Origin of the sequence: Kocuria sp. KRD140 (genome assembly GCF_017168375.1) — a bacterium.
GTDB lineage: Bacteria > Actinomycetota > Actinomycetes > Actinomycetales > Micrococcaceae > Kocuria > Kocuria marina.
This window is the reverse complement of the sequence record NZ_JABFAW010000009.1, coordinates 537,828-582,853: the sequence shown is the minus strand read 5'-3', so window position 1 is coordinate 582,853 and position 45,026 is coordinate 537,828. Positions and strand designations below refer to the sequence as shown.

The 45,026-nt window shown below is 70.3% G+C and carries 36 protein-coding genes, 1 tRNA gene and 3 pseudogenes; 20 read left to right on the top strand and 20 right to left on the bottom strand.

Going from position 1 to position 45,026, the window contains the following annotated elements; all coding sequences use genetic code 11:
• The first annotated feature begins 73 nt into the window (after positions 1-73).
• Positions 74-1,771 carry a GH25 family lysozyme gene (locus J1M36_RS11355; protein ID WP_206479672.1) on the top strand — a complete coding sequence of 566 codons (1,698 nt, stop codon included), beginning with the start codon at positions 74-76 and terminating at the stop codon, positions 1,769-1,771.
• A gap of 127 nt (positions 1,772-1,898) precedes the next feature.
• Here the strand turns inward: J1M36_RS11355 and J1M36_RS11350 are convergent, their stop codons facing one another.
• The 4 genes from J1M36_RS11350 to J1M36_RS11335 all read right to left on the bottom strand — a co-directional run bounded on the left by J1M36_RS11350 (position 1,899) and on the right by J1M36_RS11335 (position 5,354).
• Complete coding sequence (locus tag J1M36_RS11350; protein WP_206479671.1) at positions 1,899-2,879, bottom strand: ribose-phosphate diphosphokinase; 981 nt, start codon at positions 2,877-2,879, stop codon at positions 1,899-1,901.
• 58 nt (positions 2,880-2,937) lie between these two features.
• Positions 2,938-4,455 (bottom strand): bifunctional UDP-N-acetylglucosamine diphosphorylase/glucosamine-1-phosphate N-acetyltransferase GlmU, encoded by a 1,518-nt coding sequence (glmU, locus tag J1M36_RS11345; protein WP_241247073.1) that lies wholly within the window; start codon positions 4,453-4,455, stop codon positions 2,938-2,940.
• Positions 4,456-4,477: 22 nt separating this feature from the next.
• Positions 4,478-4,549 (bottom strand) — tRNA-Gln (locus J1M36_RS11340).
• 73 nt (positions 4,550-4,622) lie between these two features.
• A complete protein-coding gene (locus tag J1M36_RS11335) occupies positions 4,623-5,354 on the bottom strand; it encodes a hypothetical protein (RefSeq protein ID WP_206479670.1) in 732 nt (243 codons plus the stop codon).
• Positions 5,355-5,430: 76 nt separating this feature from the next.
• Between J1M36_RS11335 and J1M36_RS11330 the strand changes: the two genes are divergently transcribed.
• A complete protein-coding gene (locus J1M36_RS11330) occupies positions 5,431-7,380 on the top strand; it encodes an ABC-F family ATP-binding cassette domain-containing protein (protein WP_206479668.1) in 1,950 nt (649 codons plus the stop codon).
• A 16-nt stretch (positions 7,381-7,396) separates the two neighbouring features.
• On the opposite strand, the gene J1M36_RS11325 is transcribed toward J1M36_RS11330, so the two are convergent.
• On the bottom strand, positions 7,397-8,035 hold the full coding sequence (locus J1M36_RS11325) for an HD domain-containing protein (RefSeq protein WP_085106954.1): 639 nt from the start codon (positions 8,033-8,035) through the stop codon (positions 7,397-7,399).
• Positions 8,036-8,192: 157 nt separating this feature from the next.
• On the opposite strand from J1M36_RS11325, the gene J1M36_RS11320 reads away from it, so the two are divergent.
• Complete coding sequence (locus J1M36_RS11320) at positions 8,193-9,224, top strand: GlxA family transcriptional regulator (RefSeq protein ID WP_064847158.1); 1,032 nt, start codon at positions 8,193-8,195, stop codon at positions 9,222-9,224.
• Here the strand turns inward: J1M36_RS11320 and J1M36_RS11315 are convergent.
• The 5 genes from J1M36_RS11315 to J1M36_RS11295 all read right to left on the bottom strand — a co-directional run bounded on the left by J1M36_RS11315 (position 9,164) and on the right by J1M36_RS11295 (position 14,441).
• Positions 9,164-9,457 (bottom strand): antibiotic biosynthesis monooxygenase, encoded by a 294-nt coding sequence (locus J1M36_RS11315; protein ID WP_085106956.1) that lies wholly within the window; start codon positions 9,455-9,457, stop codon positions 9,164-9,166. The two genes, J1M36_RS11320 and J1M36_RS11315, sit on opposite strands and share 61 nt — an antisense overlap.
• Before the next feature lie 90 nt (positions 9,458-9,547).
• Positions 9,548-10,987, bottom strand: coding sequence for an RNB domain-containing ribonuclease (locus J1M36_RS11310; protein WP_206479666.1), 1,440 nt, complete (start codon positions 10,985-10,987; stop codon positions 9,548-9,550).
• Positions 10,988-11,106: 119 nt separating this feature from the next.
• Complete coding sequence (locus tag J1M36_RS11305; RefSeq protein ID WP_206479657.1) at positions 11,107-12,129, bottom strand: 4-(cytidine 5'-diphospho)-2-C-methyl-D-erythritol kinase; 1,023 nt, start codon at positions 12,127-12,129, stop codon at positions 11,107-11,109.
• Entirely contained in the window at positions 12,126-13,184 is a 1,059-nt protein-coding gene (gene rsmA / locus J1M36_RS11300; RefSeq protein WP_206479647.1) for a 16S rRNA (adenine(1518)-N(6)/adenine(1519)-N(6))-dimethyltransferase RsmA, read from the bottom strand. Before rsmA ends, J1M36_RS11305 begins: the two co-directional genes overlap by 4 nt.
• Positions 13,185-13,280: 96 nt before the next feature.
• Complete coding sequence (locus tag J1M36_RS11295) at positions 13,281-14,441, bottom strand: TatD family hydrolase (protein WP_082943279.1); 1,161 nt, start codon at positions 14,439-14,441, stop codon at positions 13,281-13,283.
• A 170-nt stretch (positions 14,442-14,611) separates the two neighbouring features.
• Here J1M36_RS11295 and J1M36_RS11290 point away from each other — a divergent pair, with 170 nt between their 5' ends.
• Genes J1M36_RS11290 through J1M36_RS11275 form a run of 3 tightly spaced genes read left to right on the top strand, consistent with a single transcriptional unit; the run spans position 14,612 to position 19,646 of the window.
• The gene (locus tag J1M36_RS11290) at positions 14,612-15,562 is read left to right on the top strand and encodes a MoxR family ATPase (RefSeq protein ID WP_098053364.1); all 951 of its coding nucleotides are present in this window, start codon (positions 14,612-14,614) and stop codon (positions 15,560-15,562) included.
• Positions 15,559-17,145, top strand: coding sequence for a DUF58 domain-containing protein (locus J1M36_RS11280; protein ID WP_241181041.1), 1,587 nt, complete (start codon positions 15,559-15,561; stop codon positions 17,143-17,145). Before J1M36_RS11290 ends, J1M36_RS11280 begins: the two co-directional genes overlap by 4 nt.
• Positions 17,142-19,646 carry a transglutaminaseTgpA domain-containing protein gene (locus J1M36_RS11275; RefSeq protein ID WP_241247071.1) on the top strand — a complete coding sequence of 835 codons (2,505 nt, stop codon included), beginning with the start codon at positions 17,142-17,144 and terminating at the stop codon, positions 19,644-19,646. The genes J1M36_RS11280 and J1M36_RS11275 overlap by 4 nt, the downstream gene beginning before the upstream one ends.
• A gap of 151 nt (positions 19,647-19,797) precedes the next feature.
• Here the strand turns inward: J1M36_RS11275 and rsmI are convergent, their stop codons facing one another.
• Positions 19,798-20,688, bottom strand: coding sequence for a 16S rRNA (cytidine(1402)-2'-O)-methyltransferase (gene rsmI, locus J1M36_RS11270; RefSeq protein WP_206479644.1), 891 nt, complete (start codon positions 20,686-20,688; stop codon positions 19,798-19,800).
• Between the two features lie 81 nt (positions 20,689-20,769).
• On the opposite strand from rsmI, the gene J1M36_RS11265 reads away from it, so the two are divergent.
• A complete protein-coding gene (locus J1M36_RS11265; RefSeq protein ID WP_206479634.1) occupies positions 20,770-22,395 on the top strand; it encodes a dolichyl-phosphate-mannose--protein mannosyltransferase in 1,626 nt (541 codons plus the stop codon).
• On the opposite strand, the gene J1M36_RS11260 is transcribed toward J1M36_RS11265, so the two are convergent.
• From J1M36_RS11260 to J1M36_RS12920, 4 genes are all read right to left on the bottom strand, one after another.
• Entirely contained in the window at positions 22,379-23,098 is a 720-nt protein-coding gene (locus tag J1M36_RS11260; protein WP_206479627.1) for a TIGR01906 family membrane protein, read from the bottom strand. The two genes, J1M36_RS11265 and J1M36_RS11260, sit on opposite strands and share 17 nt — an antisense overlap.
• Before the next feature lie 9 nt (positions 23,099-23,107).
• Complete coding sequence (locus J1M36_RS11255; protein WP_206399537.1) at positions 23,108-24,397, bottom strand: Ig-like domain-containing protein; 1,290 nt, start codon at positions 24,395-24,397, stop codon at positions 23,108-23,110.
• Positions 24,398-24,473: 76 nt separating this feature from the next.
• Positions 24,474-25,133, bottom strand: a complete 660-nt coding sequence (locus tag J1M36_RS11250) for a DUF3499 family protein (protein ID WP_318281405.1) — start codon at positions 25,131-25,133, stop codon at positions 24,474-24,476.
• A gap of 5 nt (positions 25,134-25,138) precedes the next feature.
• Positions 25,139-25,708, bottom strand: coding sequence for a WhiB family transcriptional regulator (locus J1M36_RS12920; RefSeq protein WP_064846188.1), 570 nt, complete (start codon positions 25,706-25,708; stop codon positions 25,139-25,141).
• 233 nt (positions 25,709-25,941) lie between these two features.
• Between J1M36_RS12920 and J1M36_RS11240 the strand changes: the two genes are divergently transcribed.
• A complete protein-coding gene (locus J1M36_RS11240; protein ID WP_064846187.1) occupies positions 25,942-26,646 on the top strand; it encodes a TIGR03089 family protein in 705 nt (234 codons plus the stop codon).
• A 98-nt stretch (positions 26,647-26,744) separates the two neighbouring features.
• On the opposite strand, the gene J1M36_RS11235 is transcribed toward J1M36_RS11240, so the two are convergent.
• Positions 26,745-27,377, bottom strand: coding sequence for a GtrA family protein (locus J1M36_RS11235; protein WP_064846186.1), 633 nt, complete (start codon positions 27,375-27,377; stop codon positions 26,745-26,747).
• 190 nt (positions 27,378-27,567) lie between these two features.
• Between J1M36_RS11235 and J1M36_RS13050 the strand changes: the two are divergent.
• From J1M36_RS13050 to J1M36_RS11215, 5 genes and pseudogenes are all read left to right on the top strand, one after another.
• Positions 27,568-28,737 (top strand): annotated as a pseudogene (locus J1M36_RS13050) (5-(carboxyamino)imidazole ribonucleotide synthase); the annotation flags it as partial.
• A gap of 12 nt (positions 28,738-28,749) precedes the next feature.
• Positions 28,750-29,346 (top strand): 5-(carboxyamino)imidazole ribonucleotide mutase, encoded by a 597-nt coding sequence (purE, locus tag J1M36_RS13045; protein ID WP_318541281.1) that lies wholly within the window; start codon positions 28,750-28,752, stop codon positions 29,344-29,346.
• 157 nt (positions 29,347-29,503) lie between these two features.
• Positions 29,504-31,216, top strand: a complete 1,713-nt coding sequence (locus J1M36_RS11225; RefSeq protein ID WP_206479624.1) for an LCP family protein — start codon at positions 29,504-29,506, stop codon at positions 31,214-31,216.
• Positions 31,217-31,256: 40 nt separating this feature from the next.
• Positions 31,257-32,249, top strand: a complete 993-nt coding sequence (locus J1M36_RS11220) for a peptidoglycan bridge formation glycyltransferase FemA/FemB family protein (RefSeq protein ID WP_064846184.1) — start codon at positions 31,257-31,259, stop codon at positions 32,247-32,249.
• Positions 32,246-33,001, top strand: coding sequence for an SDR family oxidoreductase (locus J1M36_RS11215; protein WP_193519750.1), 756 nt, complete (start codon positions 32,246-32,248; stop codon positions 32,999-33,001). Before J1M36_RS11220 ends, J1M36_RS11215 begins: the two co-directional genes overlap by 4 nt.
• A 165-nt stretch (positions 33,002-33,166) precedes the next feature.
• Here the strand turns inward: J1M36_RS11215 and J1M36_RS11210 are convergent, their stop codons facing one another.
• Positions 33,167-34,681, bottom strand: a complete 1,515-nt coding sequence (locus J1M36_RS11210) for a hypothetical protein (RefSeq protein WP_206399535.1) — start codon at positions 34,679-34,681, stop codon at positions 33,167-33,169.
• Between the two features lie 114 nt (positions 34,682-34,795).
• Complete coding sequence (gene glpX / locus J1M36_RS11205) at positions 34,796-35,806, bottom strand: class II fructose-bisphosphatase (protein WP_064846181.1); 1,011 nt, start codon at positions 35,804-35,806, stop codon at positions 34,796-34,798.
• 140 nt (positions 35,807-35,946) lie between these two features.
• Here glpX and J1M36_RS11200 point away from each other — a divergent pair, with 140 nt between their 5' ends.
• From J1M36_RS11200 to J1M36_RS13040, 6 genes and pseudogenes are all read left to right on the top strand, one after another.
• Positions 35,947-36,624, top strand: a complete 678-nt coding sequence (locus J1M36_RS11200) for a DUF4245 domain-containing protein (protein ID WP_064846180.1) — start codon at positions 35,947-35,949, stop codon at positions 36,622-36,624.
• 123 nt (positions 36,625-36,747) lie between these two features.
• Entirely contained in the window at positions 36,748-37,398 is a 651-nt protein-coding gene (locus tag J1M36_RS11195) for a carbonic anhydrase (RefSeq protein WP_082943280.1), read from the top strand.
• 148 nt (positions 37,399-37,546) lie between these two features.
• Positions 37,547-38,953, top strand: a complete 1,407-nt coding sequence (locus J1M36_RS11190; protein ID WP_064846178.1) for a class II fumarate hydratase — start codon at positions 37,547-37,549, stop codon at positions 38,951-38,953.
• 640 nt (positions 38,954-39,593) lie between these two features.
• Positions 39,594-41,336, top strand: coding sequence for a pyruvate dehydrogenase (locus J1M36_RS11185; protein WP_085106974.1), 1,743 nt, complete (start codon positions 39,594-39,596; stop codon positions 41,334-41,336).
• Positions 41,337-41,698: 362 nt separating this feature from the next.
• Positions 41,699-42,475: a sugar-binding domain-containing protein gene (locus J1M36_RS13165; protein ID WP_206479928.1), complete on the top strand. Its 777-nt coding sequence runs from the start codon at positions 41,699-41,701 to the stop codon at positions 42,473-42,475.
• Positions 42,476-42,636: 161 nt separating this feature from the next.
• A pseudogene (locus J1M36_RS13040) lies at positions 42,637-43,368 on the top strand (FGGY family carbohydrate kinase).
• A gap of 121 nt (positions 43,369-43,489) precedes the next feature.
• Here the strand turns inward: J1M36_RS13040 and J1M36_RS11170 are convergent.
• Positions 43,490-43,957, bottom strand: a complete 468-nt coding sequence (locus J1M36_RS11170) for an NUDIX domain-containing protein (protein WP_206399532.1) — start codon at positions 43,955-43,957, stop codon at positions 43,490-43,492.
• Between the two features lie 41 nt (positions 43,958-43,998).
• Positions 43,999-44,538, bottom strand: a complete 540-nt coding sequence (locus J1M36_RS11165; RefSeq protein WP_131333296.1) for an A24 family peptidase — start codon at positions 44,536-44,538, stop codon at positions 43,999-44,001.
• Between the two features lie 79 nt (positions 44,539-44,617).
• Here J1M36_RS11165 and J1M36_RS11160 point away from each other — a divergent pair.
• Positions 44,618-45,026: pseudogene (locus J1M36_RS11160) on the top strand (hypothetical protein); the annotation flags it as partial.

Here is a 45,026-nt window from a genome sequence, read left to right as displayed (position 1 = left end):
AGGGCGTCCCCCTGGCCGCTCGCCTTCCCCCCCACGAGTGGCTCCCCCCCCACACGCAGTAAAGGCTACGCGTATGATCTCCCCCCGAAAATCAGTGCTGCCCGCTGCCGTGACCGCCGCGGTCCTGGCACTGACCACCTTCATCCCCGCCACGGCGGCCAACGATCCCGCGGAGAACCTCAATCCCGAGAAGGGGAAAGTGGTCTCCGTGGAAACCCACGAACTCGAGACGGTTGTCAAGGACCCCCAGCTGCCCACGGCCCCACCCAAGACCGGTGACAAGAATCCCGGCGCGACCATGGGCCAGAAGATGAAGTCCATGGCGACCACGACCAACCTCTCGGAGGCGTCCGAGAAGGAACTCGACAAGGTGGCCGAGAACGTCCTCGGCCCCGAGGCGGCGAAACCCTCCGCCGCGCCGTCGACCGCGGCGCCGTCGCCCAAGACCCCCGCCACGCCGTCCGCGAGCGCGAACCCGAAGGCCACCGCGAGTGCCGCCGCGCAGGCCGCGGGCACCACGGGCATCGGCCCGGCCGGTTCCATGTCCCTCGTGATCCGGGAGAACAACTGGATCCCGACCGGGATCCAGGGCATGGACGTCTCCGGGTGGCAGCCTGCCGTGAACTGGAGCGCGGAATACGCCGCCGGCGCGCGCTTCGCTTACGTCAAGGCCACCGAGGGGACCGGTTATCACTCCGAGGCCTTCGACGACCAATACACGGGCTCGTACGAGGTGGGCATGTTCCGCGGCGCGTACCACTTCGCGCTGCCCTCACAGTCCTCGGGTGCCGCCCAGGCGGACTTCTTCATCAACAACGGCGGCGGCTGGTCCTCGGACGGCAAGACCCTGCCCGGCCTGCTGGACATCGAGTACAACCCGTACGCCTCCCTGGGTGGCACGTGCTACAACATGTCCCAGCCGCAGATGACCGCGTGGATCAAGTCCTTCTCGGACCGCTACAAGCAGCGCACTGGTCGACTGCCCGCGATCTACACGACCGCGGACTGGTGGCAGACCTGCACGGGCAACACGGCGCAGTTCAACGACCACCCCCTGCACCTCGCGTCCTACGGCGTCATGGCACCCCAGTGGTACCCCAACGGCTGGTCGCGCTACGACATCTGGCAGTACACGGACAGCGGGCCCTTCTCGGGTGACTCGAACGTGTACGGCGGTTCGTGGGCGCAGCTGCAGGCCCTGGCATCGTCGTCGAACTACAAGCCGCTGGGCGGGCGCGCGACCGGCTACTCCGTAGCCGGCGGCATCGGCGCGATCTACCGCGCCACGGGCGGCGCCGCGAAGTGGGGCACCCCGGTGGGCCCCGAGGCCAACGCCGCGAACGGCGGCCGGTACCAAGAGTTCGTGCGCAACGGCGTGAAGTCCACCGCGTACTGGCACCGCACCACGGGCGGGCACATGGTGCGCAACACGAGCAGCATCGGCGGGAAGTTCATCGGCGCCGGACGGGAACGCGGTTACGGCTTCCCGATCACCGAGGAGCGCTCGCTGGCGGGCGGGGCCTACCAGGTCTTCCGTACCCCGTCCGGTAAGTCCACCAAGCTCATGTGGTCCCCGCGCACGGGTTCGCGCGCGATCAAGGAGTACGGCGCGATCGGTCAGCGCTGGGCGAAGTCCGGTATGGAGCGCGGCCTGGGCTATCCCACGACCGACGAGTACCGCGCGGGCTACGAGATCCGTCAGCAGTTCTCCAACGGATACGTGATCGGGTACAACACCGTCTACGGCGGGACCCGGATCAGCCGGTTGTGATGCCGTGGTGTCCGGGGTGATGCGCCCCGGACACCACGACTCCCGAGCACGACGAAGGCCGGGGTGGCATGTGCCGCCCCGGCCTTCGTCATACCGGAAACCGCGTCATAGCGGTCACCGGCGGTTGTCAGGAGCGGCCGTTGAACAGGCTGGTGACCGATCCGTCCTCGAAGACCTCCTGGATGGCACGGGCGATCAGCGGGGCGATCGAGAGCACCTCGAGGTTCTCGAACTGGTGCTCCGGGGGCACGGGCAGGGTGTCGGTCACGGCCACCTTGTCCGCGCCGCACGAGGACAACCGCTCCACGGCGGGACCGGAGAACACAGCGTGCGTGGCCGCGATGATCACGTTCTTCGCGCCCTGGTCCTTGAGCACCTTCACGGCGCCGGTGATCGTTCCGCCGGTGTCGATCATGTCGTCGATGAGCACGCACGTGCGGCCCTTGATGTTGCCCACGACCTCCTTGGACACCGCCTGGTTGGGCACGGTGATGTCCCGGGTCTTGTGCACGAACGCGAGCGGGGCACCGCCCAGGCGCTCGGCCCACTGCTCGGCCACGCGCACACGGCCGGTGTCCGGAGACACCACGGTCACGTTGTTCACATCCACCACGGAGCGCACGTAGTCGCTCAGCAGCGGGATGGCCATGAGGTGGTCCACGGGCCCGTCGAAGAAACCCTGAATCTGCGCGGTGTGCAGGTCCACGGACATCAGCCGGTCCGCGCCCGCGGTCTTGTAGAGGTCCGCGATCAGGCGAGCGGAGATGGGCTCGCGGCCGCGGTGCTTCTTGTCCTGGCGCGCGTACGGGTAGAACGGGCTGACCACGGTGATGGACTTGGCGGACGCCCGTTTGAGGGAGTCCAGCATGATGAGCTGCTCCATCAACCACTGGTTGATGGGAGCGGGGTGGGACTGAATCAGGAACGCGTCCGCGCCGCGCACCGACTCACCGAAGCGCACGTAGGTCTCACCGTTCGCAAAGTCGTACGCGTCCGTGGGGACCAGTTCGGTGCCCAGCTCACGGGCGATGTTGTTGGCGAGCTCGGGATGGGCCCGACCCGAGAGCAGAACCATGCGGTTCGAACCCGTGTTGGTGATGCCGGTCATGTGAACTCGCTTTCCTTGAATTCCTGTGGATCACTGCTCGCGTGCCGTGCGCCCGGACTCAGGCGTGGTCGTCGCGGTCAGAGTCTTGAGCGGCCTGGGCCGCGCGTGCCGCCGCGGTTCCGGGACGGTGCTCCTGCACCCATCCTTCCACGATGACCTGCTTGCCCTCCGTGAGCACCAGGGCCCCGGCGGGGACGTCCTTGCGCACGGTGGTCCCGGCACCCGAGTAGGCACCGTCGCCCACGGTCACGGGGGCCACGTACATGTTGTCCGAACCCATGCGGACGTCGTTGCCGATCGTGGTGTGGTGCTTGGCCACGCCGTCGTAGTTCACGAAGACCGAGGCCGCGCCGATGTTGGAGTTCTCCCCGATCGTGGCGTCCCCCACGTAGGACAGGTGCGGGACCTTGGAGCCGCGTCCGATCGTGGCCTTCTTGGTCTCCACGAACGTGCCGATCTTGCCGTCCTCGCCCAGGACCGTGCCGGGGCGCAGGTACGCGAAGGGGCCCACCGTGGCGCCCGCGCGCAGCTCGGAATCGCTGCCGTGGGTGCGTGTGACGTGCGCTCCGCGGCCCACGATCACGTCGGTCAGGGTGGTGTCGGGGCCCACGACGGCGTCCTCCGCGACCCGCGTATGCCCGTGCAGTTGGGTCCCGGGTAGCACGGTGCTGTCCGCCTCGAGCTCCACGGTGTCGTCGATCCACGTGGTCGCGGGGTCCACGATGGACACCCCGTTGCGCATGTGCATTTCCAGGGTGCGCTGGTTGAGGTAGTGCCCCAGTGCCGCGAGCTGGACGCGGTCGTTGGCGCCCTCGAGCTCCATGTAATCCGTCATCTTCAGGGCGTCCACGCGGTGGCCGGCCTCGCGCGCGAGACGCGGGACGTCCGTGAGGTACTTCTCCGCCTGGGCGTTGTCGGTGTCCACGCGGGAGAGCACATCCCGCAGCACCGCGGCGTCGAACGCGAAGATCCCGGAGTTGACCTCGCTCACGGCACGCTCGGCGTCCGTGGCGTCCTTGAACTCCTTGATCTCGGCGAACTCGCCGCGCTCGTCCCGCAGGATCCGGCCGTACTTGCCGGGCTCGGGGTGATCGGCGGTCAGCACCGTCACGGCGTTGCCGTGGGAGTCGTGGTGCGCCACGAACTCGCGCAGCGTGTCCACCATGAGCAGGGGGACGTCCCCGTAGGTCACCAGCACAGTGCCGCTCACGGGGGTCTCGGCGTCGAGGACCTCGAGGCCCGCGTCCACGGCGGAACCGGTACCGGGGACGTCCGACTGGTCCGCGGTCAGGACCTTGGGATCCACGGCCGCGATGTGCTCGGCCACGAGATCGCGCTGGTGACGGATCACGGCCACGATGCGCTGCGGCGCGAGCTCGCGGGCCACCTTCAAGGCGTGGCCCAGCATGGAACGACCCCCGATCTCATGCAGGATCTTGGGGGTCTTGGACTTCATGCGGGTGCCCTTACCCGCGGCCAGGACGATGACGGCGGCGGGGTTCTGCCCGGTGCTCGCGGTGTCAATGGTGCTCACGGAGCAGACTCCTCTGGTTGCTCGTGAGGCGGTGGGGGCCATCTACGCCTCGATGTATCGTGCGTTCCGCCACTAGGACTCGAACCTAGACTCACGGCTCCAAAGGCCGGTGTGCTGCCAATTACACCATGGCGGAGCGTTGTCACCCGCGGGCGCCAACATGTGCGTGCGCCCGGAGGACGCACGAGACGTCACTTTATCATCTGCGTTCAGCGCGTCAGCACGAGCAGAACCCGCCCCGCTGCACGGTTCTCCTCGAATCCGGGGAGCCCCCGGGACAGGGTCTCGGTGTCCTCCACGGTGATCCCACGCACGAGCACGGGGGCGCGTGCGGCGGCGCGGCGCACGTACTCCCACGCGGCGTTGTCGGCCTGTCCGGCGGCCCGGGAACGCGAGACGTCCCACGCCATGGAGGTGACGTCCGGGGCGGTGACGTCCAGCGCGCCGTTGTCGTACTCGCGGTCCAGCAGGGCCATGAGCATGCCCACTTCCTCCACGATCGTGCTGTTCTGCACCATGAGCTTGACCTGGCGGTGGGACGCTGCTTCCGCGAGCGCGGCGAGCATCGAGTACAGCCGCCGCCGCTGCCGCCCCCGGTGCGCCACCCCGCCCAGGGCGAGCACGAGCCACCCGGCGCCCACACCGCGGCACAGCTCCAGGGCGTCGTCCACGGCCGCGAGCACGCCCTCGTCGGGGATGTCGTCGTCCACGGCCACGGGCGCGCGCAACAACAGGGGTTCCGCGCCGGCCTCGCGCAGGCGTAGAGCGGTCTGGCGGCGCACGAGCGAACCCATGTGCGGCCCCACGGGGTGGTCCCCGCCGATCGTGATCTCCACCGGCCCCGGGAACTCACGGATCCGGGCCACCGCCTCGGCGAGGCCCTGGGGATCGTCCAGGACGGTTCCCGCGGGCGTCTCCCCGCGTCCTGTTGCGTCGTGCATGGCACACAGTCTCGCACGCCCGTGGGGCGGGGGGACGACGCCGCGGCCCGTCGGTGCGCGCTTGTATCCTTGCCGGGTGGCTCATCTGATCGGCGGAGAAAACTTACATCTCGAGTACCCCACCAAGACCGTGTTCGACTCGGTCACCGTGGGGATCGACGAGGGCGACCGGATCGGGATCGTGGGTCGCAACGGGGACGGCAAGTCCACTCTCATGCGACTGCTCGCGGGGCGCATCGCACCGGACTCCGGGCGGGTGACCGTGCGCAGCGGGACGACCGTGGGCATGCTCGACCAGGCCGACACGCTGGACCCGGACCAGACCGTGGGCCACGCCGTGGTGGGGGACGTACCCGACTACGTGTGGGCCGCGGATCCCAAGGTGCGGGACGTGATCTCCGGGCTCGTCTCGGACGTGGACTGGGACACCCCCGTGGGGCAGCTCTCGGGCGGGCAGCGCCGCCGGGTCGCGCTCGCGAGCCTGCTGACCGGCGACTGGGACGTGATCTTCCTGGACGAGCCCACCAACCACCTGGACGTGGACGGCATCACGTGGCTCGCGAAACACCTCAACAACCGCTGGTCCAGGAACGCCGGCGCGCTCGTGGTCGTGACCCACGACCGCTGGTTCCTGGACGCCGTGTGCACCGACACGTGGGAGGTCCACGACCGGATCGTGGAACCCTTCGAGGGCGGGTACGCGGCGTACGTACTGCAGCGCGTGGAGCGCGACCGACAGGCCGCCGTGGTGGAGCAGAAGCGGCAGAACCTCATGCGCAAGGAGCTCGCATGGCTGCGCCGCGGGGCACCCGCGCGCACGTCCAAGCCCAAGTTCCGCATCGACGCCGCCAACCAGTTGATCTCCGACGTCCCGCCGCCGCGCGATTCCGTGTCGCTGTCCCGCATGGCGGTGTCCCGGTTGGGCAAGGACGTGGTGGACATCGAGGACGTGTCGGTGGAGTTCCCCTCCCCCGCCGTTTCCGGTTCCGCGGGTTCGTCCGGTCCGTCCGGCCCTTCCGCGGACGACGACGGCGCCGCGACTGCCGCTTCGTCGGGCGCCTCGCCTGGCGCCTCCGGTGGGACACGCGTGCTGCAGGACGTCACGTGGTTGATCGCCCCCGGGGAGCGCACGGGCATCCTGGGCGTCAACGGCGCGGGCAAGTCCACGCTCCTGGGGCTCGTCACGGGTGCCGTGGAGCCCACCACGGGGCGGGTCAAGCGCGGGAAGACCGTCAAGATCGCGACCTTGACCCAGCAGCTCGCCGAGCTCGAGGACGTCGCGAACGACCGGGTCTCGGACGTCGTCGCCCGGAAGAAGACCTCCTACGTGACCGAGGGCAAGGAGATGACCCCCACCCAGCTCCTGGAGCGGCTGGGGTTCTCCTCCGCGCAGCTGAAGACCCCGGTCAAGGACCTCTCGGGTGGACAGAAGCGGCGCCTGCAGTTGCTGCTCATCCTGCTGGACGAGCCCAACGTGTTGATCCTGGACGAGCCCTCCAACGACCTGGACACGGATATGCTCGCCGCCATGGAGGATCTCCTGGACACGTGGCCCGGGACCCTGCTAGTGGTCTCCCACGACCGCTATCTCCTGGAGCGGGTAACCGATCAGCAGTACGCGGTAATCAACGGCCGGTTCCGGCACCTGCCCGGCGGGGTCGAGGAGTACCTCAACCTCTCGGCGACCGCGGCGTCCGGCACCGCAGCCGGTTCCTCCGGGGCGTCCAACCCGCTTGCGGCGTCCTCTTCCTCCTCTGGCACTGCCCCTGCCTCCGACGGCGCCGCCCCCTCCGAGCCGCGGCTGTCCGGCGCGCAGGCGCGGGCCGCGCAGAAGGAACTGGGCGCCGTCGAACGCAAGATGCAGAAACTCGGCGAGCAGATCGAGGCATTGGACGGGACCATGGCCGCCGCGGACCCCTCGGACTTCGAAGGGCTCGGCAAGCTGGCGGCGCAGAAGTCCGAACTGCAGGAGCAGCTGGACGAACTCGAGCTGCGATGGCTCGAGCTGGGCGAGGCGCTGGAGTAGACGAGCGAGCCGGAGCTCACTCGCTCCAGGGGTTCGCCTTGATGATCTCCACGAAGTTGTCGCGCTTGAATTCCGGGTCGAAGTGCTCCAGCACGTCCGCGTTCATGTTCCCGAACGTGGAGTGCGGGCGGTGCACGTTGGCGTCGTTGAACGCCTTGAGGATCTGGTTCTTGAAGTCCGGGCGGGGATGGACCTCCACCACGGCCTGCCGTTGGGCGTCCGTGAGCTCGTCGAAGTGCATGCCCAGCACGTCCGTCTCCACACCCGCACTCACGAGAGCGATCTCCGGGGCCATGAACTCGGGCACCCCGGGGGTCGTGTGCAGCGCGATCCCGAGCCACGCGTTGTGCGCCCGCTCCTGCGACGCACCGCGTTCCAGGAGGAACTCGCGGACCTCGTTCGCGCCGTCCACCTCGAAACGCAGCATGGAGTCGGAGTAGGTATCCGTGAGGCCGCGATCGTGGAACATGGCCGCCGCATACAGCAGCTCGTGGTCCACGCTCAGGTCCTGGGCCTGCCCCACGAGCGCGCCGAAGAAGAACACGCGGCGGGAGTGGTGGTAGAGCAGGTCGTCCTCGTTGTCCCGGATGTACTCGGTGATCTCCCGGGCGAGTTTGCTGTCAGGGACGGAGATGCCGGAAATGGTGTCGGTCATGAGCTGACTCCTGTTCTGGGCGGGCCGTGCATGGGCGGGCAGGGGCCGCTGCAGCTGAGGAGCCGCGCTGCCCCACCTTTCCATTGTGGGCTCGCTGCACACCCGTCCGCCAGGTCCACAGTGACAGGAACCCCTCGGATTCGGACATACTGAACACATGACAGCCCGCCATCACGTCGTCGTTCTGCTGTTCCCCGGGGTCACCCTGCTGGACGTCTCCGGACCCGCTGAGGTTTTCGCCGCGGCCAACTCCGCGGGTGCCGACTACGCGGTGCGCTTCGTCTCGCCGTCCGGCGGAGACGTCGAGACGTCGGTGGGCGCGCGGATCGCGACCGAATCACTCGCGGATCTGGAGGGCGCACCCCGGATCGGCACGCTGCTGGTGGCCGGTGGAGAATCCCTCGCCACGCGCCCGGTGCCGGACGGCGTCGTCACGGCAGTGCGCGCCGTCGCCGACCATAGCGACCGCGTGGCGAGCGTGTGCACCGGGGCGTTCGCGCTGGCCGAGGCGGGCCTGCTCGACGGACGCCGGGCCACGACCCACTGGCGTCACGCCGCCGAGCTGGCCCGCCGCTACCCGGTAGTGACCGTACACCCCGACGAGCTGTACGTGCGGGACGGAGCCGTGTTCACGAGCGCGGGCATCTCGTCCGGGATCGACCTCGCCCTGTCACTCGTGGCCGTGGACCACGGGCGGAACTTGGCCCACGGCGTGGCCCGGGAACTCGTGGTCTACATGCAGCGCGCGGGAGGGCAGTCCCAGTTCTCGGCCGCGCTGGACTGGCCCGCGCCGTCGTCCGCTCCCCTGCGCGAGCTGTGCGCCGATATCGTGAGCGACCCCGCGGCCGCACCCCCGGTGGCGGAGCTGGCCCGGCGCGCGCACATGAGCGTGCGCCATCTGAGCCGGCTGTTCACCGCGGAGCTGGGCGTATCGCCGGGGAAATTCGTGGAACAGGTCAGGGTCGAAACCGCCAAGTCTCTGCTGGACCGCGGGCACGGCGTCATGGACACCGCGCGACTGTCCGGCTTCGGCACGGACGAAACCCTGCGCCGCGCGTTCGTGCGGCACTTCGGCGTCACGCCCAGCTACTACCGCGGCCGCTTCCCGACCGATCCAGTCCGGGAGCCTTACAGGTCCACGACCTCGAACTCGAGCAGCGACGCACCCGTGGCCACCGGTTTGCGCTGACCCCCGGCGTGGGCGGCCTTGGCATTACCGTCCCGCCACGCCTCGAAGTCCTCCTGGGTGGCCCACGTGGTCACCACGAAGTAGCGGTTCTCCCCCGCGACCGGGCGCAACAGCTGGAACCCCTCGAAACCGGGCTCACCGTCCACCGCGTGCTTGCGCGCCGCGAACCGGGCCTCGAGCTCGGCGCCGGCACCCTCGGGGACCTCGATGGCATTGATCTTCACCACGGACATGACTGCCTCCTGTCGTTCGTCATCACTTCTCTCCCAGGCTAACGACGCCGCCTGACCGGTCACTGCGACGAGGCACCGGACCAGGCGGCGTCACCCGGCGACGTCGGACACGAGTTCGAACTCGGCGCGGCCCTCCGCGACGTCGGCCCGCACGAGACGCACCCGGAGCTCTTTGCCGAGCGGCAAATCGGGGGCCTTGAGGGTGACCTCAACGGCGGGTTCGCGGATGATGATGGTGCCGCGAGCGCCGTCGTCCTTGACCTCCACCACGGTGGCCGTGAACTCCTCGCCCACGTGCGCGGACAGCGCCAGCGTCTCGACCATGTTCACGATCCCACGCTCGTACGCCGAGGCCTTGCGCGCGGACGCCTCCATCTCGGCCGGCAGCTGCGGCAGCGCCTCGAGCACCCAATCGGGAACGGGGTTCCCGGCGCTGATCGCGAGGCACACCTCGCTCCCGTAGCGGTCCACGAGTCGGCGCAGCGGCGCGGTCACATGCGCGTACGACGTCGCGATGGCCGAGTGTTCGCGATGCTCCGGGGCCGCGCCGTGGAACGCCTCGTAACCGGCCCCCCGAAACAACAGGGTGCACGCGTGCAGCATGGCCGCGTGGGTCCCGAGCTGCGGATCGAGTGCGCGCACGAATTCCGGGTAGCTGACGTCCTCGGGCCACGAGATGCGCAGGGCGGCCGCCGTGGCCCGCAGTTTGCGGATCGCGGAGTCGGCCGCCCGGGGCAAGATGCGCAACAGGCCCGTGCCGGCGTCGAGCATCAACTGCGCGGCGGCGATGCCCGTGAGCAGCGAGATCTGGGCGTTCCACCCCTCCACGGGCAGCGCACTGCGGTGGACCACGCGCCACTGCTCCTGATCGATCACCACTTCCTGCTCGGGGATGCGCAGGCTCACCCCGCCGCGTTCCCGTTCGATCCGTTCCCGTAATTGCCCCACGGTGCGCAACAGTGTGAGGGACGGGTCCGCGGTCCCCGCGTCCAGCCGATCCTGTACTTCTCGATAGGTCAGCTGGGCGCGGCTACGCACGAGGGCCCGCCGCACCGATGTGCTGCGGAGTGCGCCCTGTTCGTCCAGCCCCAGTTCCCACAGCACGGCAGGGCGCACGGTGTGCGGCAGCAGACTCGCGGCGTCCTCCGAGAGTTCGGGAGGGTGCAACGGCGTGCGCTGGTGCGGGGCGTAGAGGGTCTGGCCGCGGCGGTGGGCCTCGACATCGATCGGATCGCCCGGGTGCACGAACGCGGCGACGTCGGCGATCGCGTACCACACGGTGAAACCCGTATCCGCGGTGCCGATGAGCACCGCTTGGTCCAGGTCCCGGGAGCCCTCCGGGTCGATCGTGACGAGCTCGAGGTCCGTGCGGTCCAGAGACGGTAGGCGCGGTGCGGCGGCAGCGGCCACGGCGGCGTCGTGCACGGCCGGTGGGAAGTCGTCGGGGATGTTGAGCTCGTGACGCAGGGCCTCGAGTGCGCGCACGAGTGGCTCGGGAACGGGATGGACCTGCTGCGGACGGATGGCCAAGATTGACTCCTCACCCGGGGGCTCGGGGAGTGCACCGCCCGGGCCGGCCCAGACCTCGAAACCGTGGTGACGCGCCTACGTTGACCCGATTCTGCCCCGGGACACCCCGGCGGGCGGGTTCATTCGCGCGATTCGACCCGCGCGCCGGGCACGGGGCCGGCCACGGCGAGGGCGTGGCGGTGTTCCCGCACGAAGTCGAGCACGAGGCGGCGCGCGGCATCCCGCGAGCGCACCAGGAAACACACCGTGGGGCCCGACCCGGAGACCCATCCGGCGAGCGCACCCAGTTCCACGCCGTGGTTGAGCAGCCCCTCGAGTTCGGGTAGCAACTGGATCGCGGGGCCCTGGAGGTCATTGCGGATCCGGGCGGCGAGGGCATCGGGGTCCGCGTCGGCCAAGGCCGTGAGCACCGCGGTGGGGACGGGGTCGGGTGCGATGCCGGTGCGCGGGGCACTCCTCGCCGATGCGTTCGTCACCGTGTGATTGGCATCCCACTGGCGGTACACGGCCGGTGTGGACAGGCCCTGGTCCTGGGGGACGAAAACGAAATGCAATTGCTCCTCCGCGGCCACCGACTCCAACTCGGTTCCCGTGCCGCGGCCGATCGCGGCACCTCCCAGGAGCATGAACGGCACGTCGGCGCCCAGGCCGGCGCCCAATCGGAGGAGTTCGTCCGTATCCATTGGGGCGACGCCCGCGTGGCGGGCCACGAGGTCGTTGACCGCCACGAGCGCGGCGGCGGCGTCCGCGGATCCCCCGCCCATGCCGCCGGCGACCGGCACGGCCTTGCGGACATGCAGCTCGAGTCCGGGCACGGGGACGTCCAGCGCCTCGCACACCGCGAGCGCGGCCTTCACGGCCAGGTTCGTCCCGTCCAGGGGGACATCGGAGAGGCGGGCGGTTCCCTCGCTCACCATGCGGGCGTACTCGCTACCGCGCTCGGCCTCCACGGTGATGCGGATCCCCACCCCACGACGGGCGAGCGCGGGATTCACGGAGGCCGTCACGGTTTCCCGCAGGTCCACGGCCACGAAGAGGGTCTCCAGGGGGTGGTAACCGTCCGGGGTGGGGCTGCCCACGTGCAGCACGAGGTTCGTCTTGGCCGGGGCGCTCGCGCGGACCCGGGTCGGTGTGGGGCTCATGGGTGCTCCCCCGGGTCGGTGGCAGGTACGTCGTTCACTCCGGACCGGTCTCGGGGCGCGGTCTCAACGGCTTCCGCGGGGTGCTCGTCCGGCGCCGTCCCAGTGGCAGACGCGGTTCGTGGAGTCGTGAGGTTCCCCGGAACTTCTCCGGGTCGGCTATCGGCTCCGGCCACTTCCTCCGTCCCCTCTGAACTTACGGTCCCGGCGGCCGCCGCGATCCGGGCGAAGTCGGCGACGTCGAGCCGCTCACCGCGCGCGGCGGGGTCCACACCGGCGGCGCGCAGGATCTCCTCGGCGCGGGCACCGGACCCCGCCCAGCCGCTCAGCGCCGCCCGTAAGGTCTTGCGACGCTGGGCGAATGCGGCGTCTACCACCGCGAACGTGTCCCGGCGCAGCGACTCGGCGACCGGGGGCTCGCGGCGCTCGAAGCGCACGAGCCCGGACGCGATCTTCGGGGCGGGCCAGAACACGTTCTTGCCGATCACCCCGGCCTTGCTCACGTGCGCGTGCCAGGTGGCCTTCACGGACGGCACGCCGTACACGCGCGACCCGGGCCCGGCCGCCAATCGGTCAGCGACCTCGTCCTGGACCATCACGAGTCCGTGGCGCACGGTCGGGAAGGTCTCCAGGATGTGCAGCAGCACCGGCACGGCCACGTTGTAGGGCAGGTTCGCGACGAGCGCGGTCGGCTCGCCGGGCAGCTCACGCACGCGGGCGGCGTCGGCCTCCACCACGGACAACCGGTCCGCAGCGCTCGGGAAGAACCGTTCCACGGTCTGGGGCAGCTGCCGCGCGAGGGGCGGGTCGATCTCCACGGCCGTGACCGACGACGACGCCGCCAACAGCCCCAGCGTCAACGACCCCAGGCCGGGCCCCACCTCCAGGACGTGTTCGTCCTGCCCCAGGTGGGCGGCGGCCACGATCCGGCGGATGGTGTTGGGATCGATCACAAAGTTTTGACCGAGCGTCTTGGTGGGGCGGATCCCCGCTTGCTCGGCGAGTTCTCGAATCTCGGCGGGGCCTAGGAGAGGGCCGTCGGTACTGGGCTCGGTCACCGGTCAATCCTACGTGGCGTGCCTGCGCGATCCGCACCCGCACCTGTGCCCGCGGGGTGGGAGCCCCTCAGAACTGCCCGCACACCCGCTCCGAATTCAGAACTGCCCGTACACCCGCTCCGAGTTCTCCCAGATCCGCCGGCACAGCTCCTCGAGATCCGCGTCCAGGATCTCCGCCATCCCCCGCACCGTGTAGTTGACCATGTACGGCGCATTGGGCCGGCCCCTGAACGGGTGCGGCGTGAGGAACGGCGCATCCGTCTCGCACAGCACGAGCCCCGGATCCGCTTCCCGCAGCGCTGCCTTGAGCGGTGCCGCGTTCTTGAACGTCACGGTTCCCGCGAACGACATGTACCACCCGTTCTCGTTGCACAACCGCGCGAGCTCCGCGTCCCCCGAGAAGCAGTGGAACACCGTACGTTCGGGAGCCCCGGCATCACGGAGGATGCGCACCACGTCCTCGTGTGCCTCACGGTCGTGGATCTGCATGGCCACCCCGTGCCGCTTGGCTATCTCGATGTGCGCCCGGAACGACTCCTCCTGCACCGCTAACCCCGACTCCGGGGTGTGCACACGATCCATTCCCGTCTCCCCGACGCAGCGCACCCTACGCTGCCCCGCCAATTCATCGATCACCGCGAGCGCTTCGTCCAGCGAGCGCCCGCCCGTTGAACCCGCGTCGCGTGCCCTCGTGAAACGCCCAGCCGCGGAAACTTCCCCTGGTCCATCGGACTCGAAGCGCCCCGCTCCGGACCCCTTCGCCGAGCCGTCACCCGCCGGAGCCGGTGCATCCAGGTCTCCGGAGACACCCGACCCGGCCAAGGTAGGGGCCTCGTTCGGGTGCAGCGCCACCGCTGCCAGCACCCTCGGAACCGTCTGCGCCGCTGCCACCGCGAATCGCGACGACTCCACGTCGCACCCTGCCTGGACCACCCCGCACACGGAGGCGTCCCTGGCCGTGGCCATCGCATCCACCACGGACACCCGTACCAACCCGTCCTGCATGTCCAGGTGGGTGTGGTTGTCCACCACGGGGTGCGGCAACGGCTCCGGCAGCGCAGGGAACGTGAGATTGCGACGTCGTCCTTGCGCATCCGTGTGCGCACGACGCTCCGTGCCCTCACCGTTGGGCACGTCGTCACCGGAATCGGCGACCGCGTACCGCTCCACGGTGTACGCCTCGGGCGTCTGTCCCGCCACGGGCTCGGGTCGGGCTGCGTGGTCCCACACGGATTCGGATACGGGTGTCTCAATCACCCCTCCACGATAGATGACGCGCTCCCGCCCGGCCCCGGGCAACCGCATCCGTGCGCCGCTCGGTGAGGAAGGGGCCCCGACCCCGTTCGCAATGCACCCGCACCTAGCAAATACCTGCGAACATGGGGACAAACACCCCCGGATCCCCCTGCCCGTGAGACGAGGAAATAATGGAGCAGTTCGCCGCCCGCACCAAGGCCATCCTTGACCGCATGAACTCGGTCATCGACGGCAAACCCGCCGAGACCCGCACGGCCCTGCTGACCCTGCTGGCCGGCGGCCACCTGTTGGTCGAGGACGTCCCGGGCGTGGGCAAGACCATGCTGGCCCGTACCCTGGCCGGCGCGGTGGGTGGGACGATCAACCGGATCCAGTTCACCCCGGACCTGCTCCCCACGGACATCACGGGTGTGTCGGTGTACGACCAGACCCGCAACCAGTTCGAGTTCAAACCCGGCCCGGTGTTCGCGAACGTGGTGATCGGGGACGAGATCAACCGCGCTTCGGCCAAGACCCAGTCCGCGCTGCTGGAGGCCATGGCGGAGGGCCAGGTCACGGCGGACGGCACCACGTACCGGCTGGCCGAACCGTTCATGGTCGTGGCCACCCAGAACCCGGTGGAGATGGACGGCACGTTCCCCCTCCCGGAGGCCCAGCGAGACCGGTTCATGGCGCGGATCTCCATGGGCTACCCGGACGCGGACGCCGAGGTCGCCATGCTGCGCGATCACGGCGCAGGCTCCCCGTTGACGGGTCTCGGGCCGGTCGTGGACATCGAGGAGGCCCGCGACCTCGTACGCCACGTGGCCTCGCTGCACGTGTCCACCCCGGTGCGCCGCTACGTGGTGGCACTGTGCCAGGCCACCCGCACGCACCCGCACCTGCGCCTGGGGGCGAGCCCCCGCGCGGCCCTGCAGTTGCAGGCGGCCGCCCGCGCGCAGGCCGCCCTGGCCGGACGCGACCACGTGCTGCCGGACGACGTCAAGGACGTCGCGGTGGCCGTACTCTCCCACCGCCTGCTCCTCGAGCGTCGCTCGGGTGCGGACAGCGCCCAGGACATCGTGCGCACGATCCTCTCCGACGTCCGCGTCCCCACCGAAGACGCCCCCCAGACCCGATGAAGGCCGCCGCTCCCGAGGCGCGGGTAGATTCACGCGCCAAGTTCACGGTGCGCGGGTGGTGTTTCCTGGCGGCAGCCGTGCTGTGCCTGGCCGCCGCCACGTGGCTCGGCCGCAAGGACGTCCTGGCGCTGTCCCTGTTCCTGGGCATGGTGCCGCTGCTGTCCTCCCTGGCCATGTGGCTCGTCAAACCTCGCGTCCTGCTCAAACGTTCGGTGGACCCGCCGCTCGTCACGCTCGGCGACGCCGCCCAGGTGGCCCTGCGCGTACGACGTCGCTCCGCCTTCTCCGCGCGCAACCGTACCTCGGGTGCCGCTCGAGCAGGCTCCACCCACGACCCGGTGGACCCCGCGGTCCACGATATGGGCACGGCAGGAGGCGGCCTGACGGGTGGCATGGGCGATGGCCCGGCGGATGCCGCGAACCCCGGCCGCGGGGCAGGCCCGGACACCACCGACGCGGACCGCAGGGGCACCCTCCGCTCGGGCCGCACGAGCGCCGTCGCCGCCGTGGACGTGCACGAGACCGTGGACCCCCTGCTGGGCCGGGACCAGGACGTCTCGGTACCGGTGTCCGGGGCGCCGGTCACGTACACGGTGCGCCCGCGGCGTCGGGGGATCCACGAACTGGGTCCGGCTACGGTGCGCGTGGGCGACCCGTTCGGCGTGGTGACCGAACTGCTGGACGTGGCCGAGCGGACGTCGCTGTACGTGGCCCCGGAACCCGAGGACCTCACCGAGCACGGGGTCACCATGGCGCGTGAATCCGGCAACGACCCGTCCCGGCGCGCCCAACCGCAACCGGGACCCGACAACGTGATGACCCGCGAGTACCGCCACGGTGACCCCATGCGCCGGGTGCACTGGGCGGCGTCCGCCAAGCACGGCCAGCTCATGGTGCGCCAGGAGGACCCGCGCAGCACGCGCAGCGCCGTCGTGGTCCTGGACTCCGCGGCCGAACACTGGCCGGGCGCTCGTGTGTGGGCCGGTGTGCTCGAATCCACCGAGGAGTTCGAGTGGGCGGTGCGCGCGGCGGCGTCCGTGATCGAGCACCTCACGCGCCGCGAGACCGTGGTGCACGCGCTCGACGACCAGGGCCGCGCAATGCCCCGCGGCGAGGCACCGGTGGCCGACCTGCGGGACACGGACGTCACCGACGACACCGCCACGGAAGTCGTCCACGGCCTCTCCCGAGCGGCCCTCGTGAGCCGGCCCGAATCCGAGGCGTCGACCGATCCCCTGACCGAGCGCCTCGAACGGGAGGGGCTCTCCCACCCGTTGTTGCTGCTCACGGGCCGACTCTCCCCAGCGGCCGCGCGGCGCTACGTCACGGCAGCGGCGGCGAGCACGGTGTGTTCGGTCATCATGGTGATCGACGCCCCCGCGCACCGCCCCGACAGCGCCGCGGTGTTCGAGTCCGCGGGGTGGTCCGTGGTGTTGGTGACGCGCTGGACGGACGTGGACGCCGCATGGCTCGCGACCACCCGCGGGGCCACCCTGCTGACTCCGCCGCCGCCCGACCCCGGTACCCGACAGCTGCGCATGGACGAGATGATGGGCCACGCCCGAGGGAGGGCCACCGCATGAGCGCCCCCGATCCCACGCCCCACGCGGACCACGACGCCACCTCCGCGGGGGCCCCCGCCGCGGCTGCGACCGCCACCGCGGCACCCACGGCTCAGGGCCGCTCGGTGACCCCCGACGCCACCGGCCTCCGGGCTGCTCAGGACGGCCGGAGCTCCGCCGGCCACTCCCGCACTCCGCACGATCAGCACATCCAGGGAGCGCGTCCGCCCCGGCCCCGCGTGATCGAACTCAGTCTGCTTCTGCTCGCCGCGATCGCCCTGGGCTGCGTGGGCATGGCCGGTGCGTTGAACGGCCTGTGGTGGCTGCCCTCCGTGGCGGCCACCGTGCTCACGGTGCTCGTGGTCACGGGCGCGGCCCGCTGGTTGCGCGTGCCCTCACCGCTCGTCACGGTCCTGGGCCTGGCCGCCCTGTTGCTCGCGTTGACCGTGGTGCACCTGCCTTCCCACGCCCTGCTGGGCTTCATCCCCACCGGGGAGACCTTCACCGCGGCCGGTGAGCTGTGGCGTTCCTCCGGCGACTTCATCTCCCGCGACGCCGCCCCCTACGGCCCGAACCCCGGGCTGGCCTTCGTGCTGTGCACCCTGGTGGGGCTGGTGACCGTCTTCATGGAAACCGTCCTCGTGGGTCTGCGCATGGCCGGACTCGCATGCCTGGGGATCCTGGCGCTGCTCGTGCTCCCCGCGCTGACCCTGCCGGGCAGCGTCACTGCCCTCGGTCTGGCCGCGGCCGCGCTCGCCGCCCTGGCGCTGCTGGCCGGTTCACGGTTCTGGGGTGCCACGCGCGCCCAGCGCATCGCCCCGACCCCGGGAGGACTCCCCCGCGCCCTGCTCGTCATCGCCGGTGTACTCGCGGTGGTGCTGTTCGTCCCCGCGGTCATGCCCGGATTCTTCAACGGGGCCTTCCCACAGGGCAGCTCGTTCACCGCGGAGCGCGCCTCCGGGGTGGGCCCGCTGCGCGCGGTGGGTCAGGACCTGCGCTCGGTCGAGCACACCCGGCGGTTCTCGTACACGACCTCGGACGACCAGCCCCAGTACATGCGGTTGCTCACCCTTTCCGATTTCGACCAGGACGAGTGGTTCCCGGACGTCGAGAACCTGGACGGCGATCTGTCGGGTCTGGCCGACGCCGCGCGCAACCCGGTCCCCCGCGGCACCGAGGTCTCGGCCAAGGTCATGTTCGACGACTTCTCCGAGCACTGGCTGCCCGCACCCTACGCCCCGGTGGCCGTGAGTGGACTCGGTGACGAGGGGTGGGCGTGGAATCCCCGCGACCTGTCCATCTTCAGCGAGTCCACGGGAATGTCCGGGGCCGAGTACACGGTCACGTCCGTGCTGTCACGAGCCACCCCGGAGGCACTGCGGGCGGCACCGTCGGCGGCGTCGGACCCGCAGCTCGGCGACTACCTGCGGCTGCCCGCGAACCGCCCGCAATCGGTCGCGGACGCCGCGCGCACGTTCACCGAGGGTGCGGACACGGACTACGACCGTGCCCTCGCGATCCAGAACCACCTGCGCGACGACTTCCGCTACGACGTGACCGCGCCGCTCGCCCAGGGCTACGACGCCGGCGGGATGGGATCACTCGACGAGTTCATGCGCACCCGCACGGGGTACTCGGGGCATTTCGCCCCGGCCATGGCCCTCATGGCCCGGGAAGTGGGTATCCCCGCGCGGGTCGCCGTGGGTTACCTGCCCACCGCCCCGGTCGAGGACCCGGACGGCGGCCGTTCCTTCCCCGTGAGCACGGGCGATTCCCACGCGTGGCCCGAGCTGTACTTCGAGGGCGTGGGCTGGGTCCGTTTCGAGCCCACCCCCGGGGTGCCCAGCACCCCCGATTACGCGCCGGATTCGGCCCAGGACCAGGGTGGGGAGGGTTCGCAGACCCCGGAGGAGACCGCGGCGCCGAGCAACGAGCCCGAACAACAGCCCAGCGAGGAACCCTCCGACCAGCCGTCCGATCAGCCGAGTGAACAACCCAGCGAGCAACCGGGGGACGACCCCTCGCAGGAGCCATCACCCCAGGACGAGGCGGCGCCGACCACCGCTGCGGTGCCGTGGTGGCTCGTGACCGGGGTGCTCGGTCTGCTCGCGCTGCTGGCCCTCGCGGCGACGCCGCGGGTGGTGCGCGGGCGGCGTCGTCGGGCGCGACTCGCGGCACTGCAGGACGCGTCCCTGACCCCGCAGCGCCGGGCCAACGCCGCGTGGGACGAGTTCCGCGCGCTCGCCGAGGACCACGGCGTCACCTCCCCCGCGTCCGACACGCCTCGCGTGCGGGCGCGCCGGCTCGCGGCGGGGCTACCGGGGGCGCAGACCGCCGTGGATCACCTCGTCGCGGACCTGGAATCCGCGAGCTACGGCGCCCCGGACTCCCGCTGGACCCCGCGGACCACGCCGGAGGACCTCACGCTGGTCCGGGACGAGTTCCGGAAGCGGGCCTCGCGCGGCGGGCGGCTGCGCGCCGACTGGTGGCCGGCGTCGCTGTGGAGCGGCCCGCGCGGGTGACCACGACGCCGCGCGGGCGGGTCCGTCCCGCCCGCGCGGCGGCCGAGGCCGCCCCGTCATCACTGCACGGAGACCGGCAAGTCCGACCCGAGGGGCACTCGTCGGCGAGACGGTCGTCCTACATATCTGCGCGCCGTTACCGCGGGTCGGGTCAGTTCTGACCGCGCGCGGTGATCACGGCGTCGTAGAGCTTGCGTGTGCTCACCCCGTGCTCGGTGGCCACTTCGCGCGCGGCGGCCTTGAGCTTGACGTCGCTCGTGGCCACGAGGTGCTCGACCTCCTGAACGAGGTCCTCGGGCTCGGGAGCCACGGCCGGTGGGGCACCATGCACGACCACCACGATCTCCCCGCGCACCTGGTTGTTCGCGGCCCACTCGACCAGACCCGCGAGGTCATCGCGCAGCACCTCTTCATGCAGCTTGGTCAGCTCGCGGCACACGGCCGCGCGCCGGTCCGCGCCCAGGGCGTCCCGCAGCGCGGTGAGCATCTCCGCGAGACGGTGCGGGGACTCGTAGAAGACCATGGTGCGGGGTTCGTCCCGCAGGGTCGCGAGGTGGGCCGCACGCTCGCCCGTCTTACGCGGCAGGAAGCCCTCGAACGTGAACCGGTCGGTGGGCAGCCCGGAGACCGCGAGCGCCGCGAGGACCGCCGAGGGCCCGGGGAGCACACTCACGGGCAGGTCCGCCTCGGCCGCGGCGCGCACGAGCGGGAACCCGGGGTCGGAGACCGTGGGCATGCCCGCGTCGGAGAGCACGGCCACGGTACGACCGCGGCGCACCTCGTCCAGCAGTTCGCCGGTGCGCGCGTTCTCATTGTGTTCGTGGTGGGTGACCACCCGCCCGGTCACGGTCACGCCGAGCCCGGAGGCCAGGCGGTGCAGGGTGCGGGTGTCCTCCACGGCCAGCACGTCCGCGGTGTGCAGGACGTCCTTGAGCCGCTGGGACGCGTCCGAGAGGTTGCCGATGGGGGTGCCCACGACCACCACGGCACCGGGGCGGTGGTCCTCGGTGCCGGGGGTGGTCGTCGATGTCTGTGAACTCACCCGTCCACTCTACGAAGGTCCGCCGGTCGAACGCTGTGACGCCACCGTGGCCGGGCTGAATCTCCAGGGGTGCACCCTACGATGGGATCCGTGCCCTCGACTGTCTTCTCCCCCGCCTCGACCGCACCCGTGGCCCCCTCCGTGCGCGACCGCCTGCTCCCCGCGGTCACCCGGTTGCCCCGGTACTGGTGGGTCCCCCTGGCGCTCGTGACCCTGCTGGGCGGGGTGCTGCGCTTCGCGCACCTGTCGTGGCCGCACGCCGTGGTCTTCGACGAGACGTACTACCTCAAGGACGCCTACTCGCTGCTGCTCCACGGCACGGAGCAGCAATGGCCCGAGGGCGCGGACGAGGGGTTCGTCTCCGGGAACATCCCAGACACACAGGGTCACCCCTCTTTCGTGGTGCACCCGCCCCTGGGCAAGTGGCTCATCGCGATCGGGCTGTGGTTGTTCGGCGCGGACGACCCATTCGGGTGGCGCTTCTCCGCGGCCCTGTTCGGCACGGCGTCCATCGCCGTGATCTGGTGCGCGGGATGGTTGTTGTTCCGCTCGGTCACCCTGGCCACGATCGCCGGTGTGCTGACCTCCCTGGACGGGCTGCACCTCGTGGAGTCCCGCCTGGCCCTGCTGGACGTCTTCCTCATGTTCTTCCTGTTGCTCGCCTTCGTCTTCGTCCTGTTGGACCGCGACGACGGTCGACGCCGCCTGCTCGCCCGCGGCCCCGGCGGCGTCCTGGGCCCGTGGTTGGGCGTGCGGTGGTGGCGGATCGCCGCGGGCGTGGCGTGCGGTGCGGCCGCGGCCGTGAAGTGGAACGCGCTGTTCAGCATCGCCGCGCTCGGGATCCTGGCGGTGCTGTGGGACATGAACGCGCGGCGGATCGCCGGGGTCAAGAACTGGTTCGCCGGTGCGGTGCTCAAGGACGGCCCGTGGGGATTCCTGAGCATGATCGGCGTGGGCGCGGTGGTGTACGTGATCACGTGGACCGGGTGGCTCACCACGAGCACGGGCTACAACCGCAACTGGGCCGAGCTGAACCCGGGCGACGGCCCGCAGTGGCTCCCGACCGCCCTACGTTCCCTGTGGGAGTACCACGTGGCGGCCTATTCGTTCCACGCGGGGCTGTCCTCGCACCACACGTACATGGCCGGCCCGGCCACGTGGCCGGTCATGGCCCGCCCCACGTCCTACTTCTACGAATCCCCCGGACGAGGCGTGGACGGCTGCACGGTGGAGTCGTGCAGCCAGGCCATCCTCAACCTGGGCAACCCCGCCGTGTGGTGGGTGGGGATCCTGGCGGTGCTGCTGGGACTGTGGTTGTGGGCGGTGCTCCGTGACTGGCGCTTCGGTGCCCTCGTGGGCGTGTACGCGGCCGGTTACCTCCCGTGGTTCCTCTACCCGGAACGCACGATGTTCTTCTTCTACGCGCTGTCCTACTTCCCCGCCATGGTCCTGCTGATCACGGGGGCGATCGGGGTGCTCACAGGCAAGCTCGCGGTCCCCCGCCTGGGTGCCACCGCGGGCACGCCGTCCGCCGCGGTGCACGAGCAGGTGATCTCACCGGTGTGGGCGCGGCGCTGGCGCAGGGTGAGCGTGGTGTTCCTGCTGCTCGTGGTGGTGCTCGCGGTGTTCTTCTGGCCCGTGTGGACCGCCCAGACCATTCCCTACGAGCACTGGCGCTGGCGGATGTGGTTCACCTCGTGGATCTGAAAGAGCGTGCCGCCCGCATCCGGCGGGTCGTGGCGAGCATGACCGCGAACGCCCCGATGAGCGCCACGAGCGCCACGGCGATCGCGGCGTCGATCCAGAACTGGGTGGGATAGAGCCGGATCAGGGTGTCCGAGATGCTGAAGGTCCACGTCCCGGAGCTGAAGAACAAGGAGTGGAACGCCGCGAAGAAGCTCTGCCACCCCACCACCGCGAACACGGCCGTGAGCAGCAACAGGACCACGGTGAGCCACGAGCCCGCGAACCACGCGGAAGAGGCGGTCCCCGGGGTCGCCCGGTGCAGGTACCAGGCCGCCAGGACGCTCAGCACGAGCAGGACGAACGCGATCAGCAGCCCCCAGGACATCACGTGCTGGACGTCCCGCATGTGAGAGACCTCCGCCGGGGTGAACGCCATGCCGCCCTCACTGCTCACCAGACCGCCCAAGTACTCGGGCGGGGCCAGGTTCATGATGTAGTCCATCCCGTAGGAACCGAACGTCATCCGTTCCTGCGTGCTCATCCCCCAGTGGTCAGCGGGGAAGCCGGGGCGGTGGTACTCGAGCCACAGGAAGACCGGGGTGGCCACGAGTCGTACCCCCAGCGCCACGAGCAGGACGGGCAGAGTGAGTGCCAGGAATCCCTGGAGGATGCGCTGCACCGCGGTGGGGCGGGGCCAGGGGCCGCGTGGGATGGAGGAGCTCACCGGGCTGTATCACCAGTTTCCGTGCCAGTCCTCGTCCGAGTAGTGCTCGAACGGGATGTTCCAGTCCCCGTAGCCATCGTCGGGATCGGCCTGGGGGTAGTCAGTGTTGACCACCTCCACCATGTCACCCGGGCGGAAGGTCTCAAAAATGTAGGCCGCACCCTCCGGCGGCATCCCCACGCACCCGTGGGACACGTTGGCCACGCCCAGCACGGGCATCGCGGACGGCAGCGCCTGGTGGATGAACTCGCCGCTCCACGTCAGCCGGGACACGTTGGACGCGTCGAACGGCGGGTAGTAGTGGGGGTCGCCGGGCTTGAGGTTCAGCGACGACGCCTTGAACTCGTAGGAGGCCGCTTGCTCGATGATGACCTTCTTGCCCGTGGTGGACGGCCAGTCCGGGTTGCCCAGGGTCACGGGCCAGCGACCGGTCTCCTTGCCGTTCACGTAGGCCACGAGGGTCTTGGTGTTGTTGTCCACGAACACCCGCTGCTCGGCACCGGTGCTGAACGACACAGTCTCGTTGCCGTTGCCGATCATCCCGTTGCCCAGATCCTTGCCCAGGATGTTAACGGTGACCGTGACCTTGGCGTTCGGGTCCCACGGTTGCTCCGGGCGGAAGCGTAGTTTGCGGTCCGAGTACCACCGGAACGCGCCGTCGCGGTGCGCCCCGTCCACGGTCACGGCCTTCTCGACCTCGTCCTTGTTCATGACGGGCTCGGAGAAGTTGAACTCCACGACCTGCCACACGCCGTAGGTCTGCCCGTCCTTGACGTTGAGGGCCACGTCCGCCTCGTGGGCGGCGTCCACCGTGCTGAACACGGACTGCCCCGTGCTGTCCCGGTCCCCGGAGCGCGCGGTGTAGTCCACCGTGTAGGTCTCGTCGAACGCAAGGGGCGCCTTCGAGCGCCACTCGTGGCCGTCCTGCGCGAGTTCGCCCTCGACCCGCTCCCCCGAGCCCGCGGCGCTCACGGTCACGTCCGTGAGTTCCCCGCCGTCCGCTGTGACGACCACGGGGTCCACGGGGTTGACCATGCTCGTGTCGGCGGCCGGGCTCACCTCGACCCGCACGGTCCCGAAACTCTTCGTGGGCGCGGGGCTCGATGGAGCGGCGTCGGCGGACGACGGCGCTGCCGGGGTGGCGTCGTTCCCCCCGGCGCACGCGCTCAGGCCCAGGAGCCCTGCGAGAGCGAGGCACGCGATGCCCGGACGACGACGCCGCGCGCTCGCCCCGGCGGGACGCGCGGGCTCGCGCGGTGTCCCGGGCAGCGGATCGCGGTGGTGGGAAGGGAGTCTCATGGGCACCTCACATCGGGGGGAGAACGGCGGCCGTGGGAATCACGGTCTCGCAGCCCACCCGGACGGGGCAACCGGGTTACGGCCGCCGCCAGTGCGGGGTGCGCAGGGCTGCGGGGAGGGGGACGAAGTCCATGCGCTGCCCCACCTGCGTATTTGCGTTCGCAATCGTACGCGTCGCTACAGAATAGCCGGTATTCACCCCGGAACGGCCCATGGGAACATGACGCGCCGGGCGCACGCCATTGGCGCCCGCGGAGCCCTCGGAACGGGGCATTTCGGCGGAACCGGAATCGCCCGCGGGGCCGGAGGAATCGGCGTCGGCCCGGGATTCGTCATCGCGGCCCTGGTAGGAGACGTCGCGCAACACGGGACCCCGTGACAGGGACGGGCCCGAGGGTCGCGCAGCCCCGGGCGGTCGCACGGCGCCCAGGAACGTACCGCGCGCCGTGCGGTGGGGTGCGGGATCCTCGTCCGGTCGGACGGCTTCCACCACAGCGTCGAGGTCGTCGTGGCTCCAGCCGTCCGGTGACTCCAGGCGCACCACGCGCCAGCCCTTGGGTGCCGTCAAGGAGTCCGCGTGCACGGGGCACAGGTCGTACGCGTGCGGTTCCCGCCGCGCGGACAGGGCACCGATCACCGCGGTGGAATCGGAATAGACATAGGTCAGGGTGCACACCGCGTCACGGTTGCACATCTGCTTGGAGCACGTGCGCCGCGGAGTCTCGGGAGCAGCCACGGGGTTCAGCGTCCCCGGCGACGCAGCCTGCGCCGCTCGCGCTCGGACAGGCCGCCCCAGATCCCGAACTTCTCGTCGTTGGCCATGGCGTAGTCCAGGCACTTGCCGCTCACGGGGCACGCCTCGCACACGCGTTTGGCGTCCCGGGTGGACCCGCCCTTCTCGGGGAAGAAGGCCTCGGGATCGGTCTGGGCGCACAGGGCGTCGGTCTGCCACGCGAGCTCGCCCTCGGCGTCACCCTCGCTCACGGAGTACAGCCCGGCCACGGCCTGCCACACGGAGGCGTCCACGCTCTGGACGTCGTGGACCTCGGTGGTGCTCAGGTCTTGGGGGGTGCTCACGGGGGGTTGCGGTTCACGCGGCTTCTTGCGGTCGGAACGCAGGAGCACGTCCCCGGCGACCTCGGGGTGTGCGGCCAGGAAGGCCGTGGCGAGATCGTCCAGTGTGGTCACACCCGAGTCCCCCCGGGCTTGATCCACGGGATCCACGAACCAGTCCACGGGAGCTGCACCCCCGGTCGACCCGGGTTCGTAGTCCTCCCGAGCATCGATCTGGCGGCGTGCGGCCTCTCCCATGTCACTCCTTCCGTCCCACGCGTTCGCTGTTCAAATGTCCTCAACCAGCCCGGTTGTCCCGACCGAAAACGAGTCCGCCACGTAGGGGCGTACACCGTCGATATCCCGGTGGATCCCCTAATTACACGCGTGTAAGTCCTACTGAGTCAAGCCGAGTATCCTGGGCTTCCCGGGTCCACCGGCGCGCCGTCCGGGAACCCGTGGTTCCGTCACATACCCTAAGGAGTTTCCTCGTGGGACGCACACCGACAGACCTGACCCAGGCCCTGCAGACCGTGGCCGAGCGCCCCACCCCCGCTCTGATCTGGCGCGACGGCGCCGAACGGGTCGAGCTGTCCGGGCGGGTCCTCGTGAACTGGGTCGAGAAGGCCGCCGGGCTGCTCGTGGACGAGCTCGACGTCGGCGCCTCCGACGTCCTCACGATTTCCCCCGTGCCGCACTGGCGACTCGCGGTGCTCACGTTCGCGGCGTTACGCGCGGGTGCGCGCGTGGACTTCACGCGTCATCCCGAACCGGATTCGGTGGTCCATGCGTACCCGGAGTCTCACCCTGACGACGACGCCGCGGCCCAGACCCTGCTGGTGGTCGCCGAACCCGCACTGGCCTTCGAGTGCTCGGGGCCCCTGCCCCAGGGCGCGGTGGACTTCTGCGACGAGGTCCGGGCCCAACCGGACATGTACGGGGGTCTCGAGAACCCGGAACCCGACAGCGTGGCCCTGCCGTCCGGGGTGACCCACGCGGAGGTACTGCCGCGAGCGTTGGAGCTCGCCGGAACCGACGAGGGCACCGTGTACCTGCCGCTCACCGAGGGTTGGGGCGAGAACGCGGCCCTGCGGACCCTGGGGATCATCACGGCCGGTGGGGCGGTGTTGCTGACCGCGCGTCCCGAGGACGCCACGGCCGCTGTCCTGGACCAGGAGCGCGCAACCCGCGGTTGACACCGAAACACGGTGGCGCCTGCACCGGGCCGCGCGACCGGCGGTGGTCCGGCCGGCGTTTGTCTGGTGCAGGCGCCCTGTTCGACGGTCCTCGCGGATCAGGACGCGCGGCGCACGTCCTGCTCGGGAAGGGTGTTCGCCACCGTGTCCTCGGGCCGCGGCGCCGGGTTCCCGTGGTGGGATGCCGGGTCGTCGTGTCGGGGCGTCTTGTCCTCGCGCTGCGGGATCACGGGGATCTGCCCGGTGATGAACGCGAGTTCCTGGTCCGGGCTGCTCGCGAAGTCCGGGTCCTGGTCCAGCTTGGTGCTGAACACCCAGAAGCGGTAGGCGAAGTAGCGGAAGATCGTGCCCAAGATGGTACCGATGATCGTGCCGGAGATGAAGGACGCGGTCGCGGAGGTCAGGCCCAGGACGTAGTAGCTGACCCCGAGGCACCCGAGTTCGATCCCCATGCCGATGCCGTTGGCCACCAGGAACTGCACGAGTTCCTTGCGTTTGTCCTCTTGGCGCTTGTCCCGGAAGGTCCACAACCGGTTGGCGACCCACGAGAAAATGATGGCCACGACCGTGGCGACCACTTTGGCCTTGATGTGGCTTTCCGCGAAGTACTGCGTGTGCATGAGTACCCAGACCAGGCCCGCGTTGATGGCGAACGCAGCCGCACCCACAACCCCGAACTTCGCGAGTTCTTTGACGAACAGATTCCACAGCGCGTGTGCGCGATCAAACATTTTGTTCAAGATTCGATCCCAATCTGACGCTCGGGGAAGAGGGATGGGTGGCCGCACCGGCGTGGCCCGCCGCCGACCCGTGACCCGCCACGACACGGATGATGTGGCCTCCGCAGGAAGATTGAGTGCATCGTACTCCGAAATGGCTGAACGTCCGCTGTGGCGCTAGCCTGAAACCGTGAATTCTCCCATTACCGGTCCTGTCATTGGTGTGGTGGGCGGCGGGCAGTTGGCCCGCATGATGGCCCCCGCCGCCGTCGCTCTCGGCGTGGAACTGCGCGTGTTGGCCGAGGGCCCGGAGGTCAGTGCCGTGGCCGCGGTGCGCACGGCACCCACAGGTGACTACACGGATCTCGAGACCCTGCAGCGTTTCGCCGCGGACGTGGATGTGCTCACGTTCGACCACGAACACGTTCCCACCGAGCATCTGCGCGCGCTCGAGGCGCAGGGTGTGGCGGTGCGTCCGGGGCCGTCCGCCCTGGTGCATGCGCAGGACAAGCTCGTGATGCGCCGCGCCGTCGCCGAGCTGGGCTTGCCCAATCCGCAGTGGCAGGAAGTCTACTCCCCGCAGGAACTCGTGGCGTTCGGCGAGCGCGTGGGTTGGCCCGTGATCCTCAAAACCCCGCGCGGCGGGTACGACGGCAAGGGCGTCCTCAAGGTCGACGGCCCGCAGGACGCCGGCACCGGCACCGCCGCCGAGTGGTTCGAACGCGCCACCGGCCAGGACGACGGCGCCGGGTTGCTCGCCGAGGAAGCGGTCGCGTTCTCGCGGGAACTGTCCGCGATGGTCGGGCGCCGGCCCTCGGGGCAGACCGTGGCGTGGCCCGTGGTGGAGTCCATCCAGGTGGCCGGGGTGTGCGACGAGGTCATCGCCCCCGCCCCCGGCCTGGATCCCCAGGTGGCCCGCGCGGCACAGGACGCCGCGGTCCGGCTGGCCGAGGAACTGGGCGTGACCGGAGTGATGGCCGTGGAGCTGTTCGAGACCCCCGGGACGGACGCGGGTTTCGCGGTCAACGAGCTCGCCATGCGCCCCCACAACTCGGGTCACTGGAGCATGGACGGATCCGTCACGGGACAGTTCGAGCAGCACCTGCGCGCCGTGCTGGACTGGCCCCTGGGCACCACGGACGTCGTGGCCGGGGCGGCCGTGATGAAGAACTACCTGGGCGGGGACAACCAGGACCTCTTCGCCGCGTATCCGCAGGCACTGAGCGCGGAACCCCGCGCCAAGATCCACAACTACGGCAAGTCCGTGCGCCCGGGGCGCAAGATCGGTCACGTCAACGTGGTGGGCGGCGCCCACGAGGTGCAGCGGCTGCGGGAGATCGCGACCCACGCGGCGAGCATCCTGCGCGACGGCGAGGACCGCGGGGTGCGACCCACCGACGTGAGCGATGCTCCCGAGCGGCAACCGTGGGGTGCGGTCCCGTCCGGTCAGGACGAGGCCCCGCGCGTGGGTCTCGTGATGGGCTCGGACTCGGACTGGGCCACCATGCGGGCCGCGGCCGAGGCCCTCGAGGAACTCGGGGTCCCGTACGAGGCGGACGTGGTTTCCGCGCACCGGATGCCCACCGAGATGCTCGAGTACGGCCGTACCGCCCACGAGCGTGGCCTGCGGGTCATCATCGCCGGGGCCGGCGGTGCCGCCCACCTGCCGGGCATGCTCGCGTCCGTCACGCCGCTGCCCGTGATCGGGGTGCCCGTGGCGTTGAAGACCCTGGACGGCATGGATTCCCTGCTGTCCATCGTGCAGATGCCCGCGGGGGTTCCCGTGGCCACGGTGTCGATCAACGGCGCCCGCAACGCCGGTCTGCTCGCCGCCCGGGTGCTGGGATCGGCGTCGGACGCGTCCGGGCAGGACCTGCGGGAACGACTGCGGGACTTCGCACAGGAGCTCTCGGAAGCGGCGCACCGGAAGGGCTCCGTGCTGCGTGACGCCGTGAGCCGCGGAACCGCCTCCCAGGACTGAGCGCCACCCCCTTCGGGGTGCATTGTCGGCCCGGACCCAGGCGGACAAGGCACAATGATCGGGTCGGGATCCGTTCTCCTCTGATGGATCCCGGCCCGGCGGGCCCGCACCCATGGCCCGTCGCAACACCGACTTCCCCTTCAGCACGGAGTTGCACGTGAACGGATCCAGCGACCGGCCCGACGACGCCGCCCCCCATCCCACGGCCACCAAGGCCTACGAGAGCGTGGCGTCGGGCTCCCACACCGCATCGGACGAGCCGCCCGCGGGCGCCACCGCCGAGCGTCACCCGGGCGACGGGCCGCGACGATCGCGTTCCCGCGTGGGGGATCCCCTCAGGAGTCCCCGGTTCGCTGCACCCGCCACCCGCACCAAGCGGGCCTGGTGGCTGCTGGGTACCACGCTGCTCGTGCCCGGTTCCGCGCAACTCGTGGCGGGCCGACGCGGCCTGGGGCGGATCGCCGTGCGCGTGACCGCCGTGGTGTGGGCGCTCGTGCTCGCCGCCCTGTTGTTGTGGGTCGTGTGGCGCAGCGCGCTGATCTGGTTGCTGACCAACACCGTGACCTCCGCGGTGCTCATGTACGGCCTCGTGGCGCTCGCGATCGGGTGGGTGCTGTTGTGGTTCGACACGCTGCGCCTGATCAGACCCGGGCTGCTCGGGGACGGGACGCGCCGGGCCGTGGTGCTCGTGACCGTGCTCGCGATGCTCGTGACCGGAGGGGGACTCGGCTACGCGGCGCACCTGGTCTCCGTGGCCCGCAACGCGGTCTCGGACATCTTCGGCGGGGGCATGCCGTTCGCCCCGGCGGACGGGCGCTATAACATCCTGCTCATGGGCGGTGACGCCGGTGACGACCGCGAGGGCCGCCGCCCGGACTCCATGACGGTGCTCAGCATCGACGCCTCCTCGGGGCAGACGGTCACGATCTCCCTGCCCCGCAACCTGCAGAACGTCCCGTTCCCGGCGGACTCCCCCATGAACGCGGTCTACCCCGAGGGGTTCAATTGCGGGGACGAGTGCATCATGAACGCCGTCTACACGGACGTGATGCAGAACCACAAGGACCTCTACCCGGACGTCGCCGATCCCGGGGCGCAGGCCACCAAGGAGGCCGCCGAGGGCGTCACGGGCCTGAAGATCCAGGCGTACGCGCTGATCGACATGGACGGCTTCGCGTCCCTCGTGGACGCGCTCGGCGGGATCGACATCAACGTGGGTGGCCGCGTACCGATCGGCGGCGGGACCAACCTGGACACGGGGCTGAAGAACCCCATCCTGGGGTGGATCGAGCCCGGGACCCAGCACATGGACGGCTACCACGCCCTGTGGTACGCCCGCTCCCGCGAGGGCGCCACGGACTACGACCGCCAGGCCCGGCAGCGCTGCGTCCAGGCCGCGATGCTCGCGCAGCTGAACCCGGTCGCGGTGGCCACCAAGTTCGACGAGCTCGCGAGCTCTGGCCAGCAGATCCTCGAGACGGACATCCCGCAGTCCTCGATCGGCTCCATGGTCACCGTGGCCACGAAGGCCAAGGACCACGAGCTGCAGGCGTATGCGGCGGGTCCTCCCTACTACGACCAGTCCTTCCCCACCTATCCGGACTACGCGCAATTCCAATCCGACGTCTCCCGGGTCCTGGCGAACGCGAACGGCGACGACGCCCAGGCCGCCGGGGGCGCGCGCGGCGACGCAGCGGCGTCGTCCGCCGACACGCCCGGCACCGTGGGTTCCCAGGGTGCGGCGCGAGCGGGCGGGGTGTCCGCGCTGGGCGGCGGTGCGGGCGTCGGGACGGCCGTGGTCGTGCCCGCCGCGCTCAAGGCACCGGCGCAGGAGCAGTTGTCGCCGAACGGGACGTGCTCGGTCCCCTGACCCGGCACCCCGGACCCGCGCACTCGGTACAGTTGGGGGCGTGGCGAACATCCTGCAGTCCCCCGAATGGGCACGGTTTCAGCAAAGCATCGGACACCGCGTGATCCAGGCGAATGGGCCGGGCTGGCGGTACCTCGCGACCGTCGAGGGCGGGCGCACCGGACGGTACCTGTACTGCCCGTACGGCCCCGAAGCGGACTCCCCGCACACGTTCGACGCCGCTCTGGCGGACCTCACGGCGCAGGCCGAGGCGCACCGGTGCTGGTTCGTGCGCGTGGAGCCGATCAACGGTCACCCGGTGGACGGTCTGGAGACCCCGGAGGCATCGCTCAAGCGGCGAGGCATGAAGCTCGCGCCGCGCCAGGTGCAACCGGGACACACCCAGCTGATCGACCTGCGCAAGGACGCCAAGGACCTGCTCAAGGACATGAAGTCCACCAACCGCAATCTCTACCGCAACATCCACAAGAAGGGCGTGAGCATCGAGCGCTCCGAGGATCCCGCGGACGTGCGGTACCTGCTGACCTTCCTGGACGCGACCGCCAAGCGGCGCAACTTCAATCGGCAGCATGACGACTACCTGCGGGCCGTCGCGGAATCGCTCATGCCCGCGGGTGCCGCGAGTCTCTACCTCGCCAAGCTGGACGGTGAGCCGATCGCGGCCTCGCTCGTGTACGACTCCGAGGACACCCGCACCTACGCGCACGCGGCCACGGACCAGACCCACCGGAAGCTCTCGGCGGGGATCCCGCTCGTGGTGACCATGATCATGGACGCCAAGGAGAAGGGGCTCACGTGGTTCGACCTCTTCGGCACCGCTCCCGAGGGCGCGGGGCCCGAACACGAGTGGTACGGCTTCACGTCCTTCAAGAAGTCCTTCGGCGGCGAGCCCGTGTCCTACCCGGGGACGTGGGACCTGCCGGTCTCCCGCGCGGGCTACACCGCCTACGGTGCGGTGCGTGCGGGCCGTGAGACCCTCGGGGCGGCCCGGGGCAAACTGCGCACCCTGCGCGAGCGTAAGGTGGGCGCATGACTCGCACAGCCCTGATCACGGGTGCCACCGGTGGCATCGGACGTTCCTTCACCCATGCCCTGCACGAGCGCGGCTACGGCCTGATCCTCACGGGCCGCAGCACCGAGAAGCTCACGGAACTGTCCCAGACCGTCACGGGCGGCACCGCGCAGATCGTCGTGGCGGACCTCGGGACCACCGAGGGGATCGACACCATCGTGGACGTGCTGGAACGCAACCCCGTGGACCTGCTGATCAACAACGCGGGCTTCGGCAGTCACGGCGAGTTCGCCCACCTGGACCTGGACCACGAGATCGAGGAGCTCACGGTCAATGTCCGGGCCCTCATGACGCTGACCCACACCGCCCTGGGTGCCATGACCGCCGCGGGGCACGGCGCGATCGTGAACATCGCGTCCGTGGCGGGCTTCCAGCCCCTGCCGTCCATGGCCACGTACAGCGCGTCCAAGGCGTTCGTGGACCGCTTCAGCCTCGCCGTGGGTGTGGAGGCCCGCAAGCACGGCGTACACGTGTTGAGCGTTAACCCCGGTCCCGTGGACACCCAGTTCTTCACGGTCGCCAATGCGCAGGCCATCGAGCTGGGCCGTTCCGCGAATCCGGACGACCTCGTGGCCGCGACGCTCACGGCACTCGACAAGAAGCGGTCCCGGCTCGTGTTCCCGCGCGCGTACTACGTCCTGGACGCCCTCACGGGCGTGCTCCCGCGGTCGCTGGTCGCGCGCGCCGCGAACGTGGTCTCGGGCCGCAAGTAGTCCCACCCCGCGCCGGCAGAGTTCGTCCCGGGCGGGCGGGGCTCGTCTCCCGCGTCTCGTCCCGGCCGCGCCGTGCGGCCAGGCACGGCCCTCTTCGCGCCGCGCGCCTCGGCTCGCGCGAGTCGTCCACACCGTCCACGGCGTGCGCCGCAGGTCAGGACCCGTTCACCAGCGGGCGGCGTCGCGGACCGCCGCCCGGCCCTCCTCGACGGCGCGACGCAGCAGTCCGGCGGCCGCGCTCTGACGCCGCGAAGCGCTCTGCGTGTCCCCGTCCGTGATCGGGGTTCCGGTGACCGGTGTGCCGGTGGACTGCGCGGTCCGCTTGCGGCGGGCCCGCGGGCCCGGAAGCATGCCCGTGATCATGCCGCCCCGAGCCGAGCGTGGTGAACGGGCCGCCCCGGAGTCCTTCGATGTACCGCCCGGGAGCTGATCCGCGGAGCGCACCAGATCCGGATCGGCGTCCACCCCGGGGCTCGTCCGGGAGGACGGCGCGGCGTCGTCCTCACGGGACCGCGCTGCGGTAAGACTGTCGGATGGCTCGACGGGCGAGCCCTCGAAAGCCGCGGACCCGGCAGTCGCGTTCCCGGCGCGTGCCGGCTGGGGCACGTTGTGGGGGGCCGCGGCCGACGTCGTCGGCTCGGGTGCAGCGGCGTCGCGGACCGCGGGCTGCTCCGGCAACAGGTCGTCGGGGGCCGCGTTCTTCGAGCGTCTGCCCAGGAACCGGCGCCGGGTCTTTTCCACGCGGCCGGCCACCTGGAACTCGCCGAGCAGCGGGTACTCCCACGTGCCGGGGGCCTCGTGCTCCTCGGTCGCGAGCTCGCGCAACACCATGGGTTGCGAGGGCCGGTCGGGGTCCCCCGCGAGCACCTTGTGCACCTGGCGCTGCTGCAGTTGGACCAGGCCCGTGAGCAGGAGGGCGTCGTCCACGCCCAGCTGGCGGGCGCGATCGGTGAAACCCAGCCGGTAGATCATGGCGGATTCCCCGGTGTGCACGAACCACAGGTACCCCAGGGCGGTCTCCGTCCCGTCCTCGAGGTGCTCGGTGGCCACGAGAAACACGGAGTTCTCCCCCACGGCGCGTAACAGTTCACGGATGTACTCACTGCGCAGACCCACGTTGGACAGATCGCGGTCCGAGGCGCGCACCCGGCGCACCCGCACGCCGGAATCACGCAGCCCGGCGCGGCAGCGCTGCAGCGTGTCATCCGACAACCGCTTGGACAGCTCACCCTCGGTCTCGCCCAGTCGCACCACGAGGTGACGCGGTCCGGCCTCCCCCTTGCGGGGCTTGTCCGCGCGGCGGTAGCCCGCGCCGGTGAGCAGCTCGGTGAGTTCGGGGGTGGCGTCGGTGTCCGGGCTCACCCGTAACACGGCGGCCTCGTGTGCCGTGCGGGCGTGGTCCTGCAATGCGGCCAGGACCTCCGTGAGGTGGCGCGGATTCTTGACGTGCAGGGACCGGGCGTCCACGACCGTGTGCAGGTCCTCCCGCAGGATCACCAACTGGCTGTAGCCCACGGTCTGCTGACCCCGGTCCACGGCCACGCGTTCGACCCTGGCGTCCTGCGCGGTCAGGGCCTCGGCGTCACCGATGCCCCACAGCAGTTCGGGGTGTCCGCCCGTGACACGGACCCGGGCGTCCCAGGTCTTCCGATTTCCGCAGGGGGTCACGCTCAGCGCCACGGGGTTTCCTCTCCTCAAGCCCACAACGCGTTCCAGCATAGCCGGGCACACACCGCGCGCGTGCCCTCCCCGACCGGGGTGAACACGCGCGCGGTGTGTAGAGAGTGTCGGGGATCAGCCCTGATTGCGCTCGTACTTCTCCCACTTCTTGGCCAGGTGCTCGGCCTCGACCATGCGCACCGTGCCCGAACGCGAACGCATCACGATGGACTGGGTGGTGATGGTGCGCCCGCGGTAGCGCACACCGCGCAGCAGGTCGCCGTCGGTGATGCCCGTGGCGGCGAAGAAGCAGTTGTCGGACGTCACGAGCTCGTCCGTGGTGAGGATCCGATCCACGTCGAGTCCTGCGGCGGCGGCCTTCTCCCGCTCGGCGTCGTCCGTGGGGGCCAGCCGGCCCTGGATCACACCGCCGGTGGCCTTGACGGCGCACGCGGTCACGATGCCCTCGGGCGTGCCGCCGATGCCCATCATGATGTCCACGCCGGTGCCCTCGCGGCACGCGGCGATCGCCCCGGCGACGTCCCCGTCGAGGATCATGCGGGTGCGGGCACCGGTCGCGCGGATCTCGTCCACGAGGCCCTGGTGGCGGGGGCGGTCCAGGACGCACACGGTGACCTGGTTGGCCTTGACACCCTTGGCCTTGGCCACGAGGTGCACGTTCTGCTTGACGGGCAGGCGCAGGTCCACGAGATCGGCGGCCTCGGGGCCCACCACGAGCTTGTCCATGTAGAACACCGCGGAGGGGTCGAACATGGAGCCGCCGTCCGCCACGGCGATCACGGCTAGCGCGTTGTTCATGCCGAGAGCGGTGAGCCGGGTGCCGTCGATGGGGTCCACGGCGACGTCCGAAGCCGGGCCCTTGCCGTCGCCCACCTGTTCGCCGTTGAACAGCATGGGGGCCTCGTCCTTCTCGCCCTCACCGATCACCACGGTGCCGTTGAAGTCCACGGTGGAGAGGAACGAACGCATGGCGTCCACGGCCGCGCCGTCCGCGCTGTTCTTGTCACCGGCGCCCACCCAGTGGCCACCCGCGATCGCGGCGGCCTCCGTGACCCGCACCAGTTCCAAGGCCAAATTCCGGTCCGCCACATTGCCCGCTCTGCTCTGCTGGGTCGCTTCTGCCACGTTGTTCCTCACATTCGAGTTTCGGGTCGCCCCGGTGGCCGCCTGCCGGGCCCCGGCGGCACCACCATGACACGTACGTCCAGCATATCCTCGGGTTCCCAGGATTGGGCCGGTCCCCGGGAGCACGGCACAATGGGTCCGTGAGTTCTTCCGCTTCCGGTCCCGGTGCCGGGTCCTCCCCCGATCCCCGCGACGCGCACGCCGCGCCCGCCTCCGCCGCGGCCGACGACGCCGCCACCCCGGACGCGGGTCAGGCGCCGGTCCCGCAGCTCACCCGCAAGCAGGCCTCGCGGATCAACGCACCCATCCGCGGCATGGTCATCTCCATGCTCGTGCTCATCCTCCTGTTGTTGCCGTTTTTGTGGTTGCAGCCCAAGCCCGATGCCCAGCCCTACCGAGCACATGTGGACGTGAGCGAGGAGGCGCGCTTTGCGGGTGACCAGGCCCCGTTCACCCCCGCGGCCCCGGCGTTGGGGGACGGGTGGAGCGCCAACTACGCGCGCTGGGAGGCGCAGTCCCAGGACGGCGTCCCCCTGTGGAACGTGGGTTTCCTCTCCCCCGGTTACCACCTGGTGGACATGGCGCAGACCGCCCGGTCCAATCCCACGTGGCTCGCGCAGCGCACCCAGCTGATCCCGCCCACGGACGAGCGCACGGTCAATGGGATCACATGGCAGATCCATCACCGTGACGCGTCGGGCAAGCAGGACGAGTTCACCGCGTGGGTCGGTGAGCTCAAGGACTCCACGGTGGTGCTCAGCGGCCAGGCCCCGAGCGCCGAGTTCGAGCACGTCGCGGGGGCCGTGTCCGGGCAGTGACGCCGGGCAGCGGGACCGGGCGCAGCGACGCCGTCGAACCGAGGTCCCGGAACCGGGGCTAGTCTAGGACCCGAGCGAGCCGACCCGGCCCAGCCATCGTGCCTTCGAGATTTGGAGATCAGCGTGAGCACTCAGCCGTCTGCCGTGGAGAACACACCCCGCACCCCGTTGGGGGCCTGGCGGAAACTGCGGGAGGGCAACGCCCGGTTCATCTCGGGTGACACCCTGCACCCCCACCAGGACGCCCAGCGCCGCAAGGACCTCGCGCAGTCCCAGAAGCCGTTCGCGGTGATCTTCGGGTGCTCCGACTCCCGCCTGGCCGCGGAGATCATCTTCGATCTCGGGCTCGGCGACGCCTTCGTGATCCGCACCGCGGGCCAGGTGATCGACAACGCCGTCCTGGGCACGCTCGAGTACGCGATCGAGGTCCTCGGCACGCCGCTGATCATGGTGCTCGGCCACGACTCGTGCGGCGCCGTGACCGCGACCAAGGCCTCCGTGGAATCCGGGGAACTGCCCCGCGGTTTCCAGCGGGACCTCGTGGAGCGCATCACGCCGTCGGTGCTCGAGGCCCGGAGGCAGGGCCACACGGACCTACAGGACATGGTCGTGGAGCACACCAAGCAGACCGCGGCGCGCATGCTCGACCAGTCCGCGGCGATCTCCGGCGCGGTCTCCCGGGGCGAAGCCGCCGTGGTCGGCGTGTTCTACCACCTCTCGGACGGCCAGGCGGACCTCGTCTACAGCAACGACCCGGCGTTCCGGGACGCGTGAGTCCCCCTCCCGGATCTCACCTCCCATGCCCTGCTGAATGACGACGACGCCGCGCGCTCCCGGGCACACGGCGTCGTCGTCCTCCGCACCGCGGTAGTACGGCGACCGCGAAGGCTGAGGACGGGGCCGTGGGCCTAAACTGTGGGCCATGGCAGAAAACACCGAGTACCGCATCGAACACGACACCATGGGTGAGGTCCGCGTCCCCAAGAACGCGCTCTACCGAGCCCAGACCCAGCGCGCCGTGGAGAACTTCCCGATCTCCGGCACCACCCTGGAACGCGAGCACATCAAGGCGCTCGCGCAGGTGAAGAAGGCCGCCGCCACGGCCAACGAGGAACTGGGTGTCCTCGACGCCCAGCGCGCCCAGGCCATCCGCGACGCCGCGGACGCCGTGGCCTCTGGCCAGTACGACGAGCACTTCCCGATCGACGTCTTCCAGACCGGCTCGGGGACCTCCTCCAACATGAACACCAACGAGGTGCTCGCGACCCTGGCCACGCGCTCCCTCGAGTCCGAGGGCGTGGAGGTCCACCCCAACGACCACGTCAACGCGTCCCAGTCCTCCAACGACGTGTTCCCCACCTCGGTGCACGTGGCCGTGACCAACGCGCTGATCAACGACCTCAAGCCGGCCATGGACGTGCTCGCGATCTCCCTGGAGAAAAAGGCCTCGGAGTTCAAGGACGTCGTGAAGTCCGGGCGCACGCACCTCATGGACGCGACCCCCGTGACCCTGGGTCAGGAGTTCGGCGGCTGGGCCGCCCAGGTGCGCTACGGCATCGAGCGCATCGACGCGTCCCTGCCGCGCGTGGCCGAGGTGCCGCTGGGCGGCACGGCCGTGGGTACCGGGATCAACACCCCGGACGGCTTCTCCGCGCGTGTGATCGAGCTGCTCTCCGAGGAGACCGGTCTGCCCCTCACGGAGGCCCGCAACCACTTCGAGGCGCAGGCCAACCGCGACGGGCTGGTGGAGGCCTCAGGACAGTTGCGCAACATCGCGTACTCGTACATGAAGATCATGAACGACATCCGCTGGATGGGTTCCGGGCCGAACACGGGCCTGGGCGAGCTGCACATCCCCGACCTGCAGCCGGGATCCTCGATCATGCCGGGCAAGGTCAACCCCGTGATCTGCGAAGCAACCATCCAGGTGGCCGCCCAGGTGATCGGCAACGACACCACCGTGGCGCTGTCCTCCACCAACGGCGCGTTCGAGCTGAACGTGGGCATCCCCGTGATGGCCGCGAACCTGCTCGAGTCCATCCGTCTGCTCGCCAACTCCTCCCGCGTGGCCGCGGAGAAGATGGTGGACGGGCTGCAGGCCAACGAGGATCGCTGCCGCTTCCTGGCCGAGGCCTCCCCCTCGATCGTGACCCCGCTGAACAAGGCCATCGGCTACGAAGCCGCCGCGAAGATCGCCAAGCACGCCGTGGCCAACAAGGTCACCGTGCGCGAGGCCACCATCGAGCTCGGCTACGTGGACGGCGAGAAGCTCACCGAGGAGCAGCTGGACAAGGCCCTGGACGTCACCACGATGACCGGCAAGCACTGATCCGCTCGTCCCGTATGGCGCTCACCGGCCCCCGGTGAGCGCCCCGGGAAACAGGGGCGTGCTCGCGGCACCCCGTCAACGGCAGAACTCGGCCACCCGTTCACCGGGTGGCCGAGTTCTTCGTCGCGGCGGGGACCTCCTGACCGCCGAGCGGTCGGGGAGGTCCTACGGAAGGTCACGCCTTCCGGGGTGAGGAGGCCGCGCACCGGGAGACCCCGGTGGCGCCGGCCACGGCGCAGGAACGCTGCGCCCGTGCCACGGTTCGAGCACCCGCACCCGGGTGTTCCCCCACCGCCCCGCTGATGCGCGACATAGCCCGAGGCGCTCCCGCGTTCCCGCGGCCGCTCAGATGCACGTGGAACTGCGACGCCGTGGTCCCCGCATGGGACACGGTGGGCTCACGATCGGACGGGGTAAGTGTGCGAATGCTCACGGGCTCCATCATGTCATGTACGGGGCGATCGCGCGGCGGCGCGGGACCGAGCGGCCGCGGGGCCCTCGTGGGACGCCGCACGCACCGGTGTTCCGTTGCCCACAGATCTCTTTGACCGCAAGGATCCGGGACTACCCTGGGTGGCAGAGACATTCGTGATGCCAGCCCGGGTGCTCCCGCGGCGGGCCGTTCCCCCGAGGAGACAGTGTGAAACTTGCAGAGCAGATCGTCCAGCAGCTAGTGGAAGCAGGTGTGGAACGGATCTACGGCGTGGTGGGCGATAGCCTGAACCCCATCGTGGACGCCGTGCGCCGCACCGGCGGCTCCGCCAAGGGTGGGATCGACTGGGTGCACGTGCGCCACGAGGAGGCCGGTGCGTTCGCAGCGAGCGCCGAGGCTCAGCTGACCGGCAAGCTCGCCGTGTGCGCGGGCTCCTGCGGGCCGGGCAACCTGCACCTGATCAACGGGCTCTACGACGCCAACCGCTCCGGTGCGCCCGTACTGGCCATAGCCTCCCACATCCCCTCGCAGTACATCGGCTCCGAGTACTTCCAGGAGACCCACCCGGACCGGATCTTCACCGAGTGCTCCGTGTACTCGGAGCTGGTGAGCACCCCGCAGCAGTGCCCCGCCGTGGTGAGCTCCGCGATCCAGTTCGCCGTCACCAGCCCGGGCGTCTCCGTGGTCACGCTGCCGGGTGATCTCGCGGACTCTGACGCCGCCGTGGAAGCCCGCCCGTTCGCCGTGCCGGCACCGAGCGCCGTGGTCCCCTCAGACGAGACGGTCGAGCGCATGGCCAAGGCCCTGAACTCGGCCAAAAAGGTCGCGATCTTCGCGGGCATCGGCGTGGCCGGCGCCCACGACGAGGTGATTGCCCTCGCAGACACCTTGAAGGCGCCCGTGGGCCACTCGCTGCGCGGCAAGGACCAGATCCAGTACGACAACCCGTTCGACGTGGGCATGACCGGGCTGCTGGGCTACGGCGCCGCGGCGGAGGGGCTGCACGACGCGGACGTGATGGTCATGCTCGGCACGGACTTCCCGTACGACCAGTTCCTCCCGGACGTCACCACCATCCAGGTGGACACCGATCCCACCGTGATCGGGCGCCGGACCGGCGTGGACATCCCCGTGCACGGTGACGTGAAATCCACGATCCTCAAGCTGCTGCCCGAGCTCACGGTCAAGTCCGACCGCTCGTTCCTGGACAAGACCCTGGCCAAGCACGACAAGCTCATGAACAAGGCCGTGGGTGCGTACACCCGCAAGGTCGAGAAGATCACGCCTATACACCCCGAGTACGCCGCGTCCATCCTGGACCAGGTGGCCGCCGAGGACGCCGTGTTCACCGCGGACACCGGTATGTGCAACGTGTGGAGCGCCCGCTACATCAACCCGCTCGGCACTCGTCGCATCCTGGGCTCCTACCTGCACGGGTCCATGGCCAACGCCCTGCCGCAGGCGATCGGCGCGCAGCTGGCCCATCCGGGACGCCAGGTCATCTCGATGTCGGGCGACGGCGGGCTCTCCATGCTCATGGGCGAGCTGCTGACGCTGGCGACCTACAACCTGCCCGTGACCGTGGTGGTGTTCAACAACTCCACGCTGGGCATGGTCAAGCTGGAGATGCTCGTGGACGGGCTACCGGACTTCGGCGTGGACGTGCCCCAGGCGAACTACGCGCAGATCGCAACCGCCATGGGCATGCAGGGCATCCGGGTGGAGAAGCCCAAGGACCTCGAGTCCGCGTTCACCACCGCACTCGCCCACCAGGGCCCGTCCGTGGTGGAGGTCATCACCGACCCCAACGCCCTGTCCATCCCCCCGGAGATCAAGAAGGACCAGGTCTTCGGCTTCGCCACAGCGATGTCCCGCATCGTGCTCAACCGCGGCGTCGGTGAGGCCGTCTCCATGGCCCGCTCCAACCTGCGCAACATCCCGCGCGGCTGACCCGCGGCCGTCGCCCTCACGACGGCGCACGCGGATGGGGACCCGGTGGCACGCTGCCACCGGGTCCCCATTGCCGTAGCCGGACCACACCGCGCCGGTGCCGCCGGGTGCCGCGAGGCCCCGGAAGCGTGTGACCCGGACCATATAGGATCACGGGAGCAGTGACCCTGTTCGCTCCCGTCAGGATTGGAGGCGGTGTCCCATGACCGCCGAGGACCCCTGGCCGCCCACCGACCCCGGGCGGCGTCGGCACCTGCTCGCCAACCTGGCGCACGGCTACTTCGTGGAGGGCGCCTCCAAAATCTCCCTGGGCAAGCGGTCCGGGCTCTCCCGGTTCCAGGTGGCCCGCCGACCGGGACGCCCTGGGCCGGGCCGTTCCCCGGGAGATCACGCGGGTGCCCCGGGACGGGGACACCCTCGGGATCTCCTGGTCCGACGCCCTGCAGCACGCGGTGAAGCACCTCCCCAAGCTGCCGCACAACGATATCGTCCAGCTCGCCGGTGCCCCGCGCACGGACGACACCACGGAGAACGAGTCACCGCGCCTGTTCGCCGAGCTTCGCAGCCGCACCGCGCGGCCCCTGTGGGCGCCCCTCGTGGTCGACCAGGCCGCGGCCCTGAAGAAGTCTCCCGAGATCGACGTAGCGCTGAGACGGGCGGACTCGCTCGACGTCGCCGTGCTCGCCATCGGCGGGTGGTCGCCGGGCACCTCGACCGTGTGGCCGCGTGTGAGCGAGGACCTGGCCCGGGCGGCGGCGCGGGCCGGAGAGGTGGCCGAGGTCTCCGGCCTCCTCCTTGACGAGTCCGGCCACGAGCTGGACACTCCAATCGCGGGGATGGTCGTCTCAGCAAGCGTCGCGCAGGTGCGCTCGGCCCACCACAGGATCGGGGTCGCCTCGGGAGCGGAACGGGCCCCCGCCGTCCTCGCCGCGGTGCGGGGGGGGGGCTGGCGAGCCACCTCGTGTGCGACACGGCCTTGCGTGACGAGGTGGAACAGCTTCTGCGCGCCAGTGCACCGCCCCGCGAGGACTGAACCGCCGGGCGCTCCCACCGGCACCCGCCGTTCCCGCTGTCGGTCCGCTCCCGATCGGCACGATCGTTCACCGGCCGTTTCCTCGCCCTCAGAGCGGACACCATGACCAGCGCGGTCGTCGGCATCGACTCCCCCAGTCCTGCAAGGTGCCGGTCGTGGACACGGCCACCGGCCGGACCGTGACCTCAGCCAGCGCGCCGCACCCGGACGGCACGAACGAGGACCCCGCCGCGCGACGCGCTGCGTGCGGCGTGGGGCGAGGCGGGCGTGGCTGAGCACGACGACGTCGTGGGCGTCTCCGTCGCGGGCCAGCAGCACGGCATGGTCGCGGTGGACGGGGACGGGAACCCCGTCCACGACGCCCTACTGTGGAACGACATCCGCAGCGACCCCCAGGCCACCCGCATGATCGAAGAGCACGGGATCCAGTGATGGATGAATCAGCTGGGCATGGCCCCGGTCCCGTCCATGACGCTGTCCAAGCTCGCGTGGCTGCGGGAGAACGAACCGCAGGCCGCCGCCCGCGTGGAGCGTGTCATGCTCCCCCACGACTGGCTGACGTTGATGCTGTGTGGAGAGTTCACCACTGACCGCTCCAGCGCCTCCGGGCGGCTGGGCGGGATGACGCGCGCGTCGATGACCCGCGAGAACCTAGCGCGCTCCGCGGTGCTGTCCGTGGCGGACTCCCTGGCGGACTGCCTGGATATCCTGCGCGGCGTGGACGTGGTCCAGCACGTCCTGCTGATCGGCGGAGGGGCGAAGTCCGAGGCGCTGTGCAGCGTCTTCCCGGACACCCTCGGCATGCCCGTGACGGTGCTGGAGACCGGCGAGTACGTGGCGCTCGGCGCCGCCCGCCAGAAGGCGTGGGCCGCGGGCGAGTTCCCGCGGTGGTCACGCTCCGCCAGCCGGGAGCTGCGTCCCTCCGACGACGCCGGTGTGCGCGAGTTCCGCCGCCGCTACGGCCTGGTACGACGGGCCACGGAGGCCGAACTGGCCTGAGCCACCGGTGCCCGACGGCTCCCTGGGGGGGGCGGGTGATCTGCTTCCGCGCCCCCCCCCTCGCCCCGGGTGCACCGCCGGGGCGTCTCACGTGCCCGATTCTTTCGGCGCGGCCGTGACGTCAGCACTCGAAGCCCGTGCGCCCCGTGAACTCCAGTGCGGCCCGTAGCCGGTCGGCCTGGTGCTCCGGCATGGGAGGCAGCTCGTCCACCGGGTACCACCCCACCTGGAGGGACTCGTCGTCCGCCACCCGCGCCTCGCCGGAGACGTAACTGCACAGGAACGTGTGGTCCAGGAACTGGCAGCGGTCCCCGTTGGGGAATTCGACGACGTCCCCGGCCTTGACCCGCACGAGCTCGTCCACGGTGACCTCCACGCCGGTCTCCTCGAGACACTCGCGGCGGGCGGCGACCCCGGGGTCCTCCCCCGGTTCCACGATCCCGGTGATCAGACCCCAGTTCCCGTTGTCCGCGCGCCGCCCCAGCAGCACCCGGCCCTCGTGCAGGACCACGGCGGTGCACCCGGGCAACCACAACAGGTCGTGATCGATCTTGAGGCGCAGGTGGGCGATGAACTCGGGAACGGGCACGGGTGTCTCCTCCTGGGTGGGTACGACTGCGCGGGTGGCGTTCACAGGAACGCCACGACACCCAAGCTTCCCACGATCATGAACGGCCCCAGGGGGATGCGACTGCTCGCCCGGGCGCGGCGCAGGATCAGCAGTACGGCGCAGAACAGCCCGGCCAGCACGAACGTGGCCGCGAGCGCGAGCACCGTATGGGTCACGGACGAGAATCCTGTGAGCAGCCCCAGGACCCCCGCGAGCCGCACGTCCCCCATTCCCATGCCGGCGGGGTTGATCAACCGCAGGGCCAGGAAGAGTCCCTTCATGATGAGCAGACCCCACAGCATCCACCACAGGCGCACGGTGTCGTGGGCGAGGACGGCGGAGGCGCCCAACAGGAGGACGGTCACGGGATACAGCGGGCGCACCACTCGCCCCGGCAGGCGGTGGTATCGGATGTCGGTGGCGGCGAGCCACACTCCTGTGCATGCGAGCACCATGACGGCCAGGGCGCATGCCACCGCGGCCAGCTGTGCGCCGACCGTGGCTTCCTGCAGGTGCGCCCCCACGAACCCGCCGATGCCCGCAGTGTCGGGCTGAAGCATAAACTCATCCTAGGCACCCTGCTGTGGTGCGGGTCACGGATTACGAGCCGTGTGGAGAACGGGTTCGTAGACTGGGCCCATGATCGCTCCCTGGCAGAACAGGTCCGCCCGATCGACCGTGTCCGAGGAGTCCTTCGCCGCGCTGTGCCGGTCCTCCCCGTGGCGTTGGGACACGGTGCGGTTCACGCTGTACTGGGTGAGCGAGGATCCGGACACCGCCGCCCACCCCGTGCGCGTGTGGCTGCGCCGGCCCTCCGATGTGCGCGTGGAGACACTGCAGGGCGACGTGCTGTACGCGAGTACGTCCCTCGAACGCTCCCGGGACGACTTCTACGTCACGGACACGTCCCGCTCCTGGTTGCTGCCTCCCGCGCTCGTCTCACCGGTCTACGACGACGACGGCCTCGTGCTCCGCCGCCCCGAGGCCGCCTACGGGGACCCGATCTTCGGGGGCGGGCGCTGGCAGGCGATCCTGGACCCCGTGGAAT

What these genes read in the sequence shown, in the direction of transcription:
- J1M36_RS11355 (WP_206479672.1), top strand. Translation starts at nt 74, where the DNA reads ATGATCTCCCCCCGAAAATCAGTGCTGCCCGCTGCCGTGACCGCCGCG.
- J1M36_RS11350 (WP_206479671.1), bottom strand. Translation starts at nt 2,879, where the DNA reads ATGACCGGCATCACCAACACGGGTTCGAACCGCATGGTTCTGCTCTCG.
- glmU (WP_241247073.1), bottom strand. Translation starts at nt 4,455, where the DNA reads ATGGCCCCCACCGCCTCACGAGCAACCAGAGGAGTCTGCTCCGTGAGC.
- J1M36_RS11335 (WP_206479670.1), bottom strand. Translation starts at nt 5,354, where the DNA reads ATGCACGACGCAACAGGACGCGGGGAGACGCCCGCGGGAACCGTCCTG.
- J1M36_RS11325 (WP_085106954.1), bottom strand. Translation starts at nt 8,035, where the DNA reads ATGACCGACACCATTTCCGGCATCTCCGTCCCTGACAGCAAACTCGCC.
- J1M36_RS11320 (WP_064847158.1), top strand. Translation starts at nt 8,193, where the DNA reads ATGACAGCCCGCCATCACGTCGTCGTTCTGCTGTTCCCCGGGGTCACC.
- J1M36_RS11315 (WP_085106956.1), bottom strand. Translation starts at nt 9,457, where the DNA reads ATGTCCGTGGTGAAGATCAATGCCATCGAGGTCCCCGAGGGTGCCGGC.
- J1M36_RS11305 (WP_206479657.1), bottom strand. Translation starts at nt 12,129, where the DNA reads ATGAGCCCCACACCGACCCGGGTCCGCGCGAGCGCCCCGGCCAAGACG.
- J1M36_RS11290 (WP_098053364.1), top strand. Translation starts at nt 14,612, where the DNA reads ATGGAGCAGTTCGCCGCCCGCACCAAGGCCATCCTTGACCGCATGAAC.
- J1M36_RS11280 (WP_241181041.1), top strand. Translation starts at nt 15,559, where the DNA reads ATGAAGGCCGCCGCTCCCGAGGCGCGGGTAGATTCACGCGCCAAGTTC.
- J1M36_RS11275 (WP_241247071.1), top strand. Translation starts at nt 17,142, where the DNA reads ATGAGCGCCCCCGATCCCACGCCCCACGCGGACCACGACGCCACCTCC.
- J1M36_RS11265 (WP_206479634.1), top strand. Translation starts at nt 20,770, where the DNA reads ATGGGATCCGTGCCCTCGACTGTCTTCTCCCCCGCCTCGACCGCACCC.
- J1M36_RS11255 (WP_206399537.1), bottom strand. Translation starts at nt 24,397, where the DNA reads ATGAGACTCCCTTCCCACCACCGCGATCCGCTGCCCGGGACACCGCGC.
- J1M36_RS12920 (WP_064846188.1), bottom strand. Translation starts at nt 25,708, where the DNA reads ATGGGAGAGGCCGCACGCCGCCAGATCGATGCTCGGGAGGACTACGAA.
- J1M36_RS11235 (WP_064846186.1), bottom strand. Translation starts at nt 27,377, where the DNA reads ATGTTTGATCGCGCACACGCGCTGTGGAATCTGTTCGTCAAAGAACTC.
- J1M36_RS11215 (WP_193519750.1), top strand. Translation starts at nt 32,246, where the DNA reads ATGACTCGCACAGCCCTGATCACGGGTGCCACCGGTGGCATCGGACGT.
- J1M36_RS11190 (WP_064846178.1), top strand. Translation starts at nt 37,547, where the DNA reads ATGGCAGAAAACACCGAGTACCGCATCGAACACGACACCATGGGTGAG.
- J1M36_RS11165 (WP_131333296.1), bottom strand. Translation starts at nt 44,538, where the DNA reads ATGCTTCAGCCCGACACTGCGGGCATCGGCGGGTTCGTGGGGGCGCAC.